Below are 57,671 nucleotides of genomic sequence, written 5' to 3' on the forward strand. Positions count from 1 at the left end.
CTCATTCTTTTAGTGGCAAAGGTAATCCTTATGATAATGCATGTATAGAATCCTTTCATTCAGTTTTAAAGAAAGAAGAAGTTAATCAAGTTAAGTACTTTGACTTTGATACAGCAAGGCTAGCAATATTTGAATATATAGAGTCTTGGTATAACAGAGAAAGAATACATAGCTCTATTGGTTATATTACTCCCCAGCAATGTGAGGAGAATGCTAGGGAATCAGCTTAAGAAAATGTTCGAAAAAATGTGTCTACTATATTGACATAGGTCCAATCATTGAAGCAGACAATTATCATGCCCTTCAGTTACTGGAATACCTCTACCCTAAGAAGGTTGATTGTATTTATATTGACCCCCCATACAACACAGGTGCGCGGGATTGGAAATACAATAATGACTATGTCGATTCTAGTGATAACTGGAGACACAGTAAGTGGCTCTCAATGATGCAAAAACGATTAAAGATTGCAAAAAGAATACTTGCTGATGATGGCGTTTTGATTACTACAATAGATGATAATGAATATGCGCATCTATGGGTTCTACTTCATGAGCTTTTTCCAAACTTAACTCATACTTGCGTAACCATTCAGCATAATCCCGGTGGAACTCAGGGTAAAAAATTCTCTGTGACTCACGAATATGCAATATTTTCATATTCAGCTGATAGTATTATTTACCGTAAACAGCATACTGGTGGCGATGTATATAATCTAAGACGTTGGGGAAGTACCTCAGGTCGTTATGAAGGTGCAACATGTTTCTATCCCGTAATTTTAGACTCGAATTATAACATTATCGGTTTCGGTGATTTACTTGATAAGGAATTACATCCAACAGCACAAGTAGAACATAACGAAGATGGTACCATTTATGTCTGGCCTATTGATAAAAACGGCATAGAAAAGAAATGGAGATATGGACGAGATACTGTAGAATCTGTTAGGGATCGAATGTATATTGAAAGGCGAGGAGACCGAATAGAAGTAATTCTTCGTAGGGAAAGCGAACCACCTAAAACTGTCTGGACTGATCCGTTATGTAATGCAGAAGCCCACGGTACAGATATGATCAAGGCCATACTTGGTGGTGGCTTCTCATACCCCAAATCACTCTATGCAGTCCGCGAAGCACTGACATTTGCAGTTTCGGGTAAGAAAGACGCATTGATTGTTGACTTCTTTGCAGGTAGTGGTACCACATTACACGCAGTAAATTTACTTAATGCTGAGGACAACGGAAACCGCCGCTGCATTTTAGTAACTAATAACGAGGTCTCAGATGATGAATCAAAAACCTTGAAAAAAAATGGCTATAAGCCTGGTGATATTGAATGGGAAAAACATGGAATTTGTCGTGCCATAACTTGGCCTAGAACAAAGTATAGTATCCTTGGAAGACGTGATGATGGCTCTGTCTTAACGGGTGAGTACTTCACTACTCAGACTGTATCTGATGAAGTAGACCGCTCATTCTATCAGTTAAGTTTTGTAGATAATCCTACAGAATTAACAGTAACTGCCAAAAAGCAAATTGTTTCTTTACTTCGAAATAAGGAAGGAAAGTCACAATTGCCGCAATCACTAGTAACCAAAGACTGTAAATTCATTGTTTCGAATAAACATACGTCATCAATTCTTTTTGATGTAAATGCAGTTGATGAGTGGTTATCTGCCATTGAAGAACAGGATCAAATTACAGACTTTTATATAGCCTCAAAATCGACTGCCATATTTAAGTCAATCAAGACACGTGTTTCAGAATTGCTAGGCCCCATTAGTGTAACATCACAAGTTAAACGTCCAATGAGCGATGGTTTTCCTGCAAATGCTGAATACTTCAAGCTAGAATTCTTGGATAAAAATCTTGTTTCATTGGGCCAACAGTTCCATGAAATACTACCATTACTTTGGCTCAAATCTGGAGCTATCGGAAAGCGACCAGAAGTAAATTGCAATGAAGAACCAGAAATGTTAATTCTTCCGCAAAATGGCTTTGCTATTTTAGTTGATGAAACACGGTTCGCAGAATTTGCCGAAAAGCTTTCTGAAGAGATCGGTATCCAAGTGGTCTATTTTGTAACTAACTCCGAGGAAGCATTCCGTGAAATGACTGCCGGAGTAAAAGTAAATAACACATATCAATTATATCGAGATTATATCGATAACTTTGTCTTAGGAAGCAGGAGGGATTCATAAATGAGAGATATATTATTTCCTTTTCAGGAGACGGCACTTTCTGAGCTACATGATAAAATCAACAAGGCACATTTAATGTGGAGTGAACGCGACCCACAGATAATTTCCTTTTCTGCGCCTACGGGTTCAGGAAAAACGATAATTATGACAACACTTTTTGAAGATATATTATATGGGAGTGCGGACAACATTGGAGAACCAGATTCTATTTTCATTTGGCTTTCCGATTCACCTGAGCTTAACGAGCAAACAAGGTTAAAAATTGAAAGTAAATCCGATAAAATCCGCGTCCGTGATTTAGTGACAATAGATTCAACCTTCAATGCAGAGTATTTTGAGGGTGGCTGCATTTACTTTTTGAACACTCAAAAACTTGGTTCAGATAAACTACTGACAGGTACATCTGATAAGCGTCAGTATTCTATCTGGGAAACTCTCACTAACACTGCTAAACGTAATCCAAAAAAGTTTTATGTAGTGATTGATGAAGCACATAGGGGCACCTATACATCAGTTCAAGCAGAAAACAAGGCACAATCCATAATACAAAAATTTATTAAAGGCAGCAGAGAAGATGGCCTTTGCGTTATGCCTCTAGTTATCGGTGTAACCGCAACACCCCAGAGATTTGATAACTTGATTGCCGGAACGACATCAACGGTTCAAAAAGTTATCGTTCCACCAGAGCAAGTACGTGAGTCTGGCCTTCTAAAGGATAGAATCATCATTCATTACCCAGATATTCAACTAAGTGCCGATATGACCATGTTTAAAGGAGCGGTAGATAATTGGCGCAAGAAATGTGATCACTGGGAGTCTTACTGTGAGCGTGAAGGCGAAAAAATGGTAAACCCTATACTTGTTATTCAAGTTGAAGATGGAAATGATCGCATAGCAACCCAAACCGATTTGGGGGCTTGCATCGATTTACTAGAAGAAACGCTGGGACGCAAATTACAGCCTGGAGAAGCGGTACATACTTTTAATGACCGTGGTACTCTTAAAGTGCGTGACGTTGAAATTCAGCAAATCGAAGCTTCACGAATTCAGGATGAGGAAAATGTAATAGTTGTATTCTTCAAAATGAATCTTTCCACGGGGTGGGATTGTCCACGTGCGGAAACGATGATGTCCTTCCGCAGTGCCCAAGATTATACTTATATTGCTCAGTTGCTGGGACGCATGATTCGTACCCCTCTGGCAAGAAGGATTTCTTCCGATGCTGAGCTTAATAGTGTCAGCCTATTCCTTCCATATTTTGATGAAGAAACAGTAAAGAACGTTGTTAATGCTCTACGTGACAGTGAAGCGATTATGCCTACAGAAACAGGAACTAATAAGGAGCTTGTTACACTCGGACGAAACTTAGAATATTCTGATATTTTTGATGCGATGGATAATCTCATCACCTATCGAATAGATACAGCCCGTAAGCAGGCGCCACTTAAATTGTTAATACAGATTTCTCGTGCATTGACCATGGACGGTATTGACTTGGAAGCCCAGAAGACTGTCAAAACCGCAGTTTTATCAAAAATGGATGAGGAGATTTCACGGATAAAAGAAAGTGGGGACTTTGACGCCCGAGGAGCGTCAATTACTGGTTTTGCTCTTGGCACACTGATATTTGAGTATGGAGACAATGCCTATTCCTTTGATGAGGCAACCCAGACTATGACCGTATCAGAATTTGATATTTCACGACATTTTGAACAAGCCGGTAGATTGTTGGGAGAAGGATTACACAAGGAATATTGGATTCGCCATAGTACCCGTGATCATATCGATGTAAAAAAGGAAATTATCGTTCTTACAAATGATACCGACGCAATGGAGAGGATAAACGCCTTTGCAGAGGAAGAATTCATTGCATTATATGAAAATAACAAGAGAGCCATCTCACGACTAAATGAGGCACGTAAAAATGTTTATGAAAGATTAACTAATGCTTCTGTACAACCGATATCTGTACCATGGATATTACCAGATTCAATCGATTTTTCTGTACCAGATAATAGCATGAAATTTGAGCAGCACCTTTATTGTTCTGAGGATGGCACATTTGAAACATCACTGAACCCATGGGAAAGCGGAGTTGTTACAGAAGAACTCAACAATGGTGCTGTATGCTGGTTACGTAATCTCGACCGTAAAAAGTGGTCACTTGAAATCCCTTACGAAGTGAGCGGTGTCACCACTTCTATGTTCCCGGATTTAGTGATTGTTAGATCTGATGCACAAGGTTATGTTTTTGATATTCTAGAACCACACGATCCCAGCCGTAAAGATAATTACCCTAAGGCAGTGGGTTTAGCAAAATTCGCAGAGAAGCATTGGGATATATTTGGCAGGATTCAACTTATCCGACTAAAAAAAGGTGTAGATGGTCGTGAACATTTCTATCGACTGGATATGGGAAAAACAACGATTAGGAATAAAGTTCGTGGCATTACATCAAACGAGGAGCTTGATAGAATTTTCGATACAGATGCTGTACGAGAAGATTAAATAATACATCTATCCTGTCTCCTCCACCCCAGTAAAAAATCTAATTTGTTTTTATCTATTAATGATAAGGGTTTCCCAATATTAGTACTCTGGTATATTGATTATGAGAAAACTTAATGTATGGAAACCCCTTATTTATGAATTCTTACTTTATTACATTTTGAAGAATCGAGAAGAAAATCTATCTTTCCGCATAATAGTATCCATTTTGCGTACACAATAGACCCCCCTAGAAAAATTCCCCTAGACTCATCGCCTAGGGGAACAAAAACACACCTACATATTCACTTAAAATGCCTTTAACCCAGCTATTTCAACCTATCCCCTCTCTATCAATACCACACACTCCACATGACTCGTCATAGGAAACATATCTACTGGTTGAACTTCCTCTACCTTATATCCATTCTCCACTAAAAAAGCCACATCTCTGGCCATAGTTGTAGAGTTGCAGGAAACATAGACTACCTTTTCTGGTACCATTTCAATTATGGTTTCTAATACTTCTTTTTCGCAGCCTTTCCTTGGAGGATCTAATACTACTTTATTTCCTTTAACTCCTTTTTTCATAAGTCTAGGAAATATTTCTTCGCTTTTTCCCTCTATGAACTCTACATTAGATATATTATTTAGCTTAGCATTTTCTTTTGCATCTAATATTGCTTCCTTTATTATTTCTACTCCATATACTTTTTTTGCTTTATAGGCTAAGTATAATGATATAGTGCCTATACCACAGTAAAGGTCAAAAACTGTGTCTTCCTTTCTTAAATCTAAGTATTCTACTACCTTATCATATAAAACCTTACTTTGAATTCTATTTACTTGAAAAAATGAATTAGGCGATATATAGAATCTATAATCACCAATCCAATCTATTAACTTATCTTTTCCATAAAGTTTTTTAAAACTTCTTCCATAAGTAACAGATGTATTCATTTTATTTATATTTTGATAAATACTTTCTATATCTTTTAAATTACTTATTAGCATATCTATTAGCTCTTTTTCATAAGGTAGCTTATCTACAGCTGTGACCAGTATTAACATAGCCTTATTATCTTTATTAGTTCTTATTCCAATATGGCGAAGAATTCCTTTTTTACTTACCTTATTATAGGCCTTTATATTATATTTCTCCATCCAATTCTTTATAATTTCAGCTGTCTTATCTCCAATCTCTGGTTGAATAATACATTTATTCATATTTGCAATTTCATAGCTGCCTTTTTCATAAAATCCTAAAACTACCTTATTATCCTGGAAACCTACTGGTATTTGAACATTGTTCCTATATCTAAGAGGATCTTCCATTCCTAAAGTATCATTAACTTCAACTTGAGAAATTCCTCCTATTTTTACTAAGTCCATCTTTACTTTATTCTTTTTCCATTGAAGTTGCTTTATATATTGAAGTTCTTGAAACTGACATCCACCACAAATATTTGATATATTACATTTTGAATTTATCCTATCTTTAGAAGGTTCAATTATATTTAAAACTTTACCTAAACCAAATCTCTTCTTTACATTGATCACTCCTACTTCAGCTATATCTCCAATTAAGCCACCTTCAACAAATAAAGTAAAATTATCTACCTTTAATATACCTTTCCCTTCATGGCTTAAATCTTTTATTTCTCCTTTTAAAACGTCTCCAACTTTTACTGGTATCTCCATAAAAAAACCTCCTAATATACTTTCATCTAGGATAAATTATATATTCTTTTACTGTTTAATAAAAGTGCTCTATTATATTTCTTTTAAATTACTATTATAAGCTTTTCCTAAACATATTTTTTAATTCTTGAGCTGCCGCCTTTATGTCTGGCTTGGAAATAATAGCTGAGACTACTGCAATACCATCAATATCTATGCCTTCAAACTTTGGTATAGTAGTTTCATTAATTCCCCCAATTACTACAATGGGTAACTCAATGTGTTTCCGTATCTGCACAAGCTCATCTATAGGCGTAATCTTTGCATCTGTTTTGGTACCAGTATTAAACATTGCTCCAACTCCAAGATAATCTGCCTCATCTTCCTGGGCTTTTATTGCTTCTTCAAAAGTAGATGCAGACACGCCAAGAATTTTATTGTTACCAATCAGTTTTCTTGCAATATTTGCTGGTATGTCACTCTGTCCAATGTGCACACCTGTAGCATCAACTGCCAATGCAATATCAATTCGGTCATTAATGATTAAAGGAATCTGATACTTATCTGTGACTTCCTTTATTTTTATAGCTGTCTGAAAAAACTCTAGAGAGGAACAATCTTTTTCTCGAAGTTGCACCACCGTACAACCACCTAAAATAGCTTGCTCTACAGCAATTTCTAAATTTTCAGTACTCATAAGTTCTCTATCAGTTACAAGATATAATGTGTAATCAATATTGGGTTTCATCTATTTTCGCCCTTTCTTTAAAAAGTATACCGTCCATATTTGATAAAGCATCAATTATACCTATGTGAAAACTACCTGTTCCTGCTGCTCCAGCTTTTAAAAATGCAATTTCACCAGCAATTCCCATGGTAGCAATTCCTACAACTGCAGCTGTATAATAATCCTTTGTTACACCACAGAAACTCCCTACAAGGGAAGAAGTCATACATCCTGTACCAGTCACTTTGGAAAGAAGCTTATTACCATTTGATATTTTAGCAACTCGAATTCCATCTGAAATGACATCCACTTCTCCTGTAATTCCTACAACACATGTGTATTTATTTGCTATTAATTTTGCAATATCTACTGCATCATTTTTTTCATCCTCTTCTGCAGTATCGACGCCCTTTGTAGAAGATTTTAGTCCTGCTACAAATGAAATCTCTGATAAGTTTCCACGAATTACATCTATTTTTACCTGTGAAAGAATTTCTTGTGTCGTTTTGTTTCGCAGTGAAGAAGCACCTGCTCCAACTGGATCTAAAACTACAGGGATATGAAGTTCATTGGCTTTTTTTCCCGCCGCAATCATGGAAGTGATAGTCTGCTGATTCAAGGTTCCGATGTTAATTACAAGAGCTGAAGATATAGAAACAATTTCTTCTACTTCTCCAATATCGTCAGCCATTATAGGGGATGCTCCAATTGCTAAAATTGCATTCGCACAATCATTTACTGTCACATAGTTAGTAATGTTATGAATCAATGGAGTTTTCACTCTAATTTCCTTAAGTAAATCTATACAAGCGCTAGTTAAATGATTCATTAGTATTCCCTTCCTTTCTTTTATTTATAATAAAGCATATGGCTCTAATTTCTACTATTATAGTTAATATAATTCCCACTATAGAGTTATAAAAAGTTGTCAAATGGTAATCTTATTTATCTTCACTAACGTCCAAACCGTTTTTATATAGATCATAAAAATGATTTGTCGGTCCATTACCTTTACCAATATCTAATGAATGTTCAATTGCTGTTGTAATATACTCTTTAGCCTGTTTTATAGCAGTGGGCATAGTCATACCAAGTGCAAGATTGGAAGCAATAGCTGAAGAGAAAGTACATCCAGTTCCATGAGTATTTTTTGTATCTATTCGCTTAGTTTCAAAATAATAATGCTCTTTGCCATCATATAAAACATCTAGGGCATTCTCAATATAATAACCACCTTTAATAAGAACATTTTTACAGCCCATTTCATAAATAATTTTTGCTGCTATTTTCATATCTTCTTTATTGCTTATCTTGATATTCGATATTTTCTCAGCCTCTGGAATATTAGGTGTAAGTAAATCGGCATAAGGTAGCACAACCTTAAGCAACGTTTCTATAGAATTATCATCCATAAGGGAACAACCATTTTTTGCATACATGACAGGATCAATTACAATATTCTTAGGCTTATATTCCTCCATCTTTTTTGCTACTGCCTCCATACAAGGTTTAGTAGATAGCATACCAATTTTAATGGCATCAACTTCTATATCCTCAAATACTGCATCAATCTGTTTTTCAATCATATCTGGTGTAATATCCTGTATATCTATAACACGACTCGTATTTTCTGCCACTACTGAAACAATAACACTCATACCAAATACCCCATGTGCAGAAAACGTTTTTAAATCTGCTTGTATTCCAGCACCTCCACTGCAATCAGAACCAGCAATGCTCAGTACCTTTTTCATTTAAATTCCTCCTTTTCTTATACATATATAAATAGGGTACTTCTCTACATAGAAAAGCACCCTATTTATATACAATAGTATATTTTGCTTCCCTACGCCGGTATTAACCAACAGGTTCAAAGGGTCAGGTTTTACCTTCTCAACTACTCATAGTCCCCCCGCAAACATCAAGCTGTATTAACTTTTATATTTAATAGTCTATTAAACAACAATAGGGTCCTTCCCTACATGGAGAAGCACCCTAATTAAATGCAATAGCTTAATGGGATTTGCTTCCCTACGTTGGTATTAGCCAACAGGTTCAAAGGGTCAGGTTTTACCTTCTCAACTACTTAAAGTCCCCCCGCAAATATAACAACATTAATTATATTCTATAGTAACAATATAGTCAAGTTATGTGGCATGTTTTTCCACTTTATAGTAAATGGTATTATTCATACTATTTTAAATATAAATTACAATTTTCCTAGACAGCATGTTGATAAGACAAAAATTTATAGACTGATATCGGCTTATAAACATTGGGGTTATAATAATTTGGACTTCTTAAGGTATACACCAAGGCATAAGCCTGTTCAGCTGATAAATCTATAGGCTCTACTCCGTAATAGTAATTAGCAGCTTTTTTAAGTCCATAGCAACCTTCACCGAAATAGGCAATATTACAGTATAATTCCAATATTTCATCTTTTGTTAACATCTTTTCAAGATTAATTGCTACAAAAGTCTCTGCAATCTTACGCTCATACTTTTTTTCAAAGGAGAAATATAAATTTTTCGCAAGTTGTTGAGTTATTGTGCTTCCTCCTTGTACCAAAGAATGGGCTTTAAAATTATTATACATAGCTCTCCCTATTGCAATAAAGTCAACACCAAAATGATAATAAAATCGCTTATCCTCTGACTTTAAAACAAGTTTTAAATACTCATCCGATATTTTATCCAGTGTTACATAATTTTCGTCGTCTTTAATTTGGTTAATTGCATCTTCAAGACTTCTATCATTTATAGCAGACTTATACATTTTATATCCAGTACTAATAGTCGGAGCTGCAAATATACCTAATACAAAAATACCAATAAGAAAAACACATATAATGAAAGTAAGTATTTTCTTTTTCATCTCGACCTGCTCCTTTCGCATTCTACTAACTTAATTATAATATATTATTCGTACATTTGCCTTACATCCTACTAACAATTTTGTAAGAATAAGAAAAGAGCATCTCCAAAAATTATATAAATAGCATTATTTAATTCTTTCATTAAAAAGTGTTTCTCTATTACTAGCTATTCTACATATCTTGACGATTTATCATTACTAAACCTAAGATATAGAATAGTAATGAGAACACAATTATAATTACATATCCTAGTATCTTTAAATTATTAGGCACTGAAATCGGCTGACTTAAAATAAAGGCAGCTGTCCAAGGTAATATAAATGGCAATATCCCCGTCAAATATGTTGCTGAAACTCCAACTGCTGCTATTCCTAAGGTTGCTACAATTGAAGGAACATAGGATGATCTTTGAAATATAGATATAGGTACTAACAATGCAAGTGAAAAAAAGCTAAATAAAGCAGATTTTAAAAAATGAACTCCAAAATCATAAAATCTCATCATTAAATCAGTTGTAGGAAATATCACTAATGAGCCTATATAAGCTACCAAACATACTATTAAAACCATCAATAAATGGCAAAACATCCATGCTATTAGCTTGCTCATAATAAAGGTATTTCTATTAACTATAGCTGATATGTAATTTACTATTGTTCTTTCAGCATATTCACTATTAATCATAGATGTATAAAGTATTCCACTAATTGCCGGTATAATCATAAAAATCAATATGGTATCTAATGAAATAATCCAAGATTCTATTCCTAGTTCTCTGACTCTTAAGTTTATAAAAATATCTTTAAGTACAATTATAGTTATAAATAAGAAAATAATTACTAAAGAAGTCTTTAGCATATTTTTATGTCTAATCTTCTTCCATTCAACAATTATTCCATTTTTCATTTACCATCACCACCTGTAAGTTTTTTAAAATATTCTTCTAGGCTTTCATTTTGTGTAGTTATTTGAAACACATCAATACCATTATTTATTAATAGTCGGTTAATACTATTTGTTTTATCATTTAGTTCAAAAACTCTAATCTCTTTATTGTCTATAACAATATAATTTAGGTTCTCATAGTTTTCTTCTAATAACCTTGCTGAATTATACACATCTGAAACTACGTAAGATGTATATTTTCCGCACCTACTTCTAATGCTTTCCATAGAGGATTCTTCTACTACTCTACCCTTTTCAATAAAAGCAATATCATCAGCAACTTTCTCTATTTCAGATAATATGTGACTAGAGATCAAAATGGTCTTACTGAAATCTCTGCATAAATCAATTAAAATATTTCTTACTTCAACTATCCCCATTGGGTCTAATCCATTAGTAGGCTCGTCTAGGATCAGCACTTCTGGTTCATGTAATAAGGCATTAGCTATCCCAAGTCTTTGTTTCATTCCCATTGAAAATGATGCAAAGGGTTTATTAGAATTAATTTCTAGGCCAACTATATCCAAAGCTTTTTCTATGGCATTCTTTTGAGTAATACCCCTTATTAAGGCAAATAATTCTAAGTTTTCTCTCGCTGATAAATTAGAATAAAAAGCAGGAGTTTCAATCATAGATCCAATAGTGAAAAATTGCTTCTTATCTTTATAGTCTATAGGAGCACCTTTAATATAGATTTCACCGCTAGTCGGAAACGTAAGCCCTAAAATTGATTTCATAATAGTTGTCTTCCCAGCGCCGTTTCTTCCTAAAATTCCATAAATTCTGCCCTTTTTAATCTCTAAGGAAACATTATCTAAGGCTAAAAAGTTATTATATTTTTTTGTTAATCCTTTTACCTTAATTATATTCTCCATTCTTTTCCCTCCTCATTTTCAATTATATCTATGAAATGTTGCCAAATCATAACCAATTAAAAAAAGCTCTAAAGAGCTTTCTTTACACCTAGGATAAAAGATGAACCTTTTCCTTCTTCGCTATTATATTCTAATAACATGTTACATTTATCCGATAGTTCTTTTACTATAGCAAGCCCTAGTCCACTTCCCTTAGTATTTCTTGATTCATCAACTTTATATAATCTATCCATAATCATATCCTTAGAATCCTCAGGTATTCCTATTCCATTATCACTTATTTTCACTTGCACAATTTCCTCTTTTTCTATTAAAGTAATAGTTATTTCTTCACATTTACTGTGAATTGTGGCATTTTTAATCAGGTTATCTAAAATTCTTTCATATGCTTTTACATCTAATATGGTAACAACTCTATTTTCCGGAATACTTACATTGTATTTAATATTGTGTTCCTCTAATATAGGGACCCATGATATAAAAGCTTTTCTAGTTTCCTCACATATATTGCAAGGGTGATTTTCTAACATGTATTCCCCTGATTCTAGCTGAAGCAGTTGAAACAAATCATTTATATATTCTTTTAGCTTATAAGTCTTATTCAACGCTATTTTAAGATATTCTTCTTTTTCAACTCCATCTACTAACCCCTTATCTATAGTCTCTAAATATCCTAAAAGTGAGGCTACAGGAGTTTTAATGTCATGAGATAAGCTTGTAAGCATTCTCTTATTTTGCTGGTTTAGTCTATTTATCTGGATAATATCATTTTGATTTTTTCTTATTATTTCATTAATAAGATAGTAAATTTCTGAGTATTCATCATTGGGAGGTATTACTCCACGCTTACCATAATCTCCTGATTCTACTTCTCTTAAAAGATTTTTTAACCACGTCAATTTTTTCTTTTCCATGTATCTCTTATAAATTAAATAGACTATAATAATAAGCAAAATAAGTAATAATAATTTCCTATAGAACATTATTTTACCCTCCATCGATATCCTAGTCCATATACTGTTTCAATAAAACCTCCATACTCCTCATTGCCATAAAATACCTTCTTTCGTAATTTACTTATAAACGATACCATATTCTTTTCATCATAAGAATCATACCCTTCAAATCCCCAAATCTGATCATATAGTTGCTCCTTTGTAAAAATTTGATTTTTATTAGCCATTAGAAGTAGCAATAGATCAAATTCTTTATTTGATAATGGAATTTCTTCAGAATTTACTTTTAAAGTCCTACAATAGCTGTTTAATTCAATATTCCCATATCTAATAATCCCCTTTTCCATTTGTTGATTATAGTAATTTGCTCTCCTTATAATTGAGTTAACTCTTGCTAAAAATTCATCAATACCAAAAGGTTTTGTCAAGTAGTCATCTGCCCCTAATTGGAGACCCTTTACCTTATCTCTTTCTTCACTTTTTGCAGTTAACATTAAAACAGGAATATTGCTAATTTCTCTTATGCTTTTCATTACAGAAAAACCGTCTATTTCTGGTAACATTATATCTAAAATAATCAGGTCAAATTTGATTGTTTTCATTTTTTCCAACCCTAAAATTCCATTTTCAACATAGGTCGGCTGATAATCCTTCTTCATTAAACAGTTTACAAGTAATTTTCCTAAATCCATATCATCATCAATAATCAAGATTTTGATTATCTTTTCCAAATTGCTTCCTCCAATCTGAATATACCTTATCTTTTCATTTACATCCTATCACACTAAATAATCATTTTCTACTCGTATTATTACTTCTCAAACAATTACTGGAATGATAACTAAATAATATAATAAACATCTTTATAAATTCTAAAGATAATTTTTATGCCATCACTAGTGTGACCTAAGTAATATTCATAAACAAAAAAAGCGGCAGTGCTCACGCCCACCGCTTTTTGCCCTATCTTATTCCCATTTAAAGAAACGAATTGAAATGATAATACAAACGGCTGAAAGAACAGTCATAACAATAATTGAAAACATCACATTTTTAGTAGACAAACCAAGTGAAGCTGCTTTCAGTAGTTTTATTCCCTGCGTTAATGGCAAGAAATTAGCTGCTTTTTGAAGTGCAGATGGCATCACTTCATATGGCAAAGTTGCTCCTGAAAAAATAAGCATCGGGAAGTATAAAATACTGGCAATCACGCTGGCGGTTTTCATATCCGGTGAAACTCCACCTACCATCATACCAATGCTGAACATTGACAGCATAACTAAAAAGTATGCACCTAAAAATTGTAGCATAGAACCAGCAAAATGGAACTGAAAAAAGAGTGCTGCCACAGCATAAACAAGAATAAGAGAAACGATTGAATAAAGCATATAAATTGTGACCTGTACCATTAAAATCAATGCCGGACTTATTGGAGTTACTTTAAATCGTTTCAGAATTTTTTTGTTTCGATAATCAGATATGACTAATGGAAGTCCCATGACTCCGTCAGCACATATAGCTATTGTGGAAACTGCCCCAAATGACTGTTCTAAAAAAGTATATTGCGCCCCATCAAAAGCAGGTTTATTACCATATATGATACCAAGTATAATGACCATTACCACCGGCATGCATAGGGCAAATATAAACATGTCCATCCCTCGAAGAGACAATTTAAGTTCTGTCTTTAACATGGTACTAAATGTTTTCATGATCTAATTCCTCCTCACCTGTATACCAAAGGTATGCATCTTCTAATTTTTTACAAGGACTGGCATCAATGGCTTCCTGCACTGTTCCACTGAAAATCAATCTTCCGTTTTTCAAAATACCAATCCTATCACATAAGGTTTCTACCTCATCCATAAAATGAGAGGTCAAAAAGATTGTTAAACCTTTCTTCTTCAATTCTAGCAAGCTATTCCATACGCTGCGCCTTGCTTTTGTATCAAGCCCTGTTGTTAATTCATCTAGAAACACAACATCCGGATTCGGGATCAATGCAAGTACAATAAATAGCCTTTGTTTTTGTCCTCCCGATAATTCATTTACCATATTTTTTGTTTTGTTTTCCAGACCAAATTGTTTCAGCAAAGCCTCATAATCAGCAGGCTTTTTATAAAGGCAATATGTTTCCTGACATAGCTCTGCAACAGTTATTTTATCCTGGTAGTTTGCTTCCTGAAATTGAACCCCCACTCTCTCAAACAGCTTTTTTCGCTCTGTATGGGGATTCATTCCTAAAATAGAAATTGTTCCGCCGTCTGGCTTTTTTGTACCCAGTATGCACTCAATTGTAGTACTTTTGCCTGCTCCGTTTGCTCCAAGCAAACCGAATACCTCACCCCGGGAAACTGAAATATCAAGATTTTCAACTGCACGGATTCCAGCATAAGACTTACATAGCTTATCAACTTTAATTGTTGTTTCCATATTTCAAACCTCCTTTTTTGTATATATAAAAGAATACCACCAGAACATAGTCTGGTGGAAAAGTGTAGGGTTTTTATTTGAATTGTTTTTTCATCCTCTTTAACTGAGCCATTACCATAAGAGCATTGTCTTCTGCTTCCCTTAATGAAGTAAGAAGTTTATCGCATACAGAAATTATATCGTCATCATGCTCAGGAGTATCAATTACTTTTCTAATATTGACGCTTGGATCGTGGGATATGGCTGCCAGCATTCGCAAGATTGCAGATAGAGAATAATTAGCACAACGTAAGGAACGGATGACTTTCAGGCGCATAATATCATCATCTGTATAAATCCGGTAGCCATTCTGTCTTCGTCTTACCGTAATTAGACCATTTAATTCCCAATTTCTCAAAGTATCTATTGTAACCTGCAGATATTCGGCTGTCTGTTTTCTTGTAAGAGATAGATTCTTGGATTCTGTTGCACGATGTGAGGCAGATAATATTTGTTTTACAATTTCAATTGCTTCTTCCGCATTCTGCTGCTCTGTTCTAATCTGTGACAGATAACTTTCCGTGAGACAAATTGCAGTATCAAAATTTTTTGTAGCAGAAGCCTTAACAATATCAACAGCTTTTTTTCGCAGTCCATTTTGTAATACTTCAACCTTTAATGCAGCTCTTGCTAATTTAAATTGCTCAACATGTAAATCGGTAAAAACACGATAACCGTTATCCTGCCTTTCCGGTTTTGATATTAGCTGGTACTTTTCATAGAGCCGCACTGTATTGGGATGAACACCAATCATTTTTGCTACTTCCGATGTCCTATACTTATTTCCCATTATATTTTCACCTCCGTCGACTTCTACCTTAACATATATCTAAAGTATGGTGTTATAGTGGAGAGTTCATTATAAGTGATAAGTTAAAGACAAGCAAATATAATATAAACACATTTATCCACGCACTTCTGCACATCCGTCGAATCAGTAAATAGTGTTGCTTGCTTACTATGATAATAGTCAAAATTTATAAATAACACTTATATTTTATTCTTTCCATAAATATCTATAAACGCAAAAAAACTACACCATATCTAAAAGCGTAGCTTTTTAAAATACAATTTCCGTTTTCTATATTTCTTATTTACATTATACTTCCTTTACAGGTTTATTATTTACAAAATCCCAAGGATTCTTTGCTAAATATCCATTTCCAAAAGAAGTTAGTATGGATAGTATAGCAAATATAACTAATATAAAACAGTACCATACATATGGTACTATTTGAACAGGGCTTACCAATCCATTAGTAAAACTTCCTGCTATCAATAATTGAGCACCATAAGGTATTAGACCTTGCATTATACATGAAAAAGTATCTAAAAGTGAAGCAGTTTTTCTTGGATCTACATTATGTTCTTTTGATATTTCCTTTGCTAATTGACCACTTACAATTATAGCAACTGTATTGTTAGCAGTAGCTGCATCTGTAAGAAATACCAATGCACTTATACCTAATTCAGCAGATTTTTTACCTTTTACTTTTTTATTTATTCTATATAATAGCCAATCAAGTCCTCCACCATTTGATACCATATTAGCTAAGCCACCAGTTAATAAAGATAATAAAAATATATCAAACATTCCTGTAAATCCTGAATATATATGCTGAACAAATTCTAATCCTTTAAAGCTTCCATAACCAAGTCCTATAGCTCCTGATATAATAATTCCGCCAGTCAAAACCACAAATACATTCATTCCTGCTATAGCAGCTACCAACACGAATATATATGGAATTACTTTAATTATATTAAAAGCATACTCTTGACTTTCAGGAATAGTTACTGGTTTTCCAAATATCAATAAAAGAACAATTGTAACCAAAGCCGCTGGCAATGCAAAACCAATATTAGCTCTAAATTTATCTTTCATAGATACTCCCTGAGTCCTTGTAGCTGCTATAGTTGTATCAGATATAATAGATAGATTATCTCCAAACATAGCTCCACCAACCAATGCACCTAATACTAAAGGTAAATTTAAGCCTGCTTTTTCTACTAATTGAACAGCTATAGGACCTATAGCCACAATAGTACCTACTGATGTTCCTGTTGAAATAGAAATAAATGCAGCTATTATAAATATTCCTACTGTAATAAATTTAGCTGGTATTAAAGTAAGCCCTAAATTTACTGTAGATTCAACACCACCCATAGCATTAGAAACTGCTGAAAAAGCCCCTGCCAATAAATATATAATACACATAATAATTATATTATCATCACCACAACCTTTGATAAATACATTAAACTTTTCATCTAATGAACCTTTGGTTAAAATAAAAGCAAATACTATTCCTATACTAGCTGCAACGGGAGCTGGAAATTGATAAAATGCCATTTCAATTCCTTTAGTTTGTAATATAATACCTGATACTAAATATACAAATACAAAGATAAGAAAAGGCAATAAAGCTATTCCATTACCTCTTTTTTCATTTAATTTCTTCATTTTAATTGCCGTTACTGAAAACTTATAAAAAGTTATAAAAATCAACTTTTATGTTTCATTCCTTGTTCAACGTATCCACTTTTGGATTAATCCTACTTGTGTGGTCTTGATACTCCAAAGGCTTAAATTCCCCACTAACGTATGGGTACATAGAAATAGTATCCTTTAAGTGATTTAAGCTATTTCTTGACCATAGTTTTTAAGATTTAAACTAGCATTATAATCTCTATCTAATATTAGCCCACAAGATTCACAGATATATTTCCTGTCACTTAATTTTAAATCTTTCTTGTAATTTCCACATCTACTACAAGTTTTGGAACTCGGAAAATATCTATCTGCTACTACGAATTTTATATTATTCCATTCGGATTTGTACTGTATCTGTTTATAAAATTCATAGAATCGTTGTTCTTGTATAGCTTTAGATAGATGCTTGTTTTTCATTATTCCTACTACATTCAAGTCTTCAACTACAATAACGCTTGGTTTTCGCTTTATTATTTCAGTTGTTACTTGATGTGAGTAATTATGACGAATATTTGTAAGTCTTTGGTTTAGCTTTTTAAGTTGATTTTCTAACTTTATAATATTCTTTGTTTTCTTGTAACGGTTTCCCTCCCTTCCTATTTCATATTTCTTTGATACTTTTCTTTGCAATCTTTTCTTTTTCTTTTCTAATCTTTTTACTTCTTTAGTTTTATTTATATTTTGATAAATATTGCCATCACTAACTACTGCTAATTTTTCTATTCCTAAGTCTATGCCTACGCCTTCACTTGTTGGTATTTCTGTATTATCTGGATATTCTATACCAACTGAAATCCACCAATTAATGCCGTCAAAAGAACATCTAGGATTAATATATTTAATCCCTTCACCATAAGGAATTCTTTCACATTCACATAGTCTTATCCAGTTGATTTTTTGTTTATTCTTTTTCCTACTGGTTGTTAATTTTTCTAATTTTACATGAGTTCCATTAAATTGTATCTTATCTGTGTCTACATAAAATGAAGGTTTAGACCTTTTTCTACTTTTAAATCTAGGGTATTTACTTTCTCCTTTGAAAAATTTAATAAAAGCTATACAAGCATCTTTTATAGCTTGTTTAGTGATATTGTTGCTATAATTATTTAGCCAACTATATTCTTCTGTTTGTTTTAGTTTAGTAAATTCTTTTCTAAGTTCTACATCAGGTATGAATTTTCCACCATTTTTATAGTTTTCTATTTGTCTATTCAGTGTCCAATTGTATGCAAACCTGGCTACTCCAGCTGATTCAAACAATTTAGTTTTTTGTTTGTTATTTGGTTTAAGTTTAATCTTAATACCTTTAATCATCTTCGGTTAGCTCCTTAATCATCTTTTTAACCTTATTTGCTCTTTTGCCTTGCAGCCTACAACTGAAAACAGTTATTATTTGTATCATATCTTCTACTAATTCTTGTTCTTCTGTCTTTTCTGTATTATCTATAATTTCAATAGTAGTTCCATATTTATTGCATAAGTTTTCTATAAGTTCAAAACCAAATCTTACTAATCTGTCTTTGTATAAAATTACAACCTTTTCAACTTCTCCATTGGTTATCATATCTAATAGTTGATTCAATCCTTTATTGTTATAATTAATACCGCTCCCTATTTCTTGTATAATTTCAAACTGATATCCTTTAGCAATCATATATGTTTTTACATTTTCAATCTGTCTTTCAAGGTCATTTTTTTGTTTGTTAGAGCTAACTCTGCAATAACCAATAACCTTTTTCTCTTTTTTAAACGGCACTCTTAATATTTGCCGCAATTGTTCTTCTGAATAATACCTATGTTTACCATCAGAAACGTGATGTGGTTTTAATTTTCCTTCTTTATCCCAATTTCTTAATGTTTGTGTGGTTATATTTAATTTATTAGCAAATTCTCCTATTGAGTAATAATTCATTTTATCACCTCAATAATATTATAGGCGATAACTATAAAACGCTTTAGATTTTTGTAATTATTTATAAATATATTACAACTGTTCTAACCCTCCTTAACTTAAGTTAATCTTTCATTAGTAACTCTAAATCTATTGGATATTTTCCATAGGTGTTGGCTGCTTCCATAAACAGTTCAATATTTTCTATTGGCGTATGCATTGGAATTTGACAACCTGTACTTAAAATATATCCCTTTTTAGAATTATGGCCCTTTCTAATACATTCTTTAACTGATTTAAAAATAGATTCTTCATTGCCCGCATAAATTACGTCAACAGGTGGAACATTCCCTGTAATTATTACTCTATCTCCTATTATTTCTTTAGCTTCTTCCAAGTCCTCTATATTATCTATGCTAAAATTGGAAATACCAGTATTCACCACATCTTCCCAAATTTCTTTACTTGTTCCACATATATGTATACCTGGAGCACTGCCCGTCTTTTCCTTTATCTTATTAACATTTTTTTGAAGGGCAGGTAAAGAAAATTCTCTAAATTGTTTTGGACTTATAAGACTTGTAGATGAAACTGGATCAGCAAAACTAATGGATACACCTAGTTTCGCCACTTCTTCTATATATCTATTATTAGATTCTACTACTATATCCATTAGAGTATGGACTTTTTTAGGATATTTTATCATCCATTTCAGTAAATTCTCTGTTCCTACTACAGAAGCTGCAACACTAAAAGGTCCAGACATGGAAGCACTAACATCTACTTCATCTATAAGTGCATCTTTTGTTAGTTTTATAGCCTTAATTAAAGTTGGTAAAATGCCATCCTTTAATGGATCAGCAATCTTAAGAGATTCTATTTCATCTACAGATTTAATAGCTGGCTCTAATAAATAGGAAATATTGTAATCAGGATAGGCTACCTTAGCACCCATAGCCTCAGCAACACCTCTAAGACTTGTAGATATGCCTACACTATCATGACGAAGTCTCTTAAACAAAGCTATTTCCAGTTCTGCCATAAGTTCTGCTGAATGATAATAATCACTTACTTTTATACCAATAAAAGGTGCCATAGTAGCCCCCATATCTGGAACACAGATTACACGGTCAATTTCCTGCCCCTTAGCAAAAGCATTCATTCTTTCCCTTGGAGTCATTTCTTCTTTTCTCACTTAAATCTCCTTTCTAATATAAAATAATCATTGGTAATTAATTTACAAATCTATTCTAAAATCATTATATAATGTGTTGTAATATTATCATAATTAAACTATTTTATAATAAATCTATCTTTATTGATATTTTCAATATACTGAAGGATACTTCTTGCAACTGTACATAGTTATAGGAAATGAAATCTCTCATTTCCTATAACTATCTAAATCTAATACTGATAAATAAAATTTTAGAAATTCTATAAAACTAAATTGTTCTGACTGATTATATCATAATAATAGTCAAAATTCATAGGTAACACTTATATTTTATTCTTTCTATAAATCCATAAACGCAAAAAAGACTTACTCTTAATGAAGTAAATCCTTTAAATTTAAAGTTCTATTTATTCACTTTTATCTAATCATGACATGTCTATGCACTGTAAGGTTGCCTATTAAGTCCTAACCTATTTGGGCAATCGCGCACTAATTTAACAAAATAAAAATTAATGAAAGGTTGTTTAATTGGGAGGTAAAGGCAGAAGATATCTAGAGGAATTTAGAGGAAATCGATAATCTGACCGTATAACTTTTAAATTTTTCATCTGTATCCCCTTCTAAAGTGTAAATGGGAATACTACTACATTTTATCATTGCATTATAATCCCCACAGATACTGATTTGGGTATCTGTGGGGATTACATCTTATAAGGATATTAAACCTATGTCCTTTTAAGAAAATATATTAATCAAAGGCTTAAGATAGGGAGCTTAGTTTCCATTGGCTGGGGGAGCTAACTTTTCAAGCTCTTCTTTGGCCTTTTCCTGTGCCTCTTTCACAAACTTTTCATGAGATTCCATTGCGGGCTTATATGATCCATTATATTCGATACCCAGCAGCGCTTTATCATATCGAGAGAAAGTCATCAAAGCAATTTCCCCATTTTCGCCCGCGACATCAACGGAAATCGTCGGGTCATTGTTACTATAGCCCTGACCGTTGTATTTAACCGACTTGATTGTGCTATTAACAACGTTATGTTTCTCCGCCAATTCCTTTGCCAACGTAACATATTCCTGCGGATTTTTAGCAAGAGCCGCATCAAAAGCTACTGAAACCTTTTTATCCAGTGTTCTCTCACGGGCTATGCTAAATAATTCTCCTGTTACCGAGTCCACAGAGAAACAATAACTGCGCTTGCCATTGATTAGCACATCAGCGTACCAGCTTGAACGGGGAAGACTTTCGGTTGGCTGCTGGTAACCCATTTCAATCACCTGACCTTCTAAGCTTAGGCCAAATATTTCCCAAAGAGCCTGTGCTCCAATTTCCGCTGCATCTTCTTTTGTCATGTCCTGGCTAGTTGGTGTTTGATTACGGTAGTATTCAAGGTCAATTGCTTCCACCTTATAATTTGCTTTTTTATAGCCTTTCGGTAAGGTGTTTTGTGCTGTCTGGGATGAACCAGTTGTATTATTCGCATAATTTGTAGGGATGGTATATGATTTTTTGAATTCCGTCGCCGTCGCTGCCTGTATGAATCCCTGGAACAGTAATGTGCTGACTGCTGTGGCCACCAATATGGTTTTTTTTAAGCTTTTCCTTTCCAATCTGTTTGCTTTCATCTGAATCTCTCCTTCATAATTTTGTTTGTAATCAAAATAAACAGTATAAAAAGGCCGTATTAACGACTTAATTTTGTAACATCCAAACTGCTATCTCCTCTCCTTTTCCTTAGTTTCATAAATCCTTTAAATTTGAATAAAGCCTATGTATTAATTGGCCTCTCATCTATATATTGTAATAACTTTTAGTTTGGTTCATAAAACTCTATTATTTATGATATAAAAATAGACTAACTTAGTAAAAACCTTGTAATATAAAGGTTTCCTAATTTAGTCTAATTATAATAATATTATCAATAATGATTAAATTATAAAAATCATTCCATCTTTTTTAATATAACATTGTTTTATTATAGAGTTGTAAAGTAAACTGTTGCCTTCATTTTATGTGATGTTCTTTAGTCGGCCTATACAATGGACGAGGGTGCTTAACTTACGCATGGAATCACATTTTGATGCCTATAAACATCTATTTCTTCAGCCCTACCTTAAACTCATCTAATATCATCTTTCTAAAAACCACTTAAGTTTAATGGAAAATTCCCGGGAAATAATGAAGCGATTCCATCTTTTTTAATGAAATCGCCCTATTTTTATCAGATTTATCTTAAAATCTATTTTTTATCAGTGGTTTCATCAACGATACATATCCCGGCTCTCCCAGTATTCCCTCCCCTTTAGGGTAATCCTGCTGCCGCCTCTTCCTTTTCTGATTTTTACAAAACCCTTTTCTTCCATGTCCTTTAAAATGTCTCGAATCTCCTTTTGGGACAATAGAAGATGCTGCTTCTTCGCCTTCATCACCAATTTATCCCTTCCGATAAACTCATTCCGCTCCGCTGCCATATAAAGCTGTTCCAGAACGAACCAGAAGGGCGAAACCACCTCCTGCAATTTCTCCTTCTTCTCCAAATTCACCGGTCTGGACATCCGGCCTTGGAAAATAGTAGGTGGTAAATCATTCATCTCAATCACCTGTTTCCCAGTATAAACAAAGTATTCCACTGTGTTATGCAGTTCCCGGATATTTCCCGGCCAGGAATACTGACGCAGAAAGTCTTTCACTTCCTCCGATAACTTAAAATCACCCTGGAGTTCCTCTTTAAAATGCTCCATCAACAGAAAAATATCCTCTCCCCGTTCCCGTAACAGCGGTACTACAACCGTCAAGGTATTCAGGCGATAATATAGATCCTTTCGGAAGCTTCCTTCTTCCACCTTCTGATCCAGAGATTCATTGGTTGCTGCAACAATTCTGACATCAACGCTTACGATTCTGCTGCCGCCTACACGCATGACTTCGCCTTCCTGCAGAACTCTCAGGAGCTTTACCTGCATAGCCTGACTCATACCTTCTACTTCATCGAGGAATAGGGTACCACCATGGGCAAATTCAAACAGACCGGGACGTCCTCCTTTTTTCGCACCGGTAAATGCACCCTCTTCATAGCCGAAAAGCTCGCTTTCCAGAAGATTTTCCGGCATGGCTGCCACATTAATAGCGATAAAGGGACCCTTGCTTCGCTTAGATGCACAATGCACCGCATGAGCCAGCAGTTCTTTTCCCGTTCCTGTTTCACCTACAATTAAAACAGGACTTTCGGTAGCCGCCATCCGTTTTAAAATCCCCTTTGTCCGACAGATACAGTCTGACTCTCCGATTACATCATCAAAGGTATACTTGGCACAATGACCCTTTTTCAGCAGCTGGCTTCTTAACTCATTCTGTTTGGATTCCAGCTCACTAAATTCCTGCAGAATAGCAAATGCACCGATACATTTCTCTTGTCGTAGAACCGGTGTAACTGCAATGCTTACGTTTACGCCGCCCAACTTAATCACTTTAGGTGGAATTTCCTTCTTATCCTTTAAGGCGCTGTAAAAAGGAATATACGGAAATACCTTTTCTCCACTCCTACCAATGACAAGATTCTCCGCAACCTTTGTAATCTGGCAGGCTTTCTTGTTGCATGCAAAGATTTCACCCTTTTCATTAACGCCTACCAGTCCCTCATCCAATATTTCCATCAAAATATGGAACTGGCTTTCCAGCCTTCTAGAACGGGCGTATATCTGATTAAAGCTGTAATTATTCGTTGCCATTGCCTGGAAATAATTCTGAAATTTTTCCGTTTCCAGCAGCTGTTCAAGTTCCAGACGCAAGGCAATCTCAATCATCATCCCCGAGGTACAGGAGCGGTGTCCAATATTTAAAATCTTCTTTACGCTCTGAGGTACATATCTCTCCTCATCCGGCGTTACAGCCATATCCACTGGCTTTTCCAAAACGGCGCCTGGATAGAATGGAATAAAACGAATATGGTTTACTCCCAGCTGCTGTAGCTGTGCAATAGCCTCCCGAGCCATGGTATCCGTCAAATTTACAAAAAGTGCTCGCGTTCCTTTTGGTATCATACTGAGGTTTTGCAGCGTACTCCACCGGTAGGAAACCTCAATTGCCATGGTCAGACTGTCTATAGGAACATGACGGGCCACCTCTTCTGCGGAACCATATGCATCTGTTGAAATCACAAATAAATCTGCCTTGGGCAACGTTCCCATGGCAGACCCGTCACTCACACTGTAGGATGCTATTTCGACATATTCTCCAAACAGTTCATTGATTTCTTTTGCATAAAACTCTCCGGCTCTGGAATCCAAAGCCACTACAGATATCGTTTTTTTCATGTTTCCTCCATAATTTTTTCATATTATCTATATTTATTATAACTTAAATAATAAGTGAATACAATTTGTTCATTTTTGGCATTTCCATTTAAGTTTCCGCGTCTATATGTTATGCTTAAGCTGTGTATAACGAAACACATTCAATGGAGAAATGCTTATGGAATAATTATCACTAAAAAATGAACAAAAACAAATTCTATCACCAAAAATAATTCAGTCATTATAAATTCTCCAGATGGCTTCCACACAGCTAGAGTAATGGTCTTAGAATGAACAGGTTCTAGAAAACCCGGTTCTGGAGCTGAGTAAAAAACCGGCGAAAACTGGCAGTGGTTCCCGCACCGCCCGCCACTCCTCCTATAATTATTACTTTCATCCCATTCTCCTTATATGATAAAAGGATGCTACAAACGCCGTTATACCAACATGCGTTTTTATGCAGCATCCCCTTTCTTTTCATTTTATTTTCTCTCTCTTTAACAGCCAATCTTTGCCTTCCACCAAGTACCTGTATCAGGCCTCATATGTTTTTCAGGTCTTTTTCTTAGTTCTCCAGAGCCTTTTTGATATCCATGGTCAGTTCATTGTTTTCTAAAACAAAGCATGGAATTCCTAGGCGTTCTGTTCCTCTGATTTCATCGTAAAGAACATTAGTATCTCTCAGTTTTAAATATTCCTTTAAATCTGCATGGCAGGACAGTATATCCTTAAAATCGATATCTGCCCCAGCAACAGAAAGCTTGTTTAATGCAGCTAAGGTATCTGGGCAAAGATGACTTCCAATTACAGTAATTTTCATATGATTTCCTCCTTATTTTACAGCGATTGCTTCAATTTCACATAATACGCCCTTCGGAAGGGTCTTTACTGCTACACAACTACGTGCCGGATTTGATACGAAATATTTTGAATAAACCTCATTAAAAATTGCAAAATCTCCCATATCCGCTAGAAAGCAGGTAGTCTTAAATACTTTTTCAAATCCAGTGCCTGCCGCTTCCAGGATGGCACCTACATTTTCACAGCTTTGTTTTGCTTGTTCTGCAATTCCCTCCGCTATTTCTCCATTTTCCGGATTAACCGGAATCTGTCCGGAAGTGTAAACGATTCCGTTTACTTCATATCCCTGAGAATATGGCCCAATAGCTCCAGGAGCTTTCGTTGTTTCAAGAATTTTCATGTGTTCTTCTTCCTTTCTTTTTATTTTATTTCTTCTCTCTTTAACATCCAATCCTTACCTTCTACTAAACGTGCGATGATCATGGATGCAATGGTGTCACCTGAGGAATTGAGGCAGGTAGCTGCCGGGTCCACTAAAAATCCAATAGTAGCAATTATTGGGAATGCTTCCCCTGGAAAACCAAAGAAACTGACAATCAACATTTCTCCTACCAGACCGCCGCCTGGAACACCAGATAATACAAATGCACTTAAAATTGATACCACAATAGCCATGGCATAGGTTCCCACCCCTGTAAACGGCATTTGGAACACGCCAAACAGGAAAGCGATTTTCGTTATGGACGAAAGTACGGAACCATCCATATGCATGGTAGCTCCCATAGGCAGAACGATGTTATAGATATCCTCCGGTACTCCGATATTTTTACAGGATTCCATATTAACAGGTATGGTAGCTACAGAGCTTTGTGTGGCAAATGCAGTAACTGCAGGCTTGAAAATGTTCTGCAGCATTTTCTTTACTCCCAGCCTTCCTCCGGCAAAATATGCATAAGCCGGGTAGAAAACCACTCCATAAGCAATACACATCGGATAATAAATCAGCATCGTACGTCCATAGTCCCCAATCAGCTGAGGACCAAACTCACCAACCAGATTTGCAAAATAAGCGCCCAATCCAATAGGAGCTAGCTTCATAATCATTCCCACAATCCTCATAATGACCCTATTCAGGTTTTCTAATAACTGGCCTACAGGACTTTCTTCCCCACCGCAGGCAGATATAGCCATACCAGAAATAATAGCAAATACAATAATCGGAAGCATGTTTGCACGGCTCATAAGACCAGAAAAATCGTTAACCGTCAAAGAGTCTACAATCATGGAGCTGATGTCTGCACTCTCCTGTATCTCTGCGCTTCCCATTGTAATTGCAGTATTTGCTGCCGGCGGCCAGACATTGACAACCGTCAAAACCAAAACTGCTGCGAAACATCCAGTTACCACAAATGTCAGCACCATACTTCCTAGGATTTTACCCAGACGTTTCATGTTCAGCATACTTCCTACAGCAGTAGCTATTGAAACAAATACCATCGGAACTACGATAGTAAACATTAAATTAATAAAAATATCTCCCAAAGGCGCAAATACTGTTGCCTTTTCTCCCAAAACAACACCCAGTATAGCTCCTGTAATAATCCCCCCAAGCAAAATGAGAGGAGATCGATAATGCTTCCATAGTTTCTTCTTATCCATACCTTCTCCTTCCTAGCATTTCATAAAAACGCTATCCTTTGTATTTTATAATTTATCAACTGCCTCTTTTAACTGTTTCAATGCCTGTTCCAGTACAGGGCGTGGGCATGCCGCATTAAGTCTCATGTAGCCAGAAAGACTGCGTCCGAAGCTGCATCCTTCATTTAAGCCTAAACCAGCCTTCTGAATCATGAAGTCACGAAGTTCTTCATTGCTCATACCTAATTCCCGGCAGTCCAGCCAAACTAAATATGTAGCATCTGGAACATTGGGCTTAATTTTGGGAATGTTTTCATCAAAATATTTCTTAATAAAATCAAAGTTTTCTGAGACGTAAGCAAGCAGCTGTGTCAGCCACTCTTCGCCTTCATTGTAAGCTGCTTCCATGGCTACTGAACTGAAAGCATTGTTTCTGTGAATATCCATATTCATCCAGAAACTGTCAAACTTCTGTTTCATCTGTTCATCTGGAAAGATAGTTGTAGAAGCTTGAAGACCTGCTAGGTTGAAAGTTTTAGTTGCAGATACACAGGTAATGACTTTTTCTGCAATTTTTTTGGAAAGTGTTGCTGTAGGTGTATGCTTCTTTCCATGGAAGATCAGATCTGAGTGTATTTCGTCTGACACTAGAAGCACATCATTTGCAATACAGATTTCTGCCATCCGTTTTAATTCCTCCTGCTCCCATACAATGCCAAGGGGATTATGAGGATTACACAGAAGAAAAATCTTACACTCCTTTGCCTTTTTTTCAAAGTCCTCAAAATCAATATACCATTTTCCATTTTTTTCTACCAACTGGTTTTCTACCACTACTCGTTTCCAAGCCTCTGTGACATCATAAAACTCTGAATAAACCGGGGTTTGAATCAAAATTTTGTCGCCTGTGTGGCTGAAAATTTTAACAATCGCCGACATTGCAGGAACAACTCCTAAGCTCCAGCTCATCAGGGATACATCAACATCCCATTGATTCCGCCTTTTTTCCCATTCCTGTACGGCCTTAAAGTAGCTGTCTGGCCTGGAAGTATAACCCCAGATGCCTTCCTCGACTTTCCTTTTGCAAGCATCGATGATTGGCTGAGCAGTTCTGAAATCCATATCCGCAATCCACAAAGGAATCACTTCACTTGTACCGAATTTTTCCATCCGTTCATCATACTTTGCAGCGCGATTATTGCTGCGGTCAATGATTTCATCAAAATCATATTTCATAATAAATCTTCCTTTCCTTACTGTCCTTGTTGTTTGCAGTTGATACTCAAATATAATGAGCAAAAACCATGCCAAAAATTTTTTTGGCATTTTTAAAAAAAATTTATATTTTTTCACCTTTACAGTTTGTTTTAATTGGTCTATTTGGTTATATATATGGTTAATCTGTTTTATCTGACCATTTTAACCATATTCTTTGCTCATTTTACCTTTCTTTCCTATTTCAATCCCCTCCTTTTCTCTGATTCAAAAATTGGCATATTTTTTGCTCTATATAAAAAGTAAAAAACAAACCCTGAAAGGAGATTTTCCCAATGCTAACAAAAGAAAATTTATTAGTCTTATTAAAGCAGGAGGTTGTTCCTGCCCTTGGATGTACCGAACCTGTCTGTGTAGCCCTGGCTGCAGCAGACGCTTATCATGCTATAGAAGGCAAAATTGTTTCTATTAAAATAGAGGTAAATCCTGGAGTCTATAAAAATGGAATGTCTGTAGGAATCCCCGGCTTTGACCGCGTAGGCCTTAAATATGCAGCCTCACTAGGAGCAATCATGGGAAATCCTGAAAAGAAGCTGGAGCTTTTAGAGGACATCACACCAGAGGTAAGCCAAAAAGCCATAAAAATTGTAGAAGACAGCCAGGTCATAGTAGTGATTAAACATGAAGAAGCCCAGTTATACGTACGAGCAGAAATCATCACTACTGCCGGAATCGGCATCAGCGAAATTCGCGGCACCCATTCCAATATCATTTTTACCAAACGAAATAATGATGTGCTTCTGCAGAAGGAATACTCTGCCGGCTCTGACGATTCCCTTCATCAGCATCTTAAGCTTATGGACATAGCTGAAATCCGTGAGTTAATTGACCAGTGCAGTGAAGAAGAGCTTTCCTTCCTGTTAGATGGCGTTGATATGAATGAAAGGCTGGCAGACTATGGTCTGGAGCATTCTCTAGGAATTGGCATCGCTTCAGCTCTGCAGGAAAAAATGACTGCAGATATTATGGGAGATAATTTATTCAGCCGGACTATGCTTCGCGTTGCCAGCAGCGCTGAAGGTCGTATGAGTGGCTGTCCCTACGCTGTCATGAGCAGTGCCGGCAGTGGCAATCACGGAATCACAGCCATTCTGCCTGTAACTGAAATGGCCCGTCACTTAAATTCTTCCAGAGAGCAGCTGATAAAAGCACTAGCATTTTCACACACTTTGAACGTTTATATCAAGCTTTTTACAGGCAAGCTGTCTGCCACCTGTGGCTGCGGCGTATCCGCTGCTACAGCAGCATCAGCAGCTATGGTATGGCTGATGGGCGGAAATGACCACCAGATTTCCAATGCCATTATCAACATGAGTGGAAATTTAACTGGTATGATTTGTGACGGTGGCAAAATCGGCTGTGCCTTAAAGTTGGCTACCGCAACAAATGCGGCATTAATGTGTGCTTATCTGGCTATGTCTGACGTAGCACTACAGCCATCAGATGGAATCTGCGATGTAACAGCAGAACAAGTTATCCGAAACATGGGACAAGTCAGCAATCCTGGCATGGTTGAAACAGACCAAACCATTCTCTCTATCATGATAAAGAAAGATCAGAGAGAGTAAGCTTTACCCTGTAAGATAGACACAGAAAAGAGGCTGTGTTTGAACTGAACCCGATTAGGTAGACTTGATAAATAGCCTATTTGCTCAGGTTCAGTTTTTCATATTCTAAAGGAGATAAATATCCAAGGGAAGAATGCCTTCTCTTCCTATTATAAAAAGAGATGACAAAGTAAAAAATGAGCTATCTCAAAAGGTGATTAAATAAATCACTTTGAGATAGCCTATTAATAAACCCGGCTTAATACAGCAAGAATCTTATTTATAATATTTATTATTATCATAACTTATGTCTATTTTTGTTCATGTGAAGTCAATTCTACTATATATTCTCCAATTACACCACTAAGAATAACATCTGGACAATTAATCCCTGCTTTCTACAAAACTTGTACCGCAAATTCTCTAAAAACAAAGCCAATATATATCAGATTTTTCTATTAAGCTTTTGTATCATATAAATATATCTCAAATACACTTAATATGATACAACTATTCTTCATATTTTTTTAACACAATTCTAAAAACTCCTGCTAATGTTGCTGAATTTAGATAGGGATGTCCATAATGAAATGCTGTTTTCTGTAGCTGTTCTATAACTATCTTCTTAAACTTATTAATATCATCTATATTTCTTGCTTTACATTCCTCTTCCAACTATTAGGTAATATTTTCGCCTATGGTAATCTACACTAGCATAGAAATTTACTCCTATTAGTAGGAAAGATACAACTCGATTTATAGAATTGAGATTAAGTAATTCTAAAATAAAGAACGATTTTATTAAAACTAAATTCTTAAATACTTTAATTATTTATCTTAAAATACGTTAAATGGACTTAAAGAAAAAAGAGCCAGAGAAAAAGCCTCTGCTCCTACGGATTTTATCACCATAACATCAAAATTTTAAGTGGTATATCCTTATCTAATAAATCCTTAGTCAACATACCTTCTTATTGATAAAATAAAATAATTATTTGCCTCCTACTCAATTTTTAAATATATCTATAAATTCTTCTGGTGAGCCTGCATTTATTAAGTTATTTACCTTTTCTTCTGAAGAAAGCTTTATGGCTATTTCCGATAATATCTCTAGATGATCTCCATCTAAACCAGCTATTCCTATAATAACGTTTACATCATTTCCACTATAGTCTATGCTATCTCTAAAATGTAATATAACTATTCCAGATTTCTTAACATACTTCTTACCCTCTAATGTTCCATGAGGAATAGCTACCTTATTTCCTATATATGTTTGATCCGTCTTCTCTTTTTCCAACATAGAATCTATATACTCTGGATCTATTAATCCATGTTCTAATAATTTCTCTCCTGCTAGTTTAATAGCCTCTTTCTTTTTCATCTTAGGTAAATCAAAATATAAAATATCCTTGTCTATATTCATTACTTAACTTCTCCCTTCTTAAGATCTTCTATAAGAATATCATAAGCTGGATCATTTAAAAAGGATTCTACTGTTCTAATTTTTGCCTTTGGTAAGTTCTTCCTAGCTCTATCATATAAATTTTTATGACAAACTATTAATTTTATTCCTTCTGGTACATTATCTATTGCATAATTTTCTACTTTTATATTCAAACCTATTTCTTTTATCTTATTTCTTAAAATACCTGCTCCCATAGCACTTGAACCTATCCCTGCATCACAAGCAAACACTATAGTGTCTATATCTTTTGTTAATAATACAGAACCTTCTTTTTCTAAACCTAACATATCATTAATTTCATCACTTAGTCCCATTTCTTCATTCTCTTTTTCACTTTTATCTGCTTTTAGAAAGAAAGATGCTAATGCAAAAGAGCCTAATATACCCGCTAGTATCCCTAACATAACTTTAATAAATCCACCTTTGGGTAACATTACCAAAAATGATACTATACTACCTGGATGAGGATATCCTGCCAACCCTGCTCCAACCAAGTTCCAAACAAAAGCCTGTGCTATACCTCCAAATATTACTGCTAAAAACATAACTGGTTTCATTAATACATATGGGAAGTAAACTTCATGAATACCTCCAATGAATTCAATCAATAATGCTGATGGTGCTGACTTTTTACTATTTCCTTTACCAAATATTGAATAAGCTAATAATATTCCTGCTCCTGGTGCTGGACTTGAAACCAACATAAAGAATATGGTCTGCCCATGTTTGACTATGTCTTGAACACCTAATGGAACGAAGATCCCTTGGTCTATAGCATTATTTAAGAATATAACTTTTGCTGGCTCTATAATAACTGCTAATAATGGCAATAACTTAGCTCTTATAATTGCATTTATCCCTGCTACAGCTACATTTGTTGCTGAATTTATTATGGGTCCTATTATTTTAAATGAAAATATAGCTAATACCATACCTAAAACTCCTATGGTGAAGTTACTGATTAACATTTCAAAACCCGATTTTACTTTACCTTCTAAAAACTCATCTATCTTCTTAATACAAAAAGCTCCCAATGGTCCTAAAATCATTGCTGCCATAAACATAGGTATATCTGAACCTACTATAGCACCCATGGTGGCAACAGCTCCCGCCACCCCTCCTCTTTGACCATGAATCATCTTACCACCTGTAAAAGCTATTAATATAGGTAGTAAAAATCTTATCATTGGCTGAACCATACTTCCTAATTCTTCATTTGGAAACCATCCAGTAGGAATAAAAAATGCTGTTATAAGTCCCCATGCTATAAAAGCCCCTATATTGGGAATAACCATTCCCGCTAAAAAACCACCAAACTTTTGTATCTTTATCTTAATGTCCATCTACCTTCCTCCTCTCCAGATTTTAATAAAATTTAAGCCATATAGTCTCCTCCATTAACATTTAATGCTTGTCCTGTTATATAGTCTGAATCCGATGTTGATAAAAACACTACTAATTTTGCTATATCTTCTACCGTTCCTATTCGATGAGCAGGAATTTTTTCTCTAAAGTAATCCATTACCTCATCTTCCTTTAAGTTTCTCTTCTTACCATAATCAGCCGCTTGTTTCTCCCACATAGGTGTATTAACTACACCTGGACAAATTGAGTTTACTTTAATTCCTTTCTTGGCAAATTCCTTAGAAAGTGATTGAGTTAACCCTATCACTCCAAACTTGCTGGCACAATATGCCTGATAATTATTTGTTCCAACTTTCCCTGATTGAGATGACATATTTATAATACTCCCGCCACCATTTTCTAACATCTGAATAATTGCTTCTTTACAACATAGAAATTGACCTTTTAAATTGATATCCATTGTAAGATCCCAAATTTCTTCAGTATGTTCTAGAAATGGAGTTATTATAGATATGCCCGCACTATTAACCCAAATATCCACTAATCCAAACTCTTTCTTAATTAAACTACCTACTTCCTTGATATTCTTCATATCTGTAACATCTAATTTATAAGCACTAGCAATGCCATCGTTTTCCTTAATAGCATTAGCTACTCTTTCTGCTCCTTCTTTATTAATATCCGTTACAGCTACCTTTGCTCCTTGTTTAGCTAATTCTAAACATATACCTTCTCCTATACCACTTCCACCACCTGTGACCACAGCTACCTTATCTTTTAGTCTCATTTTATTACCTCCTTACGACGTCACTATGTCGTGATGTCTGTTTTTATTATATTATATCTAAATATTTTGTCAAGATTTTTCTATAAATAGAAAAACCTTTACTCTAAAGTAAAGGCTTCTTATGAATAGCATATTAACTTTTATATTTTAAAATTGCACTAAACCTAGTCATATCTCCTCTATCTCTTGAAATAGAGTATTCAAAGGGCTCCTCTAAATCATTATAGGTCACGGTTTTAACTAATTGTATGGCTGTTCCTTCTTCTATCTTCAATAGCTCAGCATCTTTCCTATCTACATTTAATGCCCTAAAGGTTTTTTTAGCATAATTTATTTTCACATTGTAATCTTTCTTTAATATGGAAAATAAAGATACCTCTGAAAAATTATACTTATCCAAGTTTGGTGCTATATCGTAGGGAACATAAGTGTCTACTAATACTGATGGCTCATCTTCCACATATCTAAGTCTAATTAATCTATAAAATCTATCATACTTATCTCCAAAGATATTTTCTAATTCTCCATCTAAATCTACTATATCTATACTTAACTCCTCTGTTCTAGTTTCTAGTCCTTGTCTAAGAGCCTCATCTTCAAAGCTTCTCAATTCTTCTAATCCCCAAACATTATATTTTTTCTGTTTCTTAACAAAAGTTCCTACCCCACGTTTAATTTCTAAATAGTCTTCCCTCACCAATATATCTACTGCCTGTCTTACCGTTGTTCTACTGACATCAAATAGCTTCATTAGTTCTTTTTCAGAAGGCAATTTATACCCAACTTCATATTCTCCACTATCAATTCTAGCTATAATATAATTCTTTAATTGAGAATATAAAGGAATCTCTGAGTTCTTATCTAAACTATATTCTCTAGCCATTTTTTCACCCCAATTTTATATATACGACATCACTATGTCTACTATATAATATTACTAAATAAAGACTAATTTGTCCAAGATATTATATTTTAGATAAAGCAAAAGCATCAGAACTATATTAACCTATTTCTAGATACAAAGTATCCTCCTAATAAAAGTGTTGACTAAACCTATTAATTCATACGTCTATTAGAAGAGGTTTAGTCTATTTTGTTAAATTAAAATCGTAACTGATAATCATTAGAATAGAATTAGTATACCACATTTAATATAAATATTTATAACACAAATCAACAGCTACTTCTTTTGTTGAAGAAATATCATTATGAGTATTACTAGTTTTCATAAGCATTAAAATAAACTTTATTTTGTAAGAAACTCATTATATTTCAGACTATATTATTTTATTTTTATGCAGATAATTAGTTCTATAAAATAGTCGTTTTTTATAAAAAATTTTTCTAAATTAGTTTTAACTTCATCAAAAATGGAGAAACTCTATTATAAATAATAAGTTGAAATATGAATCATTTTATGCTAATATTAAATATGATTCTGGGAGATTATAAAGATAAAGTAAATGTCTTGATTTATTAAAGTTCAAGATATTTTTTTATTTAATATAAGAAAGTCGAAATTTAGATGATTTTAAACGCAATAATTTCAAAATCAATATTAAAATTTTGATAAAATCGTTAATGTTGCAAGTATTATCGTCTCGGCTATCATATTAACTTTCATATCTATTCTATTAGATTGTCTAATGGAAATTACTTTAAGGGAGGAACATTAAATTGCAAAGAAGTTGGAAAACTATCTTTAAATATACATTAAATTTGTTTTTAGGGGTATGTTTGGTTCTAGGCATGCTAATTTCCGAATCGGCAGCCGCTTCTAATAAAACCGAAGACAAAAAGGCTATTATATTGATATTGGACGAGGTCAGCTTAGAGGAAATGCTTAATAGTAATACTCCAAATATCGACTTGTTACTAGAAAATGGGGCTATTGGTCTTATGAATACACGGGCAAAATCAAGTTTATCCAATAGAGGAAGTACTTATCTTAGCCTAGGTATGGGCGTAAGGACTTTGGCATCAACTCAAGGCGGATTAGCCTTTGAAAGGGACAAAATGTATCCTTTATCAGACTATAACTTAGTGTCGGAATATGTTACGGTTAGTGATCTTTATAAATTATATACAGGAGAAACCCCTCCAGATGGTGAAATAATAAATGTTGCCATTGGAGATATAAAAAGGACTGCCTTAGATATTACTCCTAATAACCAGGTTGGACTTCTGGGCAAAATAGCTAAGGAAAAAGGTCTTGTAATTGGGGTTGCAGGAAATAGTGATTTAAATGCACCATCTAGAGAAGTGACTATGTTAGCTATGGATGAGAATGGTGTAATTCCTTTTGGTTCCATAGGCTCTGATTTATTAACTTCTGATGCTGATGTTTTAGGGGGAATCAAGTTAAATCAGAAAAAACTGTTAGATGAAGTAGAACGTATTTTACCAAATATCGATATATTGTTTATAGATTATGGAGATACTGCAAGGATACAGAAAACTGACCGATTAACTACAGATTCTGTTAGAGAAGAACAAAAAATTAAAGCTATTGAACGAGCTGATTCATTCTTTGGTCAAGTTATTAATAAAGTCGACCTAGAAAAAACCTTATTTATGGTCATAACTCCTAATCCTTCAAGGGAAACAGTTAAACAAGGCAACTTTGCTCTAACTCCTATCATTATATCAGGCCCTAATATTGAAAAAGGATTGGTAACATCAAATACAACTCGCAGGGAAGGATTGGTAACCAATTTTGACTTTGGACCTACTATCCTTAATTTTTTTGGCATTACTGAATATAAAAGTTTTATCGGAGAACCAATGCAAGCAGTAGGAAATGAAAATTCTATACAAACTTTGCTTAGCAATCAAACGAAATTTTTATATTTAAGAAAGTATCGCAGTGTTTTTCATTGGTCCTTTATTACTTTAATAGGTATAACTTTAGTGGGATTTTACTTGCCTCGATTTACAAAATGGAAAGGATTGCCCGATAAGGTTCTTAATCATCTGAGTTTAACAATAATGGCAGTACCTTTAACGATGATGACTATCTCGCTGCTTGGTTATAAGTCCATAATTTTGGATCTTATTTATGTCTTTGGCGGTGCATTTATTATAGCGTATATTTTAAATAAAATCTTTAACCAAAATTTATTGACTATGGCTATTTTGGGATTGGCGACCAGTATATTTCTACTGATAGATATTTATTTTGTAGAAAAGCTGATGATTATTTCTCCTTTAGGATCTGATGCTATTGCAGGCGGCAGGTTTTATGGCATAGGTAATGATTATATGGGTATATTGCTAGGTTCCACTTTATTAGGTGTTTTTTCATTATTTCATCTATATAAAATTAACAAGTCCATTATGGCTGTATTTACAACTTCTTATATGTTTTTAGTGATGATAGCCCTTAGTCCTTTCTTTGGTGCTAATATGGGCGGAACATTATCAGCTATGTTGATTACTTTATTAACTTTGCTTACAATCTTCGACAAAAAGTTTTCACTTAAAAAGATAATACTTATAGTTATGGGAGTCCTTGTGGGAATCATTGTGCTAGCAGCATTCGATGCTTCTTTTAATCCAAATCCCACTCATGGAGGAAAAGCATTGGAGTCTTTAATAACAGGCGGTTGGAGTAAATTCTTTGAGATAATTAGTTCCAAGCTAGGTCAAGTCTTTTGGAATTTAATTCACGCTTCATGGAACATTATTTTATTCTCACAAATCATTTTAACAGTTTTATTATATAGACGTAAAAATACAGTTTTAATGAAAATTCGCGAAAGTTATCCAAATTTATTTAAAGGATTTATTGTGATCTTATTAGGCGGAGTAGCTGTCTTCTCGTTTAATGATACAGGCACAATAGCCGCTGCTTTGATATTAACCTATTTATTTATACCTTTAGGAATGTTACTAAATGATGTATAATAGTATAGCATATAACACAGGGAGGAAGGCTCGACGAATAATATCCATGACTTTTTTATATTTCAACTTCCTCCTTGAGTTTCTAATTCCCTATCTTAATTCTATGATCTCTTCAACGTTCACAGCATCTCCTTTTTGCATTAATAAAAAGAGTTGAAGAAAACCTAAACGACATCATCATATTACTTTTTTCTCTTTGTACAATACTGAAACACCAAAATTAATCAATAATTTTATCAATATTCTTTGTGTCTATTGCTTCGTTCATTTTTACTAAGTTTATAATAGTAAAATTCTTCACTTTCAATCTCAATACTACTTATATAGCTAAAACCACATTTTTGAATTACTCTATTTGAAGATATATTATGTGTTAGCGCTATTGCATTTAACACCTCAATATTAGTGTTCTCAAATAAATATTTTATTAATCCTTGTACCGCCTGAGTTGTATATCCCTTGCATCTATAATTCTTTGAAATAGCATAAGCTATCTCTCTATTTGGTGATGGCAATTCATCTTTTAAACCCGAACAGCACCAGCCAATAAACTCATTAGTTTCCTTTAATATAATTCCTAAAAATAGTAATTGATCCTGAATATTAGGAACAGCTTCTAAAAACTCTTTATTACTTCTTATATGAAAATTTATTAACCATTCTTTACGCTGTTCTTTTGTTGCTTTCCAATCAGGTAAAAAATCTGTTATCTCAGGTTGCAATGTAAGGGCATACAATTCATCCAAATCTTCTAATCTAAACTCTCTTAATATTATATCCTTACAATTTATTATGAAAACATTTTTTGAAGTTATCTCTTCATAATTCATAACTTTACTTTTAGACATAATAATTATCATTCCTTTCTTATTATTTTTTGGTCTTCTTTTCTTTAAAAATATATTTGCATAAGCTCACCCCTTTCAAAAAATAAAAAGACTGTAATGAAAGTAGATTTCATTTACAGCCTTGGTAGAATTATTGCTATGTTATACATGCAAAATAGATAGACAAAATCTTATTTATTGCATAAAAAAACCATACGTTAAGTATGGCATCTGATAACATAACAAATATAAAAGTATGCAAATTAAAAGAATATAATCAAATTATTATATTTCTTTTAATAGTATAAATTTATAAAAGGTATAAATGCAAAAACTATTTCTTAACATTGATTATCTCAAAAATGTAAACTTAATAGACTTATCCAAAATACAAACTTTTAAGTATAATAATTAGAACTGCAATAAATATAAAACAGTAATAACAAACTATACATAATAAACTTGTATAATGAAGAAGTAAAAAACATTCTTAAGATTGGTATTAAATTCTATTACCTTACAATGTTTAGAATTAGTTTTCTCATATAATTGTTCTCCTATAAATATAGTAAGTATATTTTACATGATTATACTTATATTGTCAATTAAGTTATATCTATATCTTTAAGCCATTTTCATTAACTTTGGATAAAGTATCTTTTTATAGAATAGTACTAATTTGTTGGTGAAATATTTAGCTTTTCCCAGATAAACACATATACTTCATTAAGTGCTTCGGTGGCTTCCCGGAACATAGGAGCAAGTAATGGAAAACAACGGATAATAGTGATACATAAGACCTTGTGCTATTCCTGCAGCCTGAGCTATATCTTTAATACGGGTTCCTGCAAATCCTCTAACTGAAAACTGCTTGGTGCTTCTATTCGAATCATATCTTTTCGAACTTCTCTCATTTGTTGGTTTTGCTGTTCTGTTCTAGCCACTTCTTCCCCTCCATATATATTGAATACTTATTCAATATATAATATTAATTTAAACTTGTCAATAAAAAAGAGATAGCATTTTATCTATCTCTCTAAGGTTAATATTAGTATTTAATTTATATATAAAGCAACTATAAATGATATCATTACAACTCTGGGGGAAGTTACTGATTTTTTTAACTGACTGTAAAAAAATTTTCTGGATTATTGATAAAATAGGTGATTTTCGCCTCATCACCAACTCCATTATTCATTGATACCTAAACTTTGTTTTCAGATATAATCATTTTTCCATCCATTTCATAGTAAATAGTCGCCCATTTTGAATTGTTCTTTTTCATAGCTTCTGAAACAGCTATATCCATTTCTACAATTAATCAATAGGTATATTCTATACTATCTTCATTTATCATAAATATAGTTAGTTGATAATTCCCCTTTCAAACTAATTACCCTCTTTATTCTAGATATGTATCTTAAGAATTTTCTAAATAAGATTAAAGTTATTGGCTTATTTAACTTAATATAATATTCTTATTCTATTTTCTTTAGATATCTATTTAATATATTATAAGCCCTAATAATAAGCAGATAAAGGATGTAAGTATAGATAAGTAAAAGTACATTTTTGTTTTTGTATATAAAATGCTAGGATTATCTTTAAGATATTTAATATCTATAATATCACCTATATTTGCAGATAAGGACATTTTTATATTGTTCTCTGAAATATATCTTCTTCCATCTACAAAATATTCAAAAGTAGCAAGTTTCGCATTTCTATGCATCATAATCTCTGGCAAAACATACTCAATATTCACTATTCTACCCTTAGTTTCCTTTACTTTATCCCTATCTAAAAACAAACTAATTTGTACTTTAATAGCGTATATAAACGTTATAAGAGATAAGCTAAAGAAGAAAAACCTCTCAACGGTCATAAATACTCTCCTTTCAAAAATTAACCTAATATTCTTTACTATCCAAAATACTGGCAGAAGTCTTACTAGTGGATATAGAAACTAATACAAGAATTATTACACAAAAGAGTATCAAAGCTGGTAATGGAATATTTAATATATAATTTCTAATGTTTATTATAAAATCAATTCTCCTTAGTATAAAAGAGATTATAATTGGTGTTAAAAAGATAGTAACTGTACTTATCATTTGAAGTCTTATATATCCAAGTTTAAAAGTTAAGGGTATATATATCGCAAAAAATATTTCTATTGTGAAAAATGCTAACACTACATCCTCTATGCCTATTCTACCTAATTTAGTAAAATTAATTGCTGATAGTCCGATATAACCAATTGTTATTATAATAAAAGAAATTGTTATTATAAAGCTTTTCGCTATTCCTATGTTTTTATTTGATAAAGGAGTTGTCGCTAGATATATATGCCCTTTTTGTTTCATTTCCTCCATAGAAATCATATGATATATCATAAAAGTCAACATAAAGATTATAACACCATATAATAAGCTTCCTGGGGTATTTTTAGCTACTGGTATTGACGCAAATCCTAAAACTAATAACATAATCAAAATATTATTTCTAATCAAAATAAAATCTTTTTTAATTAAATTATATATTTGTTTCATTTTCTAATACCTCCGTTCTTGCTAAAAATATATCTTCCAAACTTGCTCTTTCAACAATAATTTCAGGAAATTCTTTTCTTAACTTTTCGTATTTATCTGTAATTGCACTAAATCCATAATTTGTTTTATTTACAAGTTTTAGATCATTCATATTTAATTTTTCTAATATTTTATTATTGCTTTTTATAAGTCTATATTCTTCTATTAGCTCATCCTTACTAATTTGTTCTAAAATTTTTCCATCATTAATAATTATTATTTCATCAGCAATTTGTTCTAAGTCACTTGTAATATGAGTTGAAAATAATACACTTTTACCATCTTCTTGAATATATTCATTTAGTATATTCATTAATTCTTTTCTTACTTCTGGATCCAATCCTGATGTAGGTTCGTCCATAATTAATAAATCTGCATTATGTGATAAAGCTAAGCTTAAAGCGTACTTCATTTTCATACCTTTTGAAAGAGACGATATTATTTGTTTTTCATCTAATCTAAATCTTTCTATGTAACTTTTATATTTCTTTTCGTTCCAATTAGTATAAGTTGATGAAACTAAGTTTTTCATCTGATTTAATGTTAAATTATCATAAAAATATCCATCATCTAGAACTACACCTATTCTATCTTTTATATCTCTTTTCTTTAAATTAGGATTATTAAAATAAACAATATTACCTTCATCTTTATGGACAAGTCCTAAAATAATCTTTATTAACGTAGTCTTCCCAGCACCATTTTTACCTAGGAATCCAGTAATACAATTCTCTTTTATACTTATATTGATGTTACTTAAGCTGAATGTCTTAAAATGTTTTGAAATATTACTTATCCTCAATATATCTTCCATAATTATACCTCCTCATAAACTATATCTAGCATTTTATGTAATTCTTCTATACTAATATCTAAAGTGTTTGAAAGAGTAACTAAATCAATTAACTTTTCTTCTATAAGAACCCTCTTTGTATCTTCAAGCAAATCTTTATTACCTGCAAGTACAAAGGTTCCCTTGCCAGCCTTACTAGATACAAATCCTTCTCTTTCCAACTCATCATAAACCCGTCTAACGGTTAAAATACTAACATTTAAATCTGTAGAAAAGTTTCTAATAGAAGGTAACAGTTCTCCATTCTCTAAATCGCCTTTTAAAATTGCTGATTTAATTTGTTCTTTAATCTGCTCATATAACGGCTTTTCTGAAGCATTAGATATAATGATATTTAAATTCCCCAATTTTACACCTCCAGCGTGCCTCTTGTTACATCACATTATACACATACATCACTTTTAAGTCAAGAGAAAAAATTATCGGAACCTCTATTTTATTTACTATGGTCACCTAACAAAAATTCCCTTAAACCTAAGTCTAAGGGAATAAAACATATTTCTATATTCACTTATAACGCCTTCAACATAGCTATTTCAATCTATTTTCCATCCCGTTGGTCTTACATTTGCTGCAGCTGACATACCATTCATTGCATATACTTACTGCTTATCAATCGGTGATTTTTGACCTGTATATTTGAACATTTATCAAGAATAAATTTAATTGTTTCATCACTTAGCAAATTTAGTTTTTCATCCGAAACTAACTTACCATCATCTAGTTTCTCTATATCTGTTTTGTACTTAATTACACAATTATGGACATATTTCTTTACCTTTCCAGTTACTTTAGGTAATGGTGTTTTAGTAGTACTTTTACCTGCTTTTAATTTTGACCAACATCCATTACTTAATCCATTATGAGACATATTATATCGCTTGCTACAGTTGTAACTGGCTCTGTCCAAACTTTCATTGTATAATGTTTCTCTTTCATCACCAGAAACATATTTAAAGTCCATATAATCACCTCATAATTAAAGTACCTTTGCTTTTTAAAAAAATTAAGGAATATCTACTAGGATAAATTATATATTTTTTACTATTTAATAAAAGTTCCTTCTTTTATTTCCCTAAAGGCAATATCTAATTCTTCCTTCGTGTTCATAACTATAGGACCTCCCCAAGCTATTGACTCCTTTAAAGGCTTACCTGCTATAAGTAGAAATCTTAGACTATTATTCTTAGTATTTATTTTTATAAAATCCCCTTCTCCATAAAGAACACCTGTAGCTTCTGAAATTAATTCTTCTTTTTCAGAATTAAAATTTCCTTCCCCTTCCATCACAAAGGCAAAAGCATTAAGATCAGATTCTAGGGAATAAATGAATTCTTGATTAGGTTTCAGTTCTACATCTAAGAATATTGGTTCTACATCTAATCCCTTTATAGTTCCTTCTAAATCCATATATTTCCCTGCAACTACTCTAACAGTCATACTATCATCTTTATATTCTGGTATAATCTCTTTCCTAATATCCCTATACGTTGGTTCAGTCATCTTATCTTTTTGTGGTAAGTTTACCCAAAGTTGAATCCCCAACATTCTCTCACTAGCTTTTGGCATCTCTTGATGCATTATTCCACTGCCTGCTGTCATCCATTGACAATCACCATCTAAAATAGTACCTTTACTTCCTATGCTATCCTCATGCTCTATTTCTCCTTTTACTAAATAAGTTACTGTTTCTATTCCCCTATGAGGATGCCATGGAAAGCCTTTTACATAATCCTCTGGGTTTGTAGAATTAAAAAAATCCATCATCAAAAAAGGATCAAATGCTTCTACATCATAATATCCAAATATTCTATTCAGTCTTACCCCAGCACCATCAACTGATGGCTTTCCATTAAAATATCTTCTCACTTTTCTTATATTTTCCACAATAATCCCTCCCTATTTTAATTATTTATACCCCTAAAAAAAGATAATACTTTATATATTATTTTTAATAAATCAGAATTCCAATATATTTTATTTTTCCTCACTTTAAATTTATTTAGACTATTAAATTAATTAATATCTTGCTTAGAAGTATTCCAATTACTAGTTTCTCTTTGTAATATTACCTTAAGTAAGTTTAAGAGAAAATAACCTTAAAAAATTATCATTGAAATAAAAAAACTAATATCCCTTTCAAAAAGGATATTAGTTCCTATGTTACATTTTTTACCCATCTTTTAGATTTTACTCTTGGTAATCCAATAATAGCTTTAGTAACCTCTTCTAATGATACCAATGCTACTACTAAATAAACAGGTAATTTAAATACTAATGCTCCAATAAAAGCCAATGGCACACCAACCAGCCATACAGCCCCCATCTCAATAACCAGTGAAAAAGTAGTGTCTCCTCCACCCCTTAGGACTCCAACAATTAGAGTAGAATTGAACATCTTTAGAAAGAAGAATATTCCCATGACTACTAACATCTTCTTAGAAAGATTATATAAATTAGGTTCTAAGTTTCTAAATAACTTTAAAGTTAAATCTGGAGATAAAGATAAAGTTATACCTAATACTAATCCAAATAAAGTTGCCATGGTTAAAAACTGAGTAGCATAGTTATATGCCTGTTCTTCATCGCCTGCCCCAATTTTATTTCCTACCATTACTGTACAAGCATTGGCTAGACCTCTAGATATTACCATGAAAACATTTTGAATAGTAGTTGCAATTTGTACTGCTGCAGTTGCCTCTTCACCGATTCTTGCATAGGCGATAGAATACATAACCTGACCTAAAGCCCAAAAACCTTCATTTAGTATTACTGGATATGTAGTTTTTAAATACCTATTAACAAACTCTTTGTTCCAATCAGTTAATTCCTTAATAGTTGCATTTAATGGTCCTAAGTTTGAATATGAGGCATATAGTATAAATCCTAGCTCTACAATTCTCGCTATTAATGTACCATAAGCCGCACCTTTTACCCCAAGTTCTGGAAATCCAAATTTTCCAAAGATAAGTAAATAATTAAATACTGTATTGGTTACAAAAGATATAGCACTTACTACCATTGGCATTCTTGCCTGTCCTATACTTCTTGCCGCTACACTATAGGCAAAAGCAATAGCTGTTATGATATAACTTAAAGAAACTATTCTTAAATAATCGCTTCCTAACTTCACTACTTCAGGCTCTTTGATAAAAATTTGCATAACAAATTCAGGTTTAAAAAAAGCTACTATTGTAAATATTACTCCAACTACAGAACTAAGAGTTACTGCTAATCCTAATATTCTTTTTATATTAGGTATATCATCTTTACCCCAAAATTGAGCTATAAAAATTGATGATCCACTATTAATTCCAAAAACTATTAGAAAATAAAAAAAGAATAGCTGATTTGCTAAACCTACTGCAGCTATACTGGCCTGTCCCAGACTACTAATCATTAAGGTATCCACCATGTTTAGAGAAGATGTTATTAGATTCTGCAGTGTTATAGGAAGGGCAATGGCTAACATTGCTTTTAAGAATTTTTTATCTTTCCAAAATCGCTTCATTTACTACCTCCAATAAACTATTAATCAATGCATACCTTAAATCTTAGCATATTAGCAGACCTTTGTATATAATTGCTATTTTTTAAACAAAGTTATTCTATTACAACGGCTGTTCCTGAAGCTGTAACCATTAACATATTTCCTCCTTGCCCTAATACTTCATAGTCAATATCTACACCTATTACAGCATTAGCTCCCATTTTCATAGCTCTACTTTCCATTTCTCTAATAGCTGCTTCCCTAGCTTCTATTAGTTCTCCTTCATAAGATCCAGACCTGCCTCCAAAAAAGTTGGTTAAACTAGCAGCAAAATCTTTAATAAAATCTACACCTGATATTACTTCGCCAAAAACAATTCCTTTGTACTCTATTATCTTTTTTCCTTCAATAGTTGGGGTTGTTGTGCTTATCATTTTAGAGACCTCCTTTTATTTAAATAAGAAACTTAACATAGAAATAGATTTGTTTTGAATACCTTCATAAATTATCTCTAAATCATCATTTTCTTCAGCCATTCCTAGTATATAAAGTAAAAGTAAATAATGATCCTTAGTAGGTATAGATAAGCTTCTCTCTTTCCCATAATCTATGAGGCTAGAAAATCTTCTGTCTTTCAAGCATTGAACTACTTCTTTATCAAACTCTATAGCCCAGTCATATGGTTCTGATTCCATATTTGCAACATCAGCTTTAAATAAATTATGAACAACATTCCCACTACCCAATACTAAAACATCATTTTCTCTTAAATGTTTAATCTTTTCTCCTAATTGAAAATGATATTCTACGGGCTTTGACATATCTATGCTTAGTGCTGCAACAGGAATATCTGCCTTTGGATACATATGTTTTAATATAGACCATACTCCATGATCTAATCCAACATTATTATTGCAAACAATTCCAGTGTCCTTTAATAAATGTTCTATTTCTGGATAGCCAGAACAGTTATATTGAATTTTATATAATTCTTCTGGAAAACCATAAAAATCATAAATTAAATCTGGATTCTCTGAACAAGATACATAAGTATATCCATCCGTCAGCCAATGAGCCGTTATCACCATAATAGCTTTTGGTATAGGAAGCTTTTCTCCCATATTATATATGCTTTTGGTATAAGAATTTTCTGATACTATATTCATAGGTGAACCATGACCAATAAATCCAATTGGAAATTTTTTTGACATCATTTTTTCCCCCTATTTACAATCAATATCTTTATTTTATTATAATATACCCTATAAAATACCTACTTAGACAAAAATCTAAACATAATTAAGCCTTTTAATTGATTCCCTTAACGCTTCTTCTGTCTTTGTTTCGACTACAACTGTTAGATTATTATCTTCAGCAAACTTTAGTCTTTCTTTTATAGGAACAGTTCCTTCAAAAAGAATTTGATGATCACTAATGCCATTATAATCATGTAAGTGCATATGACCTATTTTCTTAGGATTTTCTAAGTATATTTTCTCCATTCTATAATTTGACATAGCATCATGACCTACATCCCATGTAAAATATAGATTACTTATATTAGTCATTTTCTTAAAAGTTTCTTCCATGAATCTATGGACTTTCATGTTTTCTACGCAAACTGTTATTCCCAATGGATTAACTATATCTATTAAATTCATCATAGAATCTATAAATTTCTCTATAAATAATTCCTTATATTTCTCATAGACAAATATCTTTTCTTTAGGCAAAGTAAAATAAATTCCTGGATTTAAATGTAAATTTATTTTTTCTATTCCAATTTTAGAAGCCCATGTTGCTATATTATTAAATAATATAATATTTCCCTGTCTTATTTCTTCGTAAAAACAGCCAAAATCAATTTCTTCTGGAAAATGAAGAGTAAAATCTACATTATATTCTTCTTTTAATTTCAGTATTTTCTCTGGAGAGTTGTTTTCTGGCATACAATAAGGTAAATTCATATTTAATTCTATAAAATCTAATTCCAATTCCTTGCACAACATTATATTATCAATGAGATTATCTTTTTCAATTAATGTAGGCATACCTAATTTAATCGCCATTTTAATCCCCCTTATATCCATTTTATTATAAGATAAGTCAAAGGAAAATCCTTTGACTTATTGGCTTATTAATTCTATTAATTTTTCTTCTATATACTCTTTAAATAGTTTCCCTGCAATAGTTACTTTTCCTTCTTCATATAAATCTACAGTTATTTTAAAGAAGTTGATAATTAGTTTGTTTTCATCTATATTGTATTCATTTTCATGACCTGGAATAAAAACTACTTCTAGTGTTTCATATTTTGTTTCTTTTTCATTTAATTTTTCAAGTAATGAATCTAAATTTAAAGTTTTCACTGGAGATACCATCATATTCATAAACTCTAAATCTTCCAACATCCACATATTATTATTCCAGAATTTTCTTTCCTTTTTTGTAGAGTTGTTTAATAATTCTCTATTAGATATAGCACTAAGTACTTTTCTTACAGATTCACCACTAAATTCATCATCATAGATATATTTCATTTCAGGTACATCTGCTATCTCTCTTAAAAATGACTCTCCAACCTTTTCTTTTTCTGCTGTTGATTGCCAATAATACAACATCATTTCTATAATGTCCATCTTTACTTTAATTCTCTTAATCATCATTATCTCTCCTCTACTTCAGCTATATGTTTAATATATTATTCTCTATATACTATTTGAATTTAATTCCATCTTCCATAAACTCAATTATACCTTCTTTTAACAGCTTTCCAACAGCCCTTTTAAATCCACTCTTACTCATATTTAGTTCTTTCTTAATTAGTGCTGGAGGACTGTTATCATTTAGCATTAAAGTTCCACCATTTTCTTTTAGTTTATTCATAATAGTAGTTGCATCTTGATCCATTTGAACATAAGCTTTATCTCTTAAGCTAAGATTTAACCTTCCATCTTCCTTTACCTTGGTAACCCTTACTTCTACTATTTCTCCAACTTCATAAACTCCATGAAGCTCATTTTTGGGAATAAGGCTATCATATTTATCATCTACTGCTACAAAGGCTCCTATATCTCTGTGTATGCTATATATGGTCCCTTTAGCTTTATCATTTTCTTTATATGGAGCATTAGTACTAAGCAGATTTTTAACCTTCATAGTCGCACATATTCTATCACTTTTATCTATGTATACTCCTACTAAATATTCCTTACCTCTTTCAATTCTACCTACTTGTTCACTAAAAGGTAGAAATAAATCCTTTTCTAATCCCCAATCTAAGAAAGCACCTATTTTAGTAGTACTTGCTACCATTAAGTGTCCTATTTCTCCAACTGTTATTTTAGGCTTATTGGTAGTTGCTATAACTCTATCTTTAGAATCCCTATATACAAACACTTCTAAAGAATCGCCTACTTTTGCCTCTTTTGGTATTTGAGTTTTCGGAAGTAAGATATCTCCTTCTTCTATCCCCTCTTCATTTAAATAAGCACCAGGAGAAGTAAATCTTTTTATTTTTAAATTTTGTATTTCACCAAGTTTAATCATATTCCACCTTCTTCTTTTATATTTCTATACTTATTTTATCACAATAAAATAATTTTATCTCAAAATTTTTAAAAACCCTAAATTTCTTAGGGTTTTTAAAAATAATGATTATTTTAGTGGCAAGAATATAAAAAAGATTTTACCTTTTCCTAATGAGGATTTTGCCGTTTTTCTATATATATTTTTTACATTAGTTTACAAATATCATTTGTAAACCCTACTGGATCTTCTATGGGTAGTCCTTCAATTAATAGTGCTTGATTGTATAATAAATTAGTATATAATTCTAGCTTTTCTTTATCATTTTCAAAAGCAGATTTTAAAGTGTTAAATACATTATGATCAATATTAATTTCTAATACTTTATCAGCTTTAATATTTTCATTATTTGGCATCGTATTTAATATTTTTTCCATCTCTATTGAAAGTTCTCCTTCACTAGTTAAACAAACTGGATGTTTCTTTAACCTTTTAGATGGTTTTATATCCTTTACTTTATCTGATAGAATTTCTTTCATCAGCTTAAAAAGATCTTTATTTTCTTCTATTTCGCTGTTAATTTCTTCATCCTTTTCGTCAGTTTCTATTCCTAAATCACCACTGGATATAGATTTAAATTCTTTTTCCTTATAATTCATTAACATCTTGATTGCAAATTCATCTATCTCATCTGTAAAGTAAAGTATCTCATATCCTTTATCCTTAACTAATTCTGCTTGTGGAAGTCTATCAATTCTTTCAATGGATTCTCCACTAGCATAATAGATATATTTTTGTTCTTCTGGCATTCGACTTATATATTCCTCTAATGTTACCATTTTCTTTTCTTTTGAAGAATAAAACATCAATAAATCTTGTAGCGTTTCCTTATTCATACCAAAATCACTATAAATTCCATATTTAAGCTGTCTTCCAAAATTCTCATAGAATTCTTCATAAGTTTCTCTTTCATTTTTTAAAAGTAATGACAACTCGTCCTTTATTTTATCTCCGATTTTTTTAGCCATTAATTTTAATTGTCTATCATGTTGTAGTATTTCTCTAGAAATATTAAGGGATAAATCTTCAGAATCTACAACTCCTTTCACAAAGCTAAAATAGTCAGGTAGTAAATCAGGACATTTATTCATTATTAGAACTCCATTTGAATACAATTCTAATCCCTTTTCATACTCCTTAGTATAAAAATCATAAGGTGTCTTACTAGGTATAAATAATATAGCATTATATCGTACAACTCCATCGACACTTAGATGAATTGATTTTACTGGTTTATCAAACCCAAAATGCTTTTCTAAGTAAAAGTTTTCATAATCCTCTTTAGTTAGTTCATTTCTATTTTTTCTCCAGATTGGAACCATACTGTTTAATACTTCTTCTTCCAAATATTCTTCATATTCATCTTCTGAGCCTTCTTTTAGTTTGCTCTTTGTAATGTCCATTTTAATTGGATATCTAATAAAATCAGAGTATTTCTTTATAATTCCCCTTAATCTATATTCTTCTAGGAACTCATCATATTTTTCATCTTCTGAATTTTGCTTAATTTTTAGTATAATATCTGTCCCTATATTGTCTTTTTTACAAGGTTCTATAGTATATCCGTCTGCCCCATTTGATTCCCATTTATAAGCTTCATCGCTTCCAAATCCTTTACTTATAACTGTTACAGTTTCTGAAACCATAAATGCAGAATAAAAGCCAACTCCAAATTGACCTATTATATCAAAGCCATCTCTTAATTCATTTTCTTTCTTAAATGCAAATGAACCACTATTTGCAATTATACCAAGGTTGTCTTCTAACTCTTCTTTTGACATTCCAATACCTGTATCTGAGATAGTTAAGGTTCTGTTATCTTTGTCTGCAACTATTCTAATGTAATAATCATCCTTATTAAAGATTATGTTTTCATCAGTTAAGGCTTTGTAATAAATCTTATCAATTGCATCACTGGCATTTGAGATAAGTTCTCTTAAAAATATCTCTTTATGTGTGTAAATTGAGTTGACCATCAAATCAAGTAAACGCTTTGATTCTGCCCTAAATTCTTTCTTTTCCATAAGTATCTGCTCCTTCCTCTATTACCAATTCCATTTTGTTAGCACTCTAAATGTGTGAGTGCTAATCTCTAACTTTTTATATATCATACTTTATTTTTTATGTCAATATTAATCCAATTTTTTTAGTCTAATGAATAGTTTAATTACATAAGCTAGTTAAATTATTTCTAATAACAAAAAATAGACTATAAGTCGTATAATGGACTCACAGTCTAGTGTCCTTACATATTCATTATAGTCTTAAATTCCTTTAATTTATTTCGGCTAATTGGAACTTTTTCTTCTACATTCTTTAGCTCCACTGCATAAGTAGAGTTATGCCAAGGAATAATTCCTTCTATATAATCTAAATTAATTAAATAACTTTTATGGCTTCTAAAAAAAATATTACTATTTAGTTGTTCTTCTAATTGGTTTAAGGTAATTCTAGATTTAAATTTCCCCCTAATAGTTATTACGGATATATTACCGTCTTCAATTGTAGCATATATTATTTCAAAAGGTTCTAATATAATTAATCTTCCCTTTTCATTAATATATAATTTTGTAGCCTCCTCTTTTTTATTGGCTTTAAAATGTATAAGTAGCTTCTTTATTCCTTGTATATAACCTTCATCATCCTTCTCTGGATACATTTTCATAACTCGTTTGATTGTCTGATTTAACCTGCTCTTTGATATAGGCTTTAGTAAATAATCTACTGCGTTGACTTCAAAAGCTTTTATGGCATATTCCTCATAAGCTGTTACAAATACAATTAAAGGTACTTTTTCCTCATTTATAATAATATCGGCAACTTCTATTCCACCAATCTGTGGCATACGAATATCTAAGAAAATTAGGTCAGGTTTTAGTTCTCTATTTTTCTCTATAGCTTCATAACCATGAGAAGCTTCACCAACTATTTCTATTTTCTCAAAATCTTTAAGTAAACAAATAAGTTCTCCTCTTGCATAAGCTTCGTCATCAACAATTAGGCACCTTAACATTAAAATCGCCTCCCTGTAATTTAGGAATTTTCATTATTACAGTAGTCCCTTTTCCATATTCGCTATTAATTTCAAGACCATATTGTTCACCATATTTGTTTTTAAGTCTATTATTTACATTGATTAATCCTATAGAATCATTTTTCTTTTCATTAATAAATAGATTCTGTAGAAGTTCATCTTTAATGCCTATACCGTCATCCTCTACAATTAAAATAGTTTCTTCTTGTTGGCTTAGTGCTTCTATCTTTACTGTGCCACCTTCAATTTTATGAAAAATTCCATGGTTTATTGCATTTTCTACTATAGGTTGAAGCATTAAAGGCGGTAAATAGCAGTCTATATTTTCAGGTATATTAAAATCTACAGTTAATTTAGCTCCGAACCTAGTCTTTTCAATTTCAATATAGGACTTAATATATTCTATTTCTTCTTGTAGTTGTACATCATCCGTATTTTGTTGTAGATTTTTTCTAAAGCAAGTTCCTAAATGCATTAAAAGTTCTCTGGCCTTTTCTGGTTCTGTACGAGTGCAAGCTGCTATAGTGTTTATAGAATTAAATAAAAAATGTGGGTTTATTTGAGATTGAAGGGCTTTTAATTCAGCTTTTGCCAGCAGTCCAGCTTGATGTTCTAATTTACTTAATGTTATCTGAGTTGAAAAGAGAGTTCCTAATCCCAAAGCCAACTCTAAATCTACTTGAGTTATAGAATTTTCTTTAATTTTGTATAGGATTAAAGTTCCTATAGTTTCATTATTTTCTTTAAGAGGAACTATTATAGCCGATTTTAATCTACTGTCTACATAATTACTATCAATTTCTCTACTAACATTAAATATACTATAGTCTCCCGTTTCTATAACCTGTTCTACTAAGTAATTGTTAATTAAATCCTCTTCTTTATAATACTCTTCTCCAATTCCTACGTAGGATAATATCTTTTCTTTATCCGTAAAAGCTACAGCTTTAATATCTGTCATTTCTTGAATTATCTTTGAAGCTTCTAAAGCAGATTCACCGTTAAAACCTTTTCTAAAGTAGGGAAAAGATCTATTGGCGATTTTTAATGCTATTTGGGCTTGATAAGCTGCTGCCCTTTCCTGATCTTTTGATATACTATCTATTATTGCAATAAATACAGCTATACCTATAGAATTTAATAGTATCACAGGAACAGCAATAATTTTTACCAATCTTAAAGCTTCAAAAAAAGGTTTGGTAAATATTAAAATTAGAATCATTTGTATGGTTTCTGCCAATACTCCCCCTAGCATTGCTAATAACCATTTTTGATTTGTCTTATAATGCTTTTTACTTAGTAATCCTGATAAAACTCCTGCTAATATAGTGGATATTGTACAGGCTGTAGTTGTGAACCCATTTATATCTATAGCCCACCTATGAATACCTGCTATTAATCCAGATAAAGTCCCTACCAATGGACCTCCTAGTAACCCTCCTACAAAAACACCAATGGCTCTAGAATTAGCCAAAGCTCCATCAACAGGTATACCTATATAGGTTCCAATTATACCGTAGATTCCAAAGATAATTGATAGAAATAATTTATCCTTTGTCTCAATATTTTTCTTAGCTACTAGACTTTTAATTAATTTAATCTTTGACATTATAAAAGCCAGTATCATAATTATTCCAACTCTATTGATTAAGTCTGTAAACACCTTAGGCATATTTTCTACACCTCTTCATGTATTATGATTTAATTATATAACTTTTCCTAGAAAATTAATATAGTACAAAAAAAGGGATGGTATTTACTCCATCCCCGCCAAGTATCTTATTTTAATAATTCTCTCATTAATGTTCCCACACCTTTTCCTAGTTCAGCTTCTATACCAACTCTATAAAGTGCCCTTTCTATTGCTGCTATGGTAGAAACCATATCATGAATATCTATATTACCCATATGACCTAATCTAAACATTTTACCTGCATAAGCTGCCAAACCTCCAGCAACAACTACTCCTTCTTCTCCTAGAACCTTTCTAAATTCTACATCATCTACTCCGTCCATATATAAAACATTAGATAAAGTAACTGCTCTATGATCTTTATCAGCTAATAAGGTAAACCCTAAGGATTCTAAAGCAGCTTGCATTGCCCTAGCATTCTTAATATGTCTAGCATATCTATTCTCAATACCTTCCTCTTTAATTATATTTACAGATTCCTTTAATGCCCAAATAAGATTTACAGCCGGTGTAGCAAAATATTTAGATGGATCTTCCATGATTGGCAGCCATTTATTAAAGTCTACATAATACTCTGGTATTGTTCCTAACTTTTCTCTTCTCTTTAATGCTCTTGGTCCTGCCCAAAGTATACAAAGTCCTGGAGTAACTCCAAAGGCTTTTTGTGAACCTGTAATTAATATATCAATATTCATTTCATCAATATATTCTGGTTCTCCTGCTGTAGCGCATACTCCATCCACTATATATAGAGTATCTTCAAACTTTCTCACTAACTCACCAATTTCCTTTACTGGAGCAGCTACTCCTGTTGAAGTATCTACATGAGTTACTGTAACTGCCTGATAATTTTTTTCTTTTAACTTGGATTCTATTTCATCTAAAGGTACAATTTCTCCCCATTCGCTTTGAATTACATCTACATTGATTCCTTTTCTATTGGCTAATTCAATAAATCTATCTCCAAAAAATCCATGAGATACTATTAATAAATTGTCTCCAGCTTTTAAAGTGTTGGCAATACCCATTTCCATTGAAAGAGTTCCAGTTCCAGCAATTACAAATACTTCCCCTTCTGTTTTCCATAATGTCTTCATATCATTTATAAGTTCTTTATAATCCCTAATAAAATTTGGATCTCCAAAGGCTACTGTTTCTCTTCCCATTTGATCTTGGATAGATCTAACTACAGGTGTTGGTCCTGGTATCATAACTAATTTTCTAGTTTTCATTTTAATTCCTCCTTAAAATTTATTTAAACGTTCATGATTAATCCTATAAATTCTAGCTCTCCATCTCCAATATTCTTTATGGAATGACCTTCTCCAGTTTTACATAAGGTAAAGTCTCCTTCTTTAACAACTACTTCATTACCGTTGTCATTATATAATGCTTCGCCTTTTAGTATGTAATAAGCTTCTTGCTCCCCTTCGTGCTTATGAAATCCTATAGAATTTCCCGGCTGAAGAATATGCCTTGCATATAACCTGCCTTTTCCGCAAAAGTCGTCTACTTCAAGTAAATGTACTCTATCAATATAACCTTCACCTTTCATTAAATTTTCAACTGTATCTTTTCTTAATTCACTTGCTTTTCTTAACATATTAAATACCTCCTCATTTTAACTTAATAGTTGTAATAACCAAGGTGCTAGAAATACGGTAATTAATCCTGCTACACTTATAGCTAAAGAACTCATTGCTCCTTGTACTTCCCCAAGTTCCATAGCCTTTGCCGTTCCTATGGCATGAGAAGCTGTACCCATGGCTACTCCTGTGGCTACCTCATCTTTAATTCTAAATAACTTACACACATAAGAACCTATAACATTTCCAGTAATTCCTGTAAGAACAGTTACTGCAACAGTTAATGCTGGTATGCCTCCTATTTGTTTTGATATTTCCATGGAAATAGCTGCTGTTACAGACTTTGGTAGCAAAGATGTTGATAAGGTTTCCGTTAGTCCAAATAATTTACTTAAAAAGAATACACTGACTACTGCTGTAGTACATCCAACAATGATTCCCACTAATACAGGAATACCACTAGATTTTAATCTTTCAATTTGTTTAAATAATGGTACTGCCAGTACTACAGTTGCTGGTCCAAGAAAGAAGCTAATTATACTTCCTCCCTTATTGTAAATTTCATAATCAATATTAAAGGATAATAATAGAATCATTATTAATCCTATTGCTATAATCAAGGGATTAAATATAGCTTTTTTAGTTTTCTTGTTTATAAAAAGTCCTATTTGAAAAGCAATAATCGAAATTATGAATCCAAATATAGGTGTATTTAAATAATCCATTAGTTAGCCTCCTCCTTCCTCAAATTTTTTAATAGTTGTACAGTTAATCCAGTAGCAGCTATAACTAATGCTGTAGACAAAACTATAACTATTAAAATTGGCAACCATTTTTCTCTAATTAAATCTAAAGAAGATATCAATCCAACTCCTCCTGGAATAAATAGAAAAGTTAAATGGTCTAAGAAAAATTGAGCTACTGTTTCAATCTTTTCTAATTTTAATATTCCAGATAATAAACATAAAAGCAATATAATCATTCCTAACACTGTTCCCGGCATAGGTAGTTTCCCTATTTGTTGAATTAAATGACCTGTAAAAAGAATTCCGACTATAATTCCCAATTCTTTAAGAGCTTTCACAATATCACCACCCTATATTTTTATAGATTTTAAAGAAATCCTTTTCCTCCTTGTCACCTCCAAATATTTTATGATGATACTACATCACCCTAGTAGAGTTTTACTCTATATTTATTATATTAAACAACTCTTTGTTAAACAATAAACTATTGGTGAAATGCTAAAAATAAGGGTTGAACTACAGATATTGTGAATTAATCAACAAAATATAGCCTAATCCATTAGATCAGGCTATAAGCATTAAAAATAAAACAATATTTATTTATCATATTTAACTAATGAATTTACATGATATTTTTCTAATTTATTTCTTCCATTTAAAAACTCTAGCTCAATTAAAAATTCCAATGCCACTACTTCTCCACCTATAGATTCTATTAATTTAGCAACAGATGATACAGTGCCACCTGTAGCTAGTAAGTCATCTACTATAGCAACCTTTTTTCCCTTTTCAATTGCATCCTCATGTATTTCAAGAGTGTTACTCCCATACTCTAATTTATATTCATGACTAATAGTTTTTCCAGGTAACTTTCCAGGTTTTCTTACAGGTATAAAGCCTACACCTAGAGCATATGCAACAGCTGTACCTAATAAGAATCCTCTAGCCTCAGGACCTGCTATATAGTCTATATCCATCCCTTTTAAATCATCTACTATTAGATTAACAGCCTGTGAAAATGCATCTTTATCTTTTATCAAAGTAGTTATATCTTTAAAGCTAATCCCTTTTTCAGGGAAATCCTCAATTACCCTAATTTTAGATTTTAGATCCAAATTACTTCCCTCCTATAATTAATATTATTACTATAGTAGTCTATCATATTTTTATAGTTTTTTATAATTATTTAAAAATTTTTAATCTATTGTGTTCCTCTATTTTACCACAATTATAAAATGATGATTTATATTCCTTAATATAATCTCATGTTCTGCCACTGAAAAACCTAAAAATGAAATACCGCCTAGCTTGAACCTACCTATGGAAAAGCAGCAGGGAAATTTATAAAAATTCCCTGCTGCTCCTATATACGTTCATTTTCTAATTTATATAATGCTT

Annotated in this window: 56 protein-coding genes and 2 riboswitches (1 of these 58 running past the window's edge); of the genes, 5 read left to right on the forward strand and 51 right to left on the reverse strand. The window is 32.6% G+C overall.

Annotated elements, in window-relative coordinates:
• The 3 genes from KQI42_RS10070 to KQI42_RS10080 all read left to right on the forward strand — a co-directional run.
• On the forward strand, window positions 1–230 hold a 230-nt coding region (locus tag KQI42_RS10070; protein WP_216519428.1), incomplete at its 5' end, for an integrase core domain-containing protein.
• Window positions 231–343: 113 nt separating this feature from the next.
• Window positions 344–2,200: a site-specific DNA-methyltransferase gene (locus KQI42_RS10075; protein WP_343231682.1), complete on the forward strand. Its 1,857-nt coding sequence runs from the start codon at window positions 344–346 to the stop codon at window positions 2,198–2,200.
• Window positions 2,201–4,708, forward strand: a complete 2,508-nt coding sequence (locus tag KQI42_RS10080) for a DEAD/DEAH box helicase (RefSeq protein ID WP_216519430.1) — start codon at window positions 2,201–2,203, stop codon at window positions 4,706–4,708.
• A 318-nt stretch (window positions 4,709–5,026) separates the two neighbouring features.
• Here the strand turns inward: KQI42_RS10080 and rlmD are convergent, their stop codons facing one another.
• The 23 genes from rlmD to KQI42_RS10195 all read right to left on the reverse strand — a co-directional run bounded on the left by rlmD (window position 5,027) and on the right by KQI42_RS10195 (window position 28,753).
• The gene (gene rlmD, locus KQI42_RS10085; protein WP_216519432.1) at window positions 5,027–6,388 is read right to left on the reverse strand and encodes a 23S rRNA (uracil(1939)-C(5))-methyltransferase RlmD; all 1,362 of its coding nucleotides are present in this window, start codon (window positions 6,386–6,388) and stop codon (window positions 5,027–5,029) included.
• Window positions 6,389–6,482: 94 nt separating this feature from the next.
• Window positions 6,483–7,115, reverse strand: a complete 633-nt coding sequence (gene thiE / locus KQI42_RS10090; RefSeq protein WP_216519434.1) for a thiamine phosphate synthase — start codon at window positions 7,113–7,115, stop codon at window positions 6,483–6,485.
• On the reverse strand, window positions 7,099–7,923 hold the full coding sequence (gene thiM / locus KQI42_RS10095) for a hydroxyethylthiazole kinase (RefSeq protein ID WP_216519436.1): 825 nt from the start codon (window positions 7,921–7,923) through the stop codon (window positions 7,099–7,101). The genes thiE and thiM overlap by 17 nt, the downstream gene beginning before the upstream one ends.
• A 112-nt stretch (window positions 7,924–8,035) precedes the next feature.
• Window positions 8,036–8,848: a bifunctional hydroxymethylpyrimidine kinase/phosphomethylpyrimidine kinase gene (gene thiD / locus KQI42_RS10100; RefSeq protein ID WP_216519438.1), complete on the reverse strand. Its 813-nt coding sequence runs from the start codon at window positions 8,846–8,848 to the stop codon at window positions 8,036–8,038.
• Window positions 8,849–8,919: 71 nt separating this feature from the next.
• Window positions 8,920–9,018: riboswitch (TPP riboswitch) on the reverse strand.
• A gap of 86 nt (window positions 9,019–9,104) precedes the next feature.
• Window positions 9,105–9,203: riboswitch (TPP riboswitch) on the reverse strand.
• A 111-nt stretch (window positions 9,204–9,314) separates the two neighbouring features.
• Complete coding sequence (locus KQI42_RS10105; RefSeq protein WP_216519440.1) at window positions 9,315–9,971, reverse strand: biosynthetic peptidoglycan transglycosylase; 657 nt, start codon at window positions 9,969–9,971, stop codon at window positions 9,315–9,317.
• Between the two features lie 172 nt (window positions 9,972–10,143).
• Window positions 10,144–10,878, reverse strand: coding sequence for an ABC transporter permease (locus tag KQI42_RS10110; protein ID WP_216519442.1), 735 nt, complete (start codon window positions 10,876–10,878; stop codon window positions 10,144–10,146).
• Window positions 10,875–11,792, reverse strand: a complete 918-nt coding sequence (locus KQI42_RS10115) for an ABC transporter ATP-binding protein (protein ID WP_216519444.1) — start codon at window positions 11,790–11,792, stop codon at window positions 10,875–10,877. Before KQI42_RS10115 ends, KQI42_RS10110 begins: the two co-directional genes overlap by 4 nt.
• Window positions 11,793–11,860: 68 nt before the next feature.
• Window positions 11,861–12,775, reverse strand: coding sequence for a sensor histidine kinase (locus tag KQI42_RS10120; protein WP_216519446.1), 915 nt, complete (start codon window positions 12,773–12,775; stop codon window positions 11,861–11,863).
• Complete coding sequence (locus tag KQI42_RS10125; protein WP_246566367.1) at window positions 12,775–13,479, reverse strand: response regulator transcription factor; 705 nt, start codon at window positions 13,477–13,479, stop codon at window positions 12,775–12,777. The genes KQI42_RS10120 and KQI42_RS10125 overlap by 1 nt, the downstream gene beginning before the upstream one ends.
• A 237-nt stretch (window positions 13,480–13,716) precedes the next feature.
• Entirely contained in the window at window positions 13,717–14,460 is a 744-nt protein-coding gene (locus tag KQI42_RS10130; protein ID WP_246566369.1) for an ABC transporter permease, read from the reverse strand.
• On the reverse strand, window positions 14,447–15,181 hold the full coding sequence (locus tag KQI42_RS10135) for an ABC transporter ATP-binding protein (RefSeq protein ID WP_216519448.1): 735 nt from the start codon (window positions 15,179–15,181) through the stop codon (window positions 14,447–14,449). Before KQI42_RS10135 ends, KQI42_RS10130 begins: the two co-directional genes overlap by 14 nt.
• Window positions 15,182–15,254: 73 nt before the next feature.
• A complete protein-coding gene (locus KQI42_RS10140; RefSeq protein WP_216519450.1) occupies window positions 15,255–16,010 on the reverse strand; it encodes a MerR family transcriptional regulator in 756 nt (251 codons plus the stop codon).
• 309 nt (window positions 16,011–16,319) lie between these two features.
• Entirely contained in the window at window positions 16,320–17,684 is a 1,365-nt protein-coding gene (locus KQI42_RS10145; RefSeq protein ID WP_216519452.1) for a Na+/H+ antiporter NhaC family protein, read from the reverse strand.
• Window positions 17,685–17,858: 174 nt separating this feature from the next.
• Window positions 17,859–19,028: an RNA-guided endonuclease InsQ/TnpB family protein gene (locus KQI42_RS10150; protein ID WP_216519454.1), complete on the reverse strand. Its 1,170-nt coding sequence runs from the start codon at window positions 19,026–19,028 to the stop codon at window positions 17,859–17,861.
• The gene (locus KQI42_RS10155) at window positions 19,021–19,626 is read right to left on the reverse strand and encodes an IS607 family transposase (RefSeq protein ID WP_216519456.1); all 606 of its coding nucleotides are present in this window, start codon (window positions 19,624–19,626) and stop codon (window positions 19,021–19,023) included. Before KQI42_RS10155 ends, KQI42_RS10150 begins: the two co-directional genes overlap by 8 nt.
• Before the next feature lie 103 nt (window positions 19,627–19,729).
• Window positions 19,730–20,800, reverse strand: a complete 1,071-nt coding sequence (locus tag KQI42_RS10160; protein WP_216519458.1) for a uroporphyrinogen decarboxylase family protein — start codon at window positions 20,798–20,800, stop codon at window positions 19,730–19,732.
• A gap of 756 nt (window positions 20,801–21,556) precedes the next feature.
• A complete protein-coding gene (locus KQI42_RS10165) occupies window positions 21,557–22,411 on the reverse strand; it encodes a hypothetical protein (RefSeq protein WP_216519460.1) in 855 nt (284 codons plus the stop codon).
• 636 nt (window positions 22,412–23,047) lie between these two features.
• Window positions 23,048–25,099, reverse strand: a complete 2,052-nt coding sequence (locus KQI42_RS10170) for a sigma 54-interacting transcriptional regulator (RefSeq protein ID WP_216519462.1) — start codon at window positions 25,097–25,099, stop codon at window positions 23,048–23,050.
• 280 nt (window positions 25,100–25,379) lie between these two features.
• Window positions 25,380–25,586, reverse strand: a complete 207-nt coding sequence (locus KQI42_RS10175; protein ID WP_216519464.1) for a hypothetical protein — start codon at window positions 25,584–25,586, stop codon at window positions 25,380–25,382.
• Window positions 25,587–25,643: 57 nt separating this feature from the next.
• The gene (locus KQI42_RS10180; protein WP_216519467.1) at window positions 25,644–25,898 is read right to left on the reverse strand and encodes a hypothetical protein; all 255 of its coding nucleotides are present in this window, start codon (window positions 25,896–25,898) and stop codon (window positions 25,644–25,646) included.
• Window positions 25,899–25,910: 12 nt separating this feature from the next.
• Window positions 25,911–26,330 carry a RidA family protein gene (locus tag KQI42_RS10185; protein ID WP_425519768.1) on the reverse strand — a complete coding sequence of 140 codons (420 nt, stop codon included), beginning with the start codon at window positions 26,328–26,330 and terminating at the stop codon, window positions 25,911–25,913.
• Window positions 26,300–27,538, reverse strand: coding sequence for a dicarboxylate/amino acid:cation symporter (locus KQI42_RS10190; protein ID WP_216519469.1), 1,239 nt, complete (start codon window positions 27,536–27,538; stop codon window positions 26,300–26,302). The genes KQI42_RS10185 and KQI42_RS10190 overlap by 31 nt, the downstream gene beginning before the upstream one ends.
• Window positions 27,539–27,583: 45 nt before the next feature.
• Complete coding sequence (locus KQI42_RS10195; protein WP_216519471.1) at window positions 27,584–28,753, reverse strand: MalY/PatB family protein; 1,170 nt, start codon at window positions 28,751–28,753, stop codon at window positions 27,584–27,586.
• Window positions 28,754–29,067: 314 nt separating this feature from the next.
• On the opposite strand from KQI42_RS10195, the gene KQI42_RS10200 reads away from it, so the two are divergent.
• On the forward strand, window positions 29,068–30,360 hold the full coding sequence (locus KQI42_RS10200) for an L-cysteine desulfidase family protein (protein ID WP_216519472.1): 1,293 nt from the start codon (window positions 29,068–29,070) through the stop codon (window positions 30,358–30,360).
• 489 nt (window positions 30,361–30,849) lie between these two features.
• On the opposite strand, the gene KQI42_RS10205 is transcribed toward KQI42_RS10200, so the two are convergent.
• The 5 genes from KQI42_RS10205 to KQI42_RS10225 all read right to left on the reverse strand — a co-directional run bounded on the left by KQI42_RS10205 (window position 30,850) and on the right by KQI42_RS10225 (window position 34,842).
• Window positions 30,850–31,014, reverse strand: a complete 165-nt coding sequence (locus KQI42_RS10205; protein WP_216519475.1) for a hypothetical protein — start codon at window positions 31,012–31,014, stop codon at window positions 30,850–30,852.
• Window positions 31,015–31,345: 331 nt separating this feature from the next.
• Window positions 31,346–31,765, reverse strand: coding sequence for a PTS mannitol transporter subunit IIA (locus tag KQI42_RS10210; RefSeq protein WP_216519477.1), 420 nt, complete (start codon window positions 31,763–31,765; stop codon window positions 31,346–31,348).
• Entirely contained in the window at window positions 31,765–33,150 is a 1,386-nt protein-coding gene (locus KQI42_RS10215; protein WP_216519479.1) for a PTS mannitol transporter subunit IIBC, read from the reverse strand. The genes KQI42_RS10210 and KQI42_RS10215 overlap by 1 nt, the downstream gene beginning before the upstream one ends.
• A 32-nt stretch (window positions 33,151–33,182) precedes the next feature.
• Entirely contained in the window at window positions 33,183–33,959 is a 777-nt protein-coding gene (locus tag KQI42_RS10220) for an SDR family NAD(P)-dependent oxidoreductase (RefSeq protein WP_216519481.1), read from the reverse strand.
• 133 nt (window positions 33,960–34,092) lie between these two features.
• Window positions 34,093–34,842 carry a GntR family transcriptional regulator gene (locus KQI42_RS10225; RefSeq protein WP_216519482.1) on the reverse strand — a complete coding sequence of 250 codons (750 nt, stop codon included), beginning with the start codon at window positions 34,840–34,842 and terminating at the stop codon, window positions 34,093–34,095.
• 794 nt (window positions 34,843–35,636) lie between these two features.
• Between KQI42_RS10225 and KQI42_RS10230 the strand changes: the two genes are divergently transcribed.
• Entirely contained in the window at window positions 35,637–37,865 is a 2,229-nt protein-coding gene (locus KQI42_RS10230; RefSeq protein WP_216519483.1) for an alkaline phosphatase family protein, read from the forward strand.
• 236 nt (window positions 37,866–38,101) lie between these two features.
• On the opposite strand, the gene KQI42_RS10235 is transcribed toward KQI42_RS10230, so the two are convergent.
• The 23 genes from KQI42_RS10235 to KQI42_RS10345 form a co-directional block, all read right to left on the reverse strand.
• Entirely contained in the window at window positions 38,102–38,713 is a 612-nt protein-coding gene (locus tag KQI42_RS10235; protein ID WP_216519484.1) for a GNAT family N-acetyltransferase, read from the reverse strand.
• A 705-nt stretch (window positions 38,714–39,418) separates the two neighbouring features.
• Window positions 39,419–39,529: a hypothetical protein gene (locus KQI42_RS21800; protein WP_425519772.1), complete on the reverse strand. Its 111-nt coding sequence runs from the start codon at window positions 39,527–39,529 to the stop codon at window positions 39,419–39,421.
• Window positions 39,530–40,196: 667 nt separating this feature from the next.
• Window positions 40,197–40,577 (reverse strand): hypothetical protein, encoded by a 381-nt coding sequence (locus KQI42_RS10245; RefSeq protein WP_216519485.1) that lies wholly within the window; start codon window positions 40,575–40,577, stop codon window positions 40,197–40,199.
• A gap of 25 nt (window positions 40,578–40,602) precedes the next feature.
• Window positions 40,603–41,244 carry an ABC-2 transporter permease gene (locus KQI42_RS10250; RefSeq protein ID WP_216519486.1) on the reverse strand — a complete coding sequence of 214 codons (642 nt, stop codon included), beginning with the start codon at window positions 41,242–41,244 and terminating at the stop codon, window positions 40,603–40,605.
• Complete coding sequence (locus KQI42_RS10255; RefSeq protein WP_216519487.1) at window positions 41,228–42,097, reverse strand: ABC transporter ATP-binding protein; 870 nt, start codon at window positions 42,095–42,097, stop codon at window positions 41,228–41,230. Before KQI42_RS10255 ends, KQI42_RS10250 begins: the two co-directional genes overlap by 17 nt.
• Before the next feature lie 2 nt (window positions 42,098–42,099).
• On the reverse strand, window positions 42,100–42,483 hold the full coding sequence (locus KQI42_RS10260; RefSeq protein WP_216519488.1) for a GntR family transcriptional regulator: 384 nt from the start codon (window positions 42,481–42,483) through the stop codon (window positions 42,100–42,102).
• 242 nt (window positions 42,484–42,725) lie between these two features.
• Complete coding sequence (locus KQI42_RS10265; protein WP_216519489.1) at window positions 42,726–43,100, reverse strand: hypothetical protein; 375 nt, start codon at window positions 43,098–43,100, stop codon at window positions 42,726–42,728.
• Between the two features lie 80 nt (window positions 43,101–43,180).
• Window positions 43,181–44,023 (reverse strand): pirin family protein, encoded by an 843-nt coding sequence (locus KQI42_RS10270; RefSeq protein WP_216519490.1) that lies wholly within the window; start codon window positions 44,021–44,023, stop codon window positions 43,181–43,183.
• 271 nt (window positions 44,024–44,294) lie between these two features.
• Window positions 44,295–45,647, reverse strand: coding sequence for an MATE family efflux transporter (locus KQI42_RS10275; protein WP_216519491.1), 1,353 nt, complete (start codon window positions 45,645–45,647; stop codon window positions 44,295–44,297).
• 92 nt (window positions 45,648–45,739) lie between these two features.
• Window positions 45,740–46,060 carry a putative heavy metal-binding protein gene (locus tag KQI42_RS10280; protein WP_216519492.1) on the reverse strand — a complete coding sequence of 107 codons (321 nt, stop codon included), beginning with the start codon at window positions 46,058–46,060 and terminating at the stop codon, window positions 45,740–45,742.
• Window positions 46,061–46,075: 15 nt separating this feature from the next.
• The gene (ygiD, locus tag KQI42_RS10285; RefSeq protein ID WP_216519493.1) at window positions 46,076–46,837 is read right to left on the reverse strand and encodes a 4,5-DOPA-extradiol-dioxygenase; all 762 of its coding nucleotides are present in this window, start codon (window positions 46,835–46,837) and stop codon (window positions 46,076–46,078) included.
• A gap of 78 nt (window positions 46,838–46,915) precedes the next feature.
• Entirely contained in the window at window positions 46,916–47,695 is a 780-nt protein-coding gene (locus KQI42_RS10290; protein WP_216519494.1) for a sugar phosphate isomerase/epimerase family protein, read from the reverse strand.
• A gap of 57 nt (window positions 47,696–47,752) precedes the next feature.
• The gene (locus KQI42_RS10295; RefSeq protein ID WP_216519495.1) at window positions 47,753–48,289 is read right to left on the reverse strand and encodes a TDE2712 family protein; all 537 of its coding nucleotides are present in this window, start codon (window positions 48,287–48,289) and stop codon (window positions 47,753–47,755) included.
• A 52-nt stretch (window positions 48,290–48,341) separates the two neighbouring features.
• Entirely contained in the window at window positions 48,342–49,175 is an 834-nt protein-coding gene (locus KQI42_RS10300) for a CvfB family protein (RefSeq protein WP_216519497.1), read from the reverse strand.
• 185 nt (window positions 49,176–49,360) lie between these two features.
• Window positions 49,361–51,238 carry a molecular chaperone HtpG gene (htpG, locus tag KQI42_RS10305; RefSeq protein ID WP_216519498.1) on the reverse strand — a complete coding sequence of 626 codons (1,878 nt, stop codon included), beginning with the start codon at window positions 51,236–51,238 and terminating at the stop codon, window positions 49,361–49,363.
• Between the two features lie 221 nt (window positions 51,239–51,459).
• Complete coding sequence (locus KQI42_RS10310; RefSeq protein WP_216519499.1) at window positions 51,460–52,227, reverse strand: LytR/AlgR family response regulator transcription factor; 768 nt, start codon at window positions 52,225–52,227, stop codon at window positions 51,460–51,462.
• Complete coding sequence (locus tag KQI42_RS10315) at window positions 52,205–53,920, reverse strand: LytS/YhcK type 5TM receptor domain-containing protein (RefSeq protein WP_216519500.1); 1,716 nt, start codon at window positions 53,918–53,920, stop codon at window positions 52,205–52,207. The genes KQI42_RS10310 and KQI42_RS10315 overlap by 23 nt, the downstream gene beginning before the upstream one ends.
• Before the next feature lie 107 nt (window positions 53,921–54,027).
• A complete protein-coding gene (locus KQI42_RS10320; protein ID WP_216519501.1) occupies window positions 54,028–55,173 on the reverse strand; it encodes a pyridoxal-phosphate-dependent aminotransferase family protein in 1,146 nt (381 codons plus the stop codon).
• 23 nt (window positions 55,174–55,196) lie between these two features.
• Window positions 55,197–55,544, reverse strand: a complete 348-nt coding sequence (locus tag KQI42_RS10325) for a cupin domain-containing protein (protein ID WP_216519502.1) — start codon at window positions 55,542–55,544, stop codon at window positions 55,197–55,199.
• 18 nt (window positions 55,545–55,562) lie between these two features.
• A complete protein-coding gene (locus KQI42_RS10330) occupies window positions 55,563–56,252 on the reverse strand; it encodes an LrgB family protein (RefSeq protein ID WP_216519503.1) in 690 nt (229 codons plus the stop codon).
• Window positions 56,252–56,611 carry a CidA/LrgA family protein gene (locus KQI42_RS10335; RefSeq protein ID WP_216519505.1) on the reverse strand — a complete coding sequence of 120 codons (360 nt, stop codon included), beginning with the start codon at window positions 56,609–56,611 and terminating at the stop codon, window positions 56,252–56,254. Before KQI42_RS10335 ends, KQI42_RS10330 begins: the two co-directional genes overlap by 1 nt.
• A gap of 258 nt (window positions 56,612–56,869) precedes the next feature.
• Entirely contained in the window at window positions 56,870–57,388 is a 519-nt protein-coding gene (locus KQI42_RS10340) for an adenine phosphoribosyltransferase (protein ID WP_216519507.1), read from the reverse strand.
• A 248-nt stretch (window positions 57,389–57,636) separates the two neighbouring features.
• Window positions 57,637–57,671, reverse strand: partial view of a phosphoenolpyruvate carboxykinase (ATP) gene (locus KQI42_RS10345; protein ID WP_216519509.1) — the end only. 1,618 nt of this gene lie beyond the right edge of the window; the window shows 35 of its 1,653 coding nt (coding positions 1,619–1,653); the start codon falls outside the window, past its right edge; the stop codon is at window positions 57,637–57,639.

Origin of the sequence: Tissierella simiarum (assembly GCF_018917865.1) — a bacterium.
Classification (GTDB): Bacteria; Bacillota; Clostridia; order Tissierellales; family Tissierellaceae; genus Tissierella_C; species Tissierella_C simiarum.

Bases quoted from the DNA above. Each gene is read 5' to 3' on its own strand.
- KQI42_RS10180 (WP_216519467.1), bottom strand. From the start codon at position 25,898: ATGAAAATTACTGTAATTGGAAGTCATCTTTGCCCAGATACCTTAGCT.
- thiE (WP_216519434.1), bottom strand. From the start codon at position 7,115: ATGAAACCCAATATTGATTACACATTATATCTTGTAACTGATAGAGAA.
- rlmD (WP_216519432.1), bottom strand. From the start codon at position 6,388: ATGGAGATACCAGTAAAAGTTGGAGACGTTTTAAAAGGAGAAATAAAA.
- KQI42_RS10245 (WP_216519485.1), bottom strand. From the start codon at position 40,577: ATGACCGTTGAGAGGTTTTTCTTCTTTAGCTTATCTCTTATAACGTTT.
- KQI42_RS10315 (WP_216519500.1), bottom strand. From the start codon at position 53,920: ATGCCTAAGGTGTTTACAGACTTAATCAATAGAGTTGGAATAATTATG.
- KQI42_RS10200 (WP_216519472.1), top strand. From the start codon at position 29,068: ATGCTAACAAAAGAAAATTTATTAGTCTTATTAAAGCAGGAGGTTGTT.
- KQI42_RS10250 (WP_216519486.1), bottom strand. From the start codon at position 41,244: ATGAAACAAATATATAATTTAATTAAAAAAGATTTTATTTTGATTAGA.
- KQI42_RS10145 (WP_216519452.1), bottom strand. From the start codon at position 17,684: ATGAAGAAATTAAATGAAAAAAGAGGTAATGGAATAGCTTTATTGCCT.
- KQI42_RS10080 (WP_216519430.1), top strand. From the start codon at position 2,201: ATGAGAGATATATTATTTCCTTTTCAGGAGACGGCACTTTCTGAGCTA.
- KQI42_RS10170 (WP_216519462.1), bottom strand. From the start codon at position 25,099: ATGAAAAAAACGATATCTGTAGTGGCTTTGGATTCCAGAGCCGGAGAG.
- KQI42_RS10280 (WP_216519492.1), bottom strand. From the start codon at position 46,060: ATGATAAGCACAACAACCCCAACTATTGAAGGAAAAAAGATAATAGAG.
- htpG (WP_216519498.1), bottom strand. From the start codon at position 51,238: ATGGAAAAGAAAGAATTTAGGGCAGAATCAAAGCGTTTACTTGATTTG.
- KQI42_RS10235 (WP_216519484.1), bottom strand. From the start codon at position 38,713: ATGTCTAAAAGTAAAGTTATGAATTATGAAGAGATAACTTCAAAAAAT.
- KQI42_RS10115 (WP_216519444.1), bottom strand. From the start codon at position 11,792: ATGGAGAATATAATTAAGGTAAAAGGATTAACAAAAAAATATAATAAC.
- KQI42_RS10215 (WP_216519479.1), bottom strand. From the start codon at position 33,150: ATGGACATTAAGATAAAGATACAAAAGTTTGGTGGTTTTTTAGCGGGA.
- KQI42_RS10165 (WP_216519460.1), bottom strand. From the start codon at position 22,411: ATGAAAGCAAACAGATTGGAAAGGAAAAGCTTAAAAAAAACCATATTG.
- KQI42_RS10150 (WP_216519454.1), bottom strand. From the start codon at position 19,028: ATGATTAAAGGTATTAAGATTAAACTTAAACCAAATAACAAACAAAAA.
- KQI42_RS10265 (WP_216519489.1), bottom strand. From the start codon at position 43,100: ATGGACTTTAAATATGTTTCTGGTGATGAAAGAGAAACATTATACAAT.
- KQI42_RS10330 (WP_216519503.1), bottom strand. From the start codon at position 56,252: ATGGATTATTTAAATACACCTATATTTGGATTCATAATTTCGATTATT.
- KQI42_RS10140 (WP_216519450.1), bottom strand. From the start codon at position 16,010: ATGGGAAATAAGTATAGGACATCGGAAGTAGCAAAAATGATTGGTGTT.
- KQI42_RS10105 (WP_216519440.1), bottom strand. From the start codon at position 9,971: ATGAAAAAGAAAATACTTACTTTCATTATATGTGTTTTTCTTATTGGT.
- KQI42_RS10135 (WP_216519448.1), bottom strand. From the start codon at position 15,181: ATGGAAACAACAATTAAAGTTGATAAGCTATGTAAGTCTTATGCTGGA.
- KQI42_RS10255 (WP_216519487.1), bottom strand. From the start codon at position 42,097: ATGGAAGATATATTGAGGATAAGTAATATTTCAAAACATTTTAAGACA.
- KQI42_RS10130 (WP_246566369.1), bottom strand. From the start codon at position 14,460: ATGAAAACATTTAGTACCATGTTAAAGACAGAACTTAAATTGTCTCTT.
- KQI42_RS10190 (WP_216519469.1), bottom strand. From the start codon at position 27,538: ATGGATAAGAAGAAACTATGGAAGCATTATCGATCTCCTCTCATTTTG.
- KQI42_RS10110 (WP_216519442.1), bottom strand. From the start codon at position 10,878: ATGAAAAATGGAATAATTGTTGAATGGAAGAAGATTAGACATAAAAAT.
- KQI42_RS10210 (WP_216519477.1), bottom strand. From the start codon at position 31,765: ATGAATATAGACAAGGATATTTTATATTTTGATTTACCTAAGATGAAA.
- KQI42_RS10290 (WP_216519494.1), bottom strand. From the start codon at position 47,695: ATGGCGATTAAATTAGGTATGCCTACATTAATTGAAAAAGATAATCTC.
- KQI42_RS10325 (WP_216519502.1), bottom strand. From the start codon at position 55,544: ATGTTAAGAAAAGCAAGTGAATTAAGAAAAGATACAGTTGAAAATTTA.
- KQI42_RS10155 (WP_216519456.1), bottom strand. From the start codon at position 19,626: ATGAATTATTACTCAATAGGAGAATTTGCTAATAAATTAAATATAACC.
- KQI42_RS10225 (WP_216519482.1), bottom strand. From the start codon at position 34,842: ATGGCTAGAGAATATAGTTTAGATAAGAACTCAGAGATTCCTTTATAT.
- KQI42_RS10275 (WP_216519491.1), bottom strand. From the start codon at position 45,647: ATGAAGCGATTTTGGAAAGATAAAAAATTCTTAAAAGCAATGTTAGCC.
- ygiD (WP_216519493.1), bottom strand. From the start codon at position 46,837: ATGTCAAAAAAATTTCCAATTGGATTTATTGGTCATGGTTCACCTATG.
- KQI42_RS10310 (WP_216519499.1), bottom strand. From the start codon at position 52,227: ATGTTAAGGTGCCTAATTGTTGATGACGAAGCTTATGCAAGAGGAGAA.
- KQI42_RS10220 (WP_216519481.1), bottom strand. From the start codon at position 33,959: ATGAGACTAAAAGATAAGGTAGCTGTGGTCACAGGTGGTGGAAGTGGT.
- KQI42_RS10195 (WP_216519471.1), bottom strand. From the start codon at position 28,753: ATGAAATATGATTTTGATGAAATCATTGACCGCAGCAATAATCGCGCT.
- KQI42_RS10295 (WP_216519495.1), bottom strand. From the start codon at position 48,289: ATGATTAAGAGAATTAAAGTAAAGATGGACATTATAGAAATGATGTTG.
- KQI42_RS10300 (WP_216519497.1), bottom strand. From the start codon at position 49,175: ATGATTAAACTTGGTGAAATACAAAATTTAAAAATAAAAAGATTTACT.
- thiM (WP_216519436.1), bottom strand. From the start codon at position 7,923: ATGAATCATTTAACTAGCGCTTGTATAGATTTACTTAAGGAAATTAGA.
- KQI42_RS10320 (WP_216519501.1), bottom strand. From the start codon at position 55,173: ATGAAAACTAGAAAATTAGTTATGATACCAGGACCAACACCTGTAGTT.
- KQI42_RS10120 (WP_216519446.1), bottom strand. From the start codon at position 12,775: ATGTTCTATAGGAAATTATTATTACTTATTTTGCTTATTATTATAGTC.
- thiD (WP_216519438.1), bottom strand. From the start codon at position 8,848: ATGAAAAAGGTACTGAGCATTGCTGGTTCTGATTGCAGTGGAGGTGCT.